We start from the raw sequence: 57,671 nt of genomic DNA on the forward strand, positions 1-57,671 counted from the left end.
TTGATAATCCAGTGTTTGGAGTAGAGCCGATAGCTACAACAATGGCTCCGATAGCCGTCAGCCAGGCTCCAACTATTTCTTTCAATTGATTTGACACCCTATCACATCCATTTATGGATAATCGTTATAGTATATTCCAGGGGTTTAGTGATGGATTTTAGAGAAAATTAAAAGCCTCCGAGGAATAATCGGAGGCTACAGGCTGGACATTATTTGTTTTTGAAATATACATTTAAGCCATTTAAAATACCTTGTGCAGCTTTTTTGTGATAGCTGGTTTGGGAAATGGTTTTTTCTTCAGCTGCATTTGTAAGAAATCCAAGTTCCAGCAAGGTGGCTGGTTGTTTATTACTCTTGATGACTTGGAAATTACCTTGTTTAACTTTCCGATTTTTCAAACCTGTAGCTTTAAACAATTCACCGTGTATAGCACTTGCCAAACTGCTATTTTGATAGTAATAAGTCTCTATTCCAGACGCTGATGGAGAATCTGGAGCTGCGTTGTAATGAATGCTCACAAACGCATCCGCTTTTTTGGAGTTACTGAGTGCTGCTCTGTTGGCTAATGAAATAAAGGTATCATTGCTGCGAGTCATGATGACGGTGGCACCGGCATTCTTCAGTAGGGCTGCCAATTGATTGGCTGTACTTAGATTAATATTCTTTTCCTTAGTTTTTAACTTTACTCCAATAGCTCCTGTATCTGACCCGCCATGACCAGGGTCGATGACAATAACTTTTCCTCGCACACTTTTGGAGATGATCAGTGTTTTACTTGTAATCCACCCAATCTTACCGGATGCCAGTTTAACCTGTGTAAAGCTACCATTTGTATTCAGTTTCATCACACTAGAGCTTTTAGGAACAGAAGCTAATACGGTAGATTTTGAGTCAGCATTCTTATACAGAGAAGTGTTGGCGTTGGTAACCAGGTACTCCGTTTTATTTGATACCGGCTGTGGTGTTTTCGTATTAACCGGTTTTTTAGTTGAAATATGTTTCAGAGCAATCCAGCCGATTTTGCCGCTAGAGGTTTTCACTTTTCCCCAAGTACCGCTTTTTTGCTGAAGGGTAAGGGCAGTATTTTTCTTCACAGTCGTGATAACTTTGGAAGACGTATCCGCCTTCTGACGTACATTTAAACTGCTAGCCGTAACATAATAGGTTCCAAGATTGACAGCAGGATTTTTAGTAGAAAGATAAGAGAGACTTACCCAGCCGACTTTACCGTTTGAAGTCTTCACTTTCCCCCAGGTACCACTTTTCTGCTGAAGAGTAACCGCGGCGTTTTTCTTTACTGTAGTGATGACCTTAGCTTTAGTGTTGGCTTTCTCACGAACATTCAAGCTAGTAGCTGTCACATAGTAGGTACCAAGATTCGCAACTGGTTTTTTAGTAGAAATATAAGTGAGGGATACCCAACCGACTTTACCGTTAGAGGTTTTTACTTTCCCCCAAGATCCATTCTTCTGTTGAAGAGTAACCGTATCGTTTTTCTTCACAGTTGTGATGACCTTAGCTTTTGTGCTCGCTGTTGCACGTACATTCAGGCTGGTAGCTGTGACATAGTATGTTCCAAGATTAGCATTAACTCTCGCGGGCTTTGATTTGGTTAGGCTAGAAGTAGGTACCCAACCAGTCACCTTTTTACTGGAATAATAGACTTTAACCCAGCTTCCAGTTTGGCCTTTTACTGAAACGGCGGTCCCTTTCTTGATAGTCGCAAGAGATATAGAAGAGGAAGAGGCCGTTTTCTTAATGGACAGGTTATTTGCGCTTGCATATCCCATCCAATTGACATATGTAAGATATTTGCTCATTACCCAGCCAGTTTTCTTATCGTATGTAATCTTGTTCCAGTTATTTTGTTCAGATTGAACCGTGACCACTTTGCCTTTCTTAACTTTTCCGATGACAGAGGATTTGGTAGATGCCTTAGAGCGGACATTTAGGACATCAGCATTGACTTTAGATGAAAAGCTGGCGGCATCTACTTTCTCTGGTAACAGAGTAATGATAAATGATAGCAAAATCAGCAAACTGGCAGCTTTAATAAAATATTTTCCCAAAAGTTCTTTCACCTCTTTTTTATTTATTCTTTTCTTTTCATCGGATGAAAGAAATAAATTTAAAGAGGTTTGTTAAAGAATGTAAAAAAACTAGGATGAAAATAGTGTTTTTTATCTTTTAAACGTGCAGTATCTCCTAAATTGTGAGGAGAAAGGATGAATGAACTGTAGATTTTGTTGATAACATAATCGGTTAGACTCAAAACAAAAAACACCCAAAAATGGGTGCTTAGGAGAATTTCGTCATAGATTACTGGTAACTTTATAAGCTTAATTAACACAAAATGTTAATTTATTCCTCAGAACTTCTAATTATATCCCAAATAACTTCAAGACCTCTTTACTCCAAACCTCTATCCCTTTTTCATTCGGAGCGCTCTTATCCTTTTTTAGGTAATCCATTAATTCAGCTTCATCTGGCCAAGCCTGCCAATGGTCAATATATGTATAGTCCTCCTCCGCTGCAAATTCCTTTAGGGCGTCTACTTGTGTTGAATAGATGGGACCATTTGGGATAGGATGAGTAGGCATAAGAATCACGTAAAGATCCTCATTGATCGATTGTAACTCTTCAATGATAGTAGAAATATTATCGTGGTTATCATCCACTTCAACATTGCCATTATCAGCTAGAGTCAGAGCTTCTAGAATAAGAACATCAGGCTTGGCATCCTGATAATTACTGATTAAGCCTTTTTCTATTAATTGAGTTGATGTGCCGTTGAAATCTATGAATGATACAGTAACATCCGACTCAAATGACCTTTGCAACTCTTGACTGATTGTTAACCCTAACCCGCTTTTTTGATCTCCCAATGCTTTCGATCCGGCTATCAAAATATTAGCTTTTTCATGCTTGCTGATCGCTTTTTCGAGAGCGCTCTTCAGGTCATCCTCTTTAACATTCTCAAAAGGTGAAGAGGTCTTCTCCTCTTTTTTTGGTACAGCTTGTTCTTTTTCGTTTTCCATGGCAACTGTTTTTGCGATTTGGCTGCTCCAGTAGTTTTGACCGAAACCTAGAACAAGGACGGTGAATATTGTAAGTAAAAGCATGGTAATAGATTTCATTTTTCTCCCCCCCCCCCCCCGAGTCGACAAATAATTTCACTTTATATGTATATATTACATTTTATTAGAAAGAATTAAATAAAATTTCCAAAAAACAGATGAAATTTTCCGAATTTGTTGTATAATACTTAATATTATGTTAAACGGAGGATGAAATGGAAGAAACTATTAGCCTGAAAGATTTGTTTGAAACCTTAAAAAAACGTGCATGGTTCATTATCATGATCACCGTTTTGGCAGTTTTAATAAGCGGAGTAACAAGCTTTTTTATTTTGACTCCAATCTATCAATCTTCTACACAGCTGCTTGTTAATCAGGCAAAAAGTGAAGAAGCAATATATAACAGCAACCAAGTTCAAACAAATCTGCAACTCATCGAAACGTACAATGTCATTATGAAGAGCCCGGCCATATTGGATAAGGTGATTGAAGAATTGGATTTGAAACTATCACTAAGCCAGCTCACCAATAAAATAACGGTAGCAAGTGAACAGGAATCACAGGTAGTGAATGTATCTGTTACAGACGAGGATCCGCATATGGCTGCAAAAATAGCCAACACAACAGCAGAGATTTTTAAAGAAGAAATCGTGGAAATTATGAAGGTCGATAATGTCAGCATCCTTGCAAAAGCAACGGTTTCAGAGAATGCTTCACCGATTAAACCGCAGCCACTTCTCAATATCGCGATTGCCATGGTTGTCGGATTAATGATTGGTGTGGGAATTTCCTTCTTAATGGAGTATTTAGATAACACGATTAAAACAGAACAGGATATCGAACGAATTCTGGATTTACCGGTGATTGGTGTCATTGGTGTAATTGAAGAAAGCAATGTGCAAATGGAAGGAAATGCAAGAACGAAACGAGCAGGAAGAGGTGAGCAACATGGCGCGTAAGAAGGGCAGACAGTTTGGAAACAGCAATCAGCGAAAGCTCGTTACCTATTTGGAACCAAAATCACCGATTTCGGAGCAGTTCCGTACATTAAGGACTAATATCCAATATTCCTTTATAGATGAAGAGATGCAAACGATTATGATTACATCTTCTGGCCCCACTGAAGGAAAATCAACAACAGCTGCTAATATCGCCGTAGTGTTTGCCCAACAGGGGAAAAGGACATTATTCATAGATGCCGACCTGCGTAAACCTTCTTCGCATTATACGTTCTCGTTTACGAACAACGTGGGATTAACAAGTGTATTGACGAGACAAATAGAGTTAGGTAAAGCAATCCAGATTGTAGAGCCTTTGGGTCTACATGTGTTAACAAGCGGACCGCTTCCACCAAATCCTGCTGAGTTATTATCATCAAAATCGATGAATGAATTGATTAATCAGGCGAAGGAAGACTTTGACATCATCATCGTTGATACCCCGCCGATCACAGCCGTTACAGATGCACAAATAATTGCAAATATTTGCCAGGGGGTCGTACTCGTAGTGAGCAGCGGACGGACGCAGGTGGAAGATGCTGTCAAGACGAAAGAACTTTTATTAAATACCGGTACTAAAATCCTGGGTGCTGTTCTTAATAACAGAAAAATGAAGGATAATACGTACTATTATTATGGTAAAAAATAGATAAGTTGCTAGACTTTTACAATAAATATTAGTAAGATAGATTCATTGATTATAAATAAACAAGAAGGGGTTGCTTTATAATGATTGACATACATAGTCATATCTTGCCAAGTGTAGATGACGGTGCACAGAGTTTAAAAGATTCAATGGACATGGCAAAGCTTGCTATCAGCGAGGGAATCAACACAATCATCGCAACCCCACATCATAAAAATGGTGCATACGAGAATACAAGAACAAACTTATTACCCGAGATTGATCAATTAAATGAACATTTGGAGAAAAGCCAGATTCCATTAAAGGTTCTACCCGGCCAGGAGGTCAGGGTGTACGGCGAATTGCTCGAGGATCTGGAGCAGGGCTTCATCCAAACAGTAAACAATTCCTCTTATCTCTTGATTGAATTTCCTTCAAATCATATACCAAGGTACGCAAATACATTATTTTTTGAACTGCAGAAAAAAGGGATCAATCCAATATTAGTCCATCCGGAACGGAATATGGCTATTGTTGAAAATCCAAATCTCCTCTATGAATTTGTCCAAAAAGGTGTCAGTACACAGCTTACATCCGGCAGTATCGCCGGTAAGTTTGGCAAGAAAATCAAGAAAGTATCGATGGATTTACTTTCCTCAAACCTGATTCATTTCGTTGCATCAGATGCACATAATGTCTCAACCAGACAGTTCTGGATGAATGAAGCATTGGATGAAATAGAAAAACAGTTCGGATTAGATCAAATCTATTATTTTGAAGAAAATGCAGAGTTACTCATTAGCGGGCAGATAATAATGAGAGAAATGCCACAGCCAGTCAGACAGCGTAAGTTTTTAGGGCTATTTTAATGATGAACCCAATTAGGTGATGCCTCCTAACCTTTATCAAGGGAGACACTCGGCCATGCTGTGGGAGGTTTAATAAGCTTCCTTAGATGCAAGTCATCAGTAGGATGGTGTGAGGGTGGGTTAGATGCCCATGTTTTTTAAAATTCATGTGAATTGATTATAAGTGTGTATAAAAAATTAAAAATAGCTATAAAAAACGTGCGATTAATTACCCCTAATATTGATTATGAAACATAGTAATTGTAATTGTCTAATAATTTTTAATTGTTTTTTGATAATTGAGAATTTATACCTAATTATTTTCCCTGAAAATGTAAAATTTATGATTCGTTATATATGGTAGTTGTGAAAAGGAGGCTATACCTTGCAAAAAGTTAGAAAAGCAATTATTCCCGCTGCTGGACTCGGAACGCGATTCCTGCCGGCTACAAAAGCAATGCCGAAGGAAATGCTACCAATTTTAGATAAGCCGACGATTCAATATATCGTTGAAGAAGCAATCGAGTCTGGGATAGAAGATATCATTATCGTAACCGGTAAAGGGAAGAGATCCATCGAGGACCATTTCGATCATGCGTATGATTTAGAGAATAACTTGATGGAAAAGGGCAAGTTTGATCTTCTCGAAAAAGTACAGGCTCCTTCCAAGGTTGATATTCATTATATCCGTCAAAAAGAACCCAAAGGACTGGGCCATGCAATCTGGTGTGCTCGTAATTTTATTGGAGATGAACCATTTGCAGTTTTACTTGGTGATGATATTGTCCAGGCAGACAAACCATGTCTACGTCAATTGATGGATGAATATGAAAAAACATTTTCTTCTATTATAGGTGTTCAGCATGTACCAATGGAAGAAACCCATCGGTATGGAATCATTGATCCGATTGAACAAAACGGACGGCGCTATCAGGTGAAGAGCTTTGTGGAAAAGCCTGAAAAAGGAACAGCGCCATCTGATTTAGCCATCATGGGAAGATATATAATGCGTCCGGAAATCTTTACATTCCTTGGTGAGCAAAACATAGGGGCAGGCGGAGAGATTCAGCTGACAGATGCGATTCAAAAGCTGAATGAAATCCAACGAGTATTTGCCTATGATTTTGAAGGGAAACGATATGATGTGGGGGAAAGATTAGGCTTCATTGAAACCTCAATTGAATTTGCACTTCAGGATGAATCCTTGCGTAAAGATTTATTACGCTTTATGGAAGAAAAATTAAAAGTGATAAAAAAATAAACTAATTGGAGATAGACCGGACACTTACCGGTCTTTTTTAGAGGAGAGGTTTGAACGTGACATACCGTAAAAGGTTGACCACATTGATACTAGTAGACTCCATTATCGTGTTAACGGCTATTTATTGCAGTTACCTTGTCCTCCACCCGTATTTGGATATCTTCAAAATGGAAACCTTATTAATAACCTCTTTAGCATTGTTAATCAGTCATCATGTGTATGCATTTATTTATAAACTTTATAACAAGGCATGGGAATATGCGAGTATTCGAGAATTAATGGCGATTGCAAAAGCTGTAACATTAACGATTTTAACAACAGCTATCATTCAAATGATTATTTTCCAGGATATTTACATACGGGCATTAGGGATAACCTGGATGCTCCATATCCTGTTGATTGGCGGTTCACGTTTTTCTTGGAGAGTATTCAGGGGCCGTTATATAGGCACGAATGATCTTGCAAAGAAACATACGTTAATTATCGGAGCCGGTGCAGCAGGAACGATGGTAGCCAGACAGCTGCTTCAAAAGGTAGATACTGATTTAGTACCTGTAGCCTTCATCGACGACGATCCATATAAACAAAGACTTCAAATACATGGTTTACCGGTAGTAGGAGAGACATCTGATATCTCTATGGCTGTTGCCTTACATGAGGTTGAAGTCATCATAATTGCAATTCCTTCCCTATCAAAGGGTGAGATAAAGCGGATTTATGAAGAGTGCTCGAAAACAATGGCGAAGGTTCAAATTATGCCGATGATTGAAGAAATCATGTCTGGAAATGTTTCAGTTACACAGTTTAGAGATGTAGAGGTTGAGGATTTATTGGGGCGCGAACCTATTCAACTAGATATTGACAGCATTTCTGAATATGTGGAAGGAAAAACCATCCTAGTTACCGGAGCTGGAGGATCAATTGGCTCTGAAATCTGTCGTCAAATATGCAAGTTTACACCAGGTAAACTACTTTTACTAGGCCATGGTGAAAATAGCATTTATTTAATTGATATGGAATTAAGAAAACAATATGGTGAATCGATTGAGATCATTCCGATTATTGCTGATATACAAGACAGAAGTAGGATATTTGATGTGATGGAACAATATAAACCGGACGTCATCTATCATGCAGCAGCACATAAGCATGTGCCCATGATGGAATATAATCCGAGAGAAGCTGTTAAGAATAATATTCTTGGTACTCGAAATGTCGCAGAAGGTGCAGATACATTTGGCGTTGGTACGTTTGTAATGATTTCAACTGACAAGGCAGTAAATCCTCCTAATGTAATGGGGGCAACGAAGCGCTTTGCTGAAATGATTATTCAGAATTTGGCAAAGGAAAGTAAGACAAGGTTTGTAGCTGTACGGTTTGGAAATGTACTGGGGAGTCGGGGTAGTGTAATTCCATTATTTAAAAAACAGATTCAAGCTGGTGGACCTATAACGGTTACACATCCTGATATTACAAGATATTTCATGACAATTCCTGAAGCTTCACGTTTAGTAATACAGGCCGGATCATTAGCTCGTGGAGGAGAAATTTTTGTCCTGGATATGGGAGAACCGGTAAAAATCGTTGATCTAGCTAAAAATCTGATTACTCTTTCGGGTTATTCCGTAGATGAAATTGGAATACATTTCTCTGGTTTAAGACCTGGGGAAAAGATGTATGAAGAACTTCTTAATGAGAATGAGGTTCAGAAGGGGCAGGTGTTTCCGAAAATCTTTATTGGGAAGGCGAAGCCGATGGAAAAGCGAGAGCTTTATGAGGTGATTGAGACGCTTCTTGATAAGGACTCGGATGAGATGAAGGATACGCTTGTGGGGATTGCTAATACGAAGTTTAGTGATAAGAAGTCGTTGGTAATTGGTTGGAAATGAGGTGGCTGTAGAATTCCGATCAAACTTACTAAAGTACAACTTAATAATGAAAGGAAAAATTTAGATGAATTCAACAAAATTGAAAGAAAGAATATTTCTCTCTTCACCACATATGAGTGATGAAGGATATGAGATGCAATATGTAAAGGAAGCTTTTGATACGAATTGGATAGCTCCTCTTGGAGAAAATGTAAATGGATTTGAAAAAGAACTAGCTTTAAAAGTAGGTTCAAAAGCGGCTGCAGCTTTATCATCAGGTACTGCAGCTATTCATTTGGCTTTAAAATTAGCTGGCGTTGGGGAGGGAGATATTGTATTCTGTCCAACGTTTACATTTTCAGCAACTGCTAATCCAATAATTTATCAAAATGCTACTCCTGTATTTGTTGATAGTGATTATGAAACGTGGAATATGTGCTCTAAAGCATTAGAAGAAGCATTCGTAAAATACCCAAATGTTAAAGCGGTAATAGTTGTCCATTTATATGGTCTCTCAGCAGATATGGATAAAATTGTAGAATTATGCAAATCGCATAATGTTGCCTTAATAGAAGATGCTGCTGAGTCTTTAGGCACTTATTATAAAGGTAAACAAACTGGTACATTTGGAAATTATGGGATTTTCTCTTTCAATGGTAACAAGATTATTACTACATCGGGTGGTGGAATGTTGGTATCTGATGATAAAGAGAGAATTGCTAAAGCTAGATTTTGGGCTACTCAATCAAGAGACCAAGCAGTTCACTATCAACATAGTGAATTAGGTTTTAATTATCGTATGAGTAATGTGGTTGCAGGGATTGGGAGAGGTCAATTAAAGGTTTTAGATAAAAGAGTAGAAAAAAAGAAATATATATATGAGTATTACAAAAGGGAATTAGAGATTCTTGAAGGGATTGAATTTATGCCTTCAAATGATTGGAATCAACCTAATTATTGGCTGAGTTCAATTTTATTAACCGGGAAAGTAAGGCCTATAGATATCATTAAGTCACTTGAAAGGGAGAACATAGAATCACGTCCTGTTTGGAAGCCTATGCATATGCAACCTTACTTTGAAAAATACGATTTTATCGAAACTAAGGTATCTGAAAATTTATTTTTAAATGGAGTCTGTTTGCCATCAGATACCAAAATGACAGAAGGAGATTTAGAAAAAGTAATAAAGACTATAAAAAGATTGTGGTGTGACTAATGAATGCCTCTAATAGGTATTATGGTTTCTATAGAAGATTTATAAAAAGATTAATGGACTTTATTCTATCTTTTTTAGCAATAATTCTATTGAGCCCAGTAATTTTAATATTATGGATTATGGTTAAAACAAAACTTGGTAGTCCAGTTTTATTTAAGCAAGAACGTCCAGGTATGGATGAAAAGATTTTTACTATGTATAAATTTAGAACTATGACTGATGAGCAAGATGATAATGGAAATTTACTACCTGATCAAGAGAGGATTACAAAATTCGGAAAATTCTTAAGAGCGTCTTCACTGGATGAACTTCCTGAACTTTTAAATATTCTTAAAGGTGATATGTCTATTGTCGGACCTAGGCCACTGCTAATACAATATTTATTACTATATGATAATCAGCAAAAAAGGAGACATGAAGTTCGTCCAGGTCTTACAGGTTTAGCACAAGTAAATGGTAGAAATTCAATTAGTTGGGAAGAAAAATTTAATTACGATGTTCAATATGTAAAGCAAATAAGTTTATTAGGCGATTTAAAAATTATATTTTTGACTATTAAAAAGGTAGTTGTTAGAGAAGGGATCACATCACATACTTCAATAACAACGGAACCATTTAGGGGTAATAAGAAAAGTTATGAAAAATAAGCTACTTATAATTGGAGCAAGTGGACATGGTAAAGTAGTAGCGGATATAGCAATTAAAATGAATAAATGGGATAAAATTGAATTTTTAGATGATGATACAAGAATAAAGTCCTCTATAGGTATTGATGTCATTGGACGTGTATCTGATACCTTTAAATATATGGATACCCATGAAATTTTTGTGGGTATTGGCAATAATGTTTTAAGAGAAGAGATTATCAATAAATTAGAGATTAATGGCGTAAATATTCCGATCATAATACATCCTCATGCAGTTTTGGCAGAAGGTGTACGAATTAAATCAGGCACCGTAATAATGGCTGGGACAATTATTAATAGTGGGAGTATAGTGGGCAAAGGTTGCATAATAAATACTGGTGCAATAATAGATCATGATAACATTATTGAAGACTTTGTTCATTTATCTCCTGGTGTTAAATTAGCAGGCGCTGTTAAAGTAGGCAAAGGAACTTGGTTAGGGATAGGAAGTGTTGTCATTAATAATATTAATATTACTGGTCAATGTAAGATTGGAGCCGGTGCTGTTGTAGTTAAAGATATAAAAGAAAGCGGAACATATATCGGTTTACCGGCAAGGAGATCTATTAAATGAAGAAGATATTAATACTAGCTAATAATGATGTCGGTCTATATAAGTTCAGAAAAGAATTAATTGAAGACTTGATTACTAGTTATCAAGTCTATATTTCACTTCCAAATGGTGACTTTATAAAGGAATTAGAACAAATAGGATGTAAATTTATTGAAACACCAATTAGTAGAAGAGGTACTAATCCCGTAAAAGATATAAGGTTAATTTGGAAATACAGAAATATTATAAATAATGTAAAGCCAGATGTTGTTCTAACCTACACTATTAAGCCAAATGTATATGGTGGACTAATTTGTAGGTTGAAAAATACTCCTTATATATCTAATATTACAGGTTTAGGTACTGCAGTTGAAAATGGTGGCTTATTACAAAAAATCACAATGTTTTTATATAGAATTTCTTTAAAAAAATCACAATGTGTATTTTTTCAAAATAGGGAAAATCAAGTTTTTTTAAATAAGTATCTGAAAATTAACGAACAGAAGTTGCTACCTGGATCTGGTGTTAATCTAGAGTACTATAGTATTTTACCTTATCCAGAGACAAAAAAAATAAATTTTCTATTTATTGCACGTGTTATGAAAGAAAAAGGCATTGAACAATATTTAGAAGCCGCTCGGTATATTAAAGAAAGATATCCAGAAACAAATTTTCATATTTTGGGATTTTGTGAAGGTGAATATGAAGATAGATTGAGAATTATGCAAGAAGAAGGGGTCATTATATATCATGGAATGCAAAATGATGTAAGAAAATTCCATAACATTTCACATTGCACAATACATCCATCATATTATCCAGAAGGCATGTCTAATGTATTGCTTGAAAGTGCAGCCAGTGGTAGACCCATTATTACCACTAATCGAAGTGGATGTTATGAAATAGTGGAAGATAGAATAAATGGATTTATAATGGAGCAAAAAAATAGTGATGATTTGATAATGAAAATTGAGCAATTTTTAAATCTAGATAATGATGAGAAAAGGCTTATGGGCCTATTGGGTAGAAAAAAAGTTGAGAAAGAATTTGACAGAAAGATTGTTGTTAGTTCCTATAAAAAAGAGATTGAGAAAGTCTTGAGGTGAAATGACATGGATTATAGGAAGGTTATAAAGAATAAAGAATTGCGATTTAAGATATTACATTTTTTAAGGTTTGTCCCAGATCCGTTGATTCTCAAACTACAATATAGAATAAAGATGGGGAGAAGTCTGGATTTAAAAAATCCTAAGCGCTGGACTGAAAAATTACAATGGTACAAAATCAATTATAGAACACATTTAATGACACAATGTGCCGATAAATATGAAGTGCGTGAATATATTAAATCTAAAGGATTATCTAGTATATTAAATAAGTTATATGCAATTTATGATGCTTCAGATGATATCAATTTAGATTTATTACCAAAAAAGTTTGTCATTAAGACTACAAATGGCAGTGGTACAAATGTTTTGTGTAAAGATAAATCACTAGTGGAATTATCAAATGTTAAAAAAACTTTAAATGAATGGATGAAAAGAGATAATTATTCGGTTGGTAGAGAATGGTCATATAAAAATCTAAGACCTAGAATAATTATTGAGGAATATTTAGAGGATAATAACAATCATTTTGAAGGTATAAATGATTATAAATTCATCTGTTTTAATGGCAAGGCACAATATATTGTCCTTGACGTCGACAGGCATTCTGATCATAAACGGAATATTTATGATACTAAATGGAACTATATAGACGTAAATACGGATTACCCTAACTTTGGAGATATTATGCCAAGGCCAGAGGGATTGGAAGAAATGTTAAGAATTACGAATATCCTTGCCGAAGACTTTCCGTTTGTTCGAGTAGATTTATATTGGGTTAATGGAAGAGTGTATTTTGGGGAATTGACATTTTACCCTTGGACTGGTTACGTCAAGTTTAGTCCTGATTCTTTTGATTTTGAACTAGGTAATAGGTTTATATTACCTGAACCAAGAAAGTGAAATGAGGATTATATAATATGGATGTACTATTTTGTCATGATGGTCCATTAAGAAGAGATGAATACAATGATTACTATGGAACCGCTCATAATGATGAAACTTTTAAACGCTATTATGGTATAGCTGATAAACTCTCTGTGGTAATTAGAGTGGAAAAAACTACTAAAGTCGAAGCAGAGGTAAATTTATCTAAAATAACTGTTTCTCCTTTTGAGGTTATAGAGTGTCCCAATATATCTAATTTAAAGGGGATTATATTTAGAAAAAAAGCAAAGAATGTAATAGAAGAAGCCGTAATAAAGTCTGATTACATAGTTGCGAGGTTACCTAGTTTTATAGGATTTGTAGCAATAGATTATGCTGAAAAATACAATAAACCTTATTTGGTGGAATTAGTTGCATGTCCATGGGATGCATTTTGGAATCACAGTTTACAGGGAAAACTTATAGCTCCTTCTATGTTTTATGCCACAAAAAAACGTGTTAGAGATGCTCCTTATGTAGTTTATGTGACAAACGAATTCTTACAAAATAGGTACCCCACGGAAGGTTACAATGTAAACTGTTCTAATGTAGCATTAAAAGAATTTGATAATTTAATTCTTGCAAAAAGATTAGATAAGATAAAAAAGAAACATAATGAATCTAAAATAATTCTTGGCACCACTGCAGCAGTAAATGTTAGATATAAGGGTCAACAGTATGTTATAGAAGCAATCGGTAGGTTGAAGAAAGAAGGTATCACTAATATTGAATATCAACTTGTTGGCGGTGGGGACCCAAATTATCTATTAACAATTGCAAAAAAACATGATGTAGTTAGCCAAGTAAAGTTATTAGGCTCTATGCCACACGATAGTGTTTTTAATTGGTTGCAAACCATAGATATTTATATTCAACCGAGTAGACAGGAAGGTTTGCCAAGAGCATTAATTGAGGCAATGAGTAGAGGTCTACCAGCAATAGGAGCGAGAACAGCAGGTATACCAGAATTATTAGATAGTCAATTCATATTTAGTAATACTAAAAATAATATTAATGAGATATGTAAGATATTAAAAAAGCTCAATAAAGATACATTATTAACACAATCAAAACGTAATTATAATGAATCTAAAAAGTACGATAAAGAGATAATTGAAAAAAGAAGAAAACAGTTTTTTGTCGATTTTAAGGAACAAAGATAGGAGGAAGTTGATTTTTGACATATATTAAATCATTCTTAAGGAGATTATTTGCATTCCTGTATTTATGTATTATGAAAATTTTTTATTTAAAGAGATTTAGATTCCATCCACTTCAGATTATCTCGCTCTCAACAAAATTTGTTATTAACGGAAAGGGGAATATATCCTTCGGAAGAAAGGTTGGAACACGAAGAAATGTAGAATTTAGAGTATCTGATGGAGGTCAAATAATTGTAGGTGATAATTCATTTTTTAATAATGGATGCTTGATTAATAGTATGGAGCAGATCATTATTGGTTCAAATACTCAATTAGGTCCCAATGTTTTAGTTTATGATCATGATCATGATTTTAGGGTAAGAGGTGGTATACCAATTGGAAAGTTTAAAAAATCACCTATAACTATAGGGAATAATGTTTGGATTGGTTCTGGTTGTGTCATATTAAAAGGTACTACTATTGGAGATAATTGTGTTGTTGCAGCGGGTTCTATTTTAAAAGGATCATATTCTTCTGACAAAATAATTATGCAAAAGCGAGAGACTACAATCTATGAGATAAAAGAAAATTCAGAATGATAAATAGCGATAATCCTCATTAGTGATTAATCTTAAGTAATTAATATAATCAAAGCGAGTAAAATAAATGAGAATAATAAAAAATGTATCTTGGAGTTTTGGTTCAAATTTGTTGGTTTCTTTTACAAAATGGCTAATATTAATTGTTATAGCAAGGATATTAACACCAGAGGATGTAGGAGCATACTCATTAGCATTTGCTATTAGTTCTCCCATAGTCCTGTTTTCAAATATGAAATTACGATCATTATTTATAACGTTGGATAACAACCGTTTTAGTGATTATATTTTTTCTAGAAATTTGTTAAATATATTTGTTTTGATCATATTGATTTTAATTGCCACTTTTATATATCCAAAATATTTTTATGTAATTATCCTAGTAGGATTATCTAAGATATTTGACTTACAATCCGATATGTATTATGCGATACCACATAAAAATGAAGATATAAATTATATAGGTAAAATAATGATCTTGAAACATATAATTACCTTTTTTGCTTTTTTTATTATTTTATTATTAACAGAAAATCTTTTGATTTCTTTGCTTGTACAACTTATTGTACAAATATTATTTTTGGTATTTGTAGAAATAAAAAAGATTAGTTTAAGATATAATCTAAAAAAGAGTATATTCACATTTAGTAATATAAGAAAAATAATTATAATTGGATTGCCGTTAGGTTTTGTACAAATGATTTTTTCTTTTAATTCATTTTATCCAAGGTATCTTTTAGAGTTTTTAGTTTCAACGGAAGTACTAGGATATTTTTCTGCGTTGTCATATATTCTAGTCATAGGAAATACTATGATGACAGCTGTTTCTCAAAACTTCTTACCGATATTATCCAGAAAAATCAAGTTAAAACAATATAAAGCTGTAAAAAGAGATATATTTATAAAATTAAATGTTTTCTCTTTAACTTTGGGTGTTTTATTAGTTGGATTTTCTTATTATTTTGGTGATGTATTTTTAAATATAGTATATGGTTCTGGCTATTCTGATTACAGCAATGTGTTATTACTTTTAAGTATTGGCTTGGCTATTAACTTTTTTAGCTGGAATTTTGATACAGCGTTACTAGCTTTGAATTATATTAGCGTACAACCTAAGATATCAATAGTCGTATTAATTATAAATTTATTATCAGGATACTTATTAATTAAAGGATATGGGATGTTGGGTGCTTGTTATACAATTATTATAACAAATAGTATTCAACTAGTTTTAAGAGCTATTTTTGTGACAATAAAATTAAAGGCAATCAGTAATAATAAATTTGTCAAGAAAGTTATAGATACTAATGTTTAAATATTAAATTAAACAATATTTTTTACTCGTAAAGTATAGTTTTAATTGGGTGCAACAAATATACATTAGAAGATAGGGGATCTTTTGAATATTAAAATTAGTTATTTATTCAATTTCATTTTAATTGTATTTGTATTAATATCTTTCTTGTTTCTTCAATATACCGACGAATTATGGGGAGGAATAGTTGGCCTAGCTATTTTGGTAATGTTATCAATGTTTATTTCAAAGCTTGACTTACTTCATCCATTAACTTGGTTCCCTCCATTATTTTTCTTATACTCAGCTTCTGTACCTATTTTAGTGGGAACTGGAGATATTTTATATAGAAATGGTTTAAAAGAAACAATGTTGTTGGAATGGGTAGGCTTGGTATCTTTTATAATGGTCTTTGGAACCAAGAATTATAAGTATAACAAAATAAATAGGGCGGAAACATTAAAGAATTTAGAGATAATTTTATATCCAACACACTTTGTTTCATTATTATTGACAATAATTTATCTTGTCTATATATATTCGAATGGTTTAGACAGTAAATATTCTATAGCTTTAGATCAATCATCAATTAGTATTTTAAAACCATTTTTTTCTATATATATATTAACTTTTATTTTATTAATGGGTAATAGTTTGGTGATAAAAAAGAAGTACCCTAAGAACCTGATGATTTTTACTATTATTTATTCCTTTATTGCATTATTAATTATTGGTGAACGTGACCTAATACTAAAAGTTATTCTTAGCATTCTATTCCTTACTCATATGTTATATAAAAAGATACCAAGAAAAAAAATTATTGTTATGGGATTAATTATATTGTTGGTTATTCCTGTATTAGGGGATTTAAAAAGTGCAGCTTTTGATAAAGATACGATTAATGAGGGGGAAGAACAAAGTATACTTTATGAAATTTTAGGAAGTGAATTTATTGCTGCATCAAGAAACCTAAATGTATTAGTAAATGAAAAAGCTACTTGGTCCTATTTTAAAGGAGAAACTTTTTTGTGGGATATACAAGTAGCCTTTTTTAATGGTTCAGATTCCGCTCTAAAATGGTTTAATGAAACCTTTTATCCTAACTTGGTTGCAAGAGGAGGGGGTAATGGATTTACTCTAGTGGGAGAGGGATATATAAATTTTGGTATATTTGGTGTTGTAATGGTGTTCGTTGCCTTGGGGTTATTTGTTAAATTTTTATATATTAAAGCTATTAACAGTATAATGTGGTTAGCAATATATATATCATCTATCCCAATTATTGTTTATTTAAATCGGGCAGACCTGGCCACCTTATTAGCTCAAGTAACTAAGCATATAGTTCTACCTATTATCATTATATATATACTTAAATCTATAATAGAAAAAGCGGCTGGGGATTTAGGGGAATATCCAAATGTGAAACAAAAAAATACATTTCAGAATTATAAAAATTAACTTATTAATATATCTATAGATTTAAACAATAAATAAAAAAGGAAGCGAAATAATGTATAAAATAGCCGTAGCAGGTACAGGGTATGTCGGTCTAGTCGCAGGAGTATGCTTCGCAGAAGTGGGACAACAAGTTACATGTGTTGACATTGATCAAGAAAAAGTAAATAAAATGAAACAAGGCATCTCGCCCATTTATGAGGCAGATTTAGAACAGTTGATGCAGAAGAATTATACTGCAGGAAGATTGGAATATACAACTGATTATGAATCGGCTTATAAAGAGGCAGATGCCATTTTTATTGGAGTCGGAACTCCAGAGCAGCCGGATGGATCAGCAAATCTTTCCCATATAGCAACTGTTGCAAGGCAAATTGCTGAAAATGTGGAAAAGGATTGTTTGGTTGTTGTTAAATCTACTGTTCCGGTTGGGACAAATGATAAAGTTGAACAGTTTATTAATGATTTTTTAAAGAATGATGTAAAGATAGAGGTTGCCTCTAATCCCGAGTTCTTAGCGCAAGGATCAGCGGTACGTGATACTTTACATGCAGAACGAATCATTATTGGAACCGAAAGTAAATGGGCAGAAGAAATGCTTATGGAAATCTATAAGCCATTTCATCTGCCCATTGTTTCTGTTAACAGAAGATCAGCCGAAATGATTAAATATGCATCCAATGACTTCTTGGCTCTTAAAATATCCTATATGAATGATATTGCTAACTTGTGTGAATTAGTTGGGGCTGATATACAGGATGTTGCTAAAGGTATGAGCTATGATGAAAGAATCGGAAGTAAGTTTCTTAATGCGGGCATTGGCTATGGAGGTTCATGTTTCCCTAAAGATACAAAAGCCTTGGAGTATATTGCAAGGCAAAATGGTTATGAGTTGAAAACTATTAAGGCTGCCATTGATGTGAATAAAGAGCAAAAAACAATGTTATATAAAAAAGCGAGCAAGCGACTCATCACTTTTAATGGACTTAAGGTTGCTGTGCTGGGATTAACCTTTAAACCTGGAACTGATGATTTGCGAGAAGCCCCTGCTTTAGACAATATTCCTCTGTTGTTGGAAAATGGAGCTAACGTGTATGCTTATGATCCAGTAGGTGTCTATAATTTCTCTAAATCGTATCCTGAAGGAGCTAATGGTCAAGGTACGATGACATATGTAGGTAATCCAGAGGAGGCACTTGAGGATGCTAATGTTTGCTTTATCTTTACGGAGTGGGGAGAAGTTAAAGCTTTGGCGCCTCATAAATACAAAGAACTAATGAGAACCTCTTTAGTATTTGATGGACGAAATATATATGATGTCAATGATATGCATGAGGCTGGAGTTGAATATCATTCCATTGGAAGACAAGCAGTTGTTCGAGATGCGAAAAGAGAGTTGGGAAATCATGAGTTACAAAACACCAGATCTTAATAAGGTTTATCTTATAACCGGTGCTGCTGGTTTTGTAGGTTCTTATTTATCTAAGAAATTGTTGGAACAAGGATGTTGTGTGGTTGGTATTGATAATTTAAATGACTACTATGATATTAAATTGAAAAGGAATAGGCTAAGTTCATTACAGGATCATCCATCTTTTACATTCTTGAAAATTGACCTATCAGATAAAATTGCATTGGAAAATGTATTTAAGCAGCATCAGCCTAATATTGTGGTTAATCTGGCAGCACAGGCAGGAGTACGCTATAGTATTACAAATCCGGAGGCCTATATTAATTCGAATTTAATTGGCTTCTATAATATTCTAGAATGTTGCCGTCATTCCTATGATACTGGTAATACGCCTGTAGAGCATTTATTGTATGCATCCAGTAGTTCAGTTTATGGAGCAAATAAGAAGACACCATTTTCAGTGGAAGATAGAACTGATGACCCGGTTTCCTTATATGCTGCCACGAAGAAGAGTAATGAATTAATGGCTCGGGCTTATAGCAACTTATATAAGATCCCGGCGACAGGATTACGCTTTTTTACAGTTTACGGCCCATTGGGTAGACCGGATATGGCTTACTTCGGATTTGCTGACAAGATATTTGCAGGTGAACCTATTAAAGTCTTTAATCAGGGCGATATGATGAGGGACTTTACCTATATTGATGATATTATCGAATCAATGGAAAGAATGCTCAATCATCCACCGGTACAGGATGAAAATGGTGTACCTCATATGGTTTATAACATAGGTAACTCAAATCCTGAACAATTGATGTATTTCATTGAAACCTTGGAAAAATGCTTAAGCAAAGCAGCGGGCAGAGAAATTGTAGCTGAAAAAGAATATCTTCCGATGCAGCCTGGTGATGTATATGCGACTTATGCAGATACAACTCCACTTGCTAATGCATTTGATTTTAAACCAAGTACCTCTATTGGGGAAGGTTTGCAAAAGTTCGCGGATTGGTATGTGGATTATTATAAGGTCAAATAGTAGTATGATTTAACCCTCCATTTATTTTGGAGGGTTTATTTTTATGTGAATTAATATTAATGAGAAGAGTAAGTAGTGTACTCTTACCTCTAATATTATGTAAGTAAGAGTACAAAAAGTGTATTGAAGTGAAACTGATTTTGATACTCCATTTTACTCCCTGAATAAAATAATAGAAAGTAAACAAGCGGAGAAATTGAAAATATCCTTTTCTGCGTAATTACCTCAAAAATCTTCTATTCTGGAACTCCTAATATAGGTTTCTTTCCAACCCATCAATCACGTCATATTCCATAAATAAGTAGAACGGGAGTTAATTCCATCCCCCACTCAATTTTAAATTCCAAACAACTCAAAAACCTCTTCACTCCAAATCTGAATTCCTTGTTCATTCGGAGCGCTTTTATCCTCTTTCAAATACTCCATCAAATCGGCTTCATTATTATAATCAGGCCATTCTGTCCAGTGATCAATATACGTGATGTTATTATCTGCTGCATATTCCTTTAAGGCATCTACTTGTTGTGGGTAGATGATTGCGTTTGGAATAGGGTGAGGCGGCATCAGAATGACAAAAAGATCTTCGTTGATAGACTTCATCTCTTGGATAATTGTTGAAATATTTTTGTGATTTTCCTCCACTTCCACGACTCCGTTATCTGCCAATGTGAAACCTTCAAGAATCAGAACATCAGGGTTAGCATCCTGGTAATCGCTGATTAGACCTTCGTTTATTAATTCAGTGGATGTACCGTTAAATTCTATATAAGTTACCGCGATGCCCTCTTCAAATTCTTCTTGTAATTCCTGACTAATCGTTTTCCCTAGGCCGTTATCTTGATTCCCCAATGCTTTGGAACCTGCAATCAAAACGTTAGCTTTTTCATGCTTACTGATTCCTTTTTCAAGTGCGTTCTTTAACTCTTGGTTTTTAACATTCTTATATAAAGAGCCGATGCTCTTTTCTGTGTTCATTTCTTTTTTTTGTTCAGTTGGCTTTTTTTCACTCTCCATCGCTACAGTTTCTTCAATTTGATTGTTCCAGCTGGTTTGTCCGAAAACTAAAACAATGATAGTGAATAAGGTAAGTAAAAGCGTTGTTATATATTTCATTTTCATCATCCTCCACATTGACAAATTTATTATAATAATATAATTAATAATATATTATATATTTTTTGAATTAAAATAAAAATCCACTATTTTTACAAGTTTAATCAGTATTTTGTAAAATTACATAAAAAGTAAGGTGCTAAAAAAGATATTGTAGTATAATATATATTATTATTTTAATCGGAGGACGAAATGGAAGAAACTATTAGCTTGAAGGATTTGTTTGCAACCTTAAAAAAACGCGCATGGTTCATCGCTATGATTACTGTTTTGGCCATTTTGATAAGCGGAGTAACAAGCTTTTTTATTTTGACTCCAATCTATCAATCTTCTACACAGCTACTTGTTAATCAGGCTAAAACAGACCAAGCTGCGTATAACTACAATGAGGTTCAAACAAATCTGCAACTCATTGAAACATATAATGTCATTATGAAAAGTCCAGCTATATTGGATAAGGTAATTAAGGAACTTGGATTAGAGCTATCAGTAGACGAGCTCACTGAAAAAATTAAGGTAGCAAGTGAACAGAACTCTCAGGTAGTAAACGTATCAGTTACAGATGAGGATCCACACATAGCTGCCAAAATAGCCAATACCACAGCAGAAGTTTTTAAAGAAGAAATCGTTGAAATCATGAATGTAGATAATGTCAGCATCCTTGCGAAAGCAAAGGTTTCAGATAATGATTCACCGATTAAACCTCAGCCATTACTTAATATTGCGATTGCGATGGTAGTAGGATTGATGGTCGGTGTTGGGTTAGCATTTTTGATGGAACATTTGGACCATACAATTAAAACCGAGCAGGATATCGAGAGAATCCTTGATTTACCGGTTATTGGTGTGATTGGTGTTATTGAAGCGGATAATACGCAAATAGAAGCGAGAGCAAGAACGAAGCGATCAGGAAGAGGTGGGCAGCATGGCGCGTAATAAGGGAAAACAAACAGGAAATCGAAATCAACGAAAACTAATCACCATGTGGGATGCAAAATCGCCGATCTCAGAGCAGTATCGTACGCTTCGGACAAACATACAGTTTTCCTCGGTTGATGAAGAGATTCAAACGATGTTAGTAACGTCTGCTGGACCGGCAGAAGGAAAATCAACCACTGCAGCTAATATTGCGGTTGTCTTTGCCCAACAGGGAAAACGTACGCTATTTATTGATGCCGATTTACGTAAGCCTTCTTCACACTACACGTTTTCTTTTACAAATACTTTTGGATTAACAAGTGTTTTAACGAAACATTCGAGTTTAGAAGAAGCTGTTAATGTTATTGAACCGCTTGGTCTGCATGTGTTAACGAGTGGCCCAATACCTCCAAATCCAGCAGAGTTATTGTCATCTAAAGCAATGAAAGAGCTGATTAACGAGGCGAAGAATGACTATGATTTGATTATTATTGATACTCCGCCTGTAACAGCAGTAACGGATGCCCAGATTATTTCAAGTCTTTGCCAAGGTATTGTGTTGGTAGTCAGCAGTGGAAAAACTCTGATAGAGGATGCAATCAAAACAAAGGAACTATTGACTAAAACGGGTACTAAAATTCTTGGTGCGGTTCTTAATAACAAACAAATGAAAGATAATACCTATTATTACTATGGTAATCATTAAAGTATTTCTATAGATACTATCTTCGGGTGTGAGTGAAGCATATCCAGTATACGACAATATTACACTAACTAAGGGGTTGCGCAAGAATGATTGATATACACAGTCATATATTACCGAATCTTGATGATGGGGCTAAAAGTTTGGAAGACTCATTAAATATGGCTAGCCTAGCCGTTAGTAATGGCATAGAGACTATTGTTGCAACCCCTCATCATAAAAATGGAAAATACGAAAACGGAAAAGAAAATATTCTATCCTCAGTTAAACTACTAAACGAAGAGTTAGGAAAGAACCAAATACCTCTAACAGTCTTACCAGGCCAAGAGGTACGAGTTTATGGGGAACTGCTTGATGATATGGAGCAGGGATTCATACAAACTGTGAACGATTCTTCCTATCTATTAATAGAATTTCCCTCAAACTATGTTCCCAGGTATGCCAATACCTTATTTTTTGATTTACTCCAACGCGGAATAAATCCTATATTGGTTCATCCTGAACGGAATGCAGCCATTCTTGAAAATCCGAACTTACTATACGACTTTGTACAACAGGGTGTCAGTACGCAAATCACGAGTGGTAGTATTGTTGGTAAATTCGGTAAGAAGATCAAGAGGTTATCTATAGATTTCATTGAAGCAAATCTTATCCATTTTATAGCATCTGATGCGCACAATGTTTCGTCCAGACAGTTCTGGATGAACGAAGCGTTGGATGAACTGGAGAAACAGTTTGGATTGGATCAAATCTATTATTTTCAAGAAAATGCAGAGTTACTCATAAACGGGCAGACAATCATGAGAGAAATGCCGCAGCCAGTCAGAAAGCGTAAGTTTTTTGGACTGTTTTAATGATGAGTCATGAAGGTGATGCCTCCTAGCCTTTATCAAAGGAGGCACTCGGCCATGCTGTGGGGAGCCAAGAAGCTTCCTTAGATGCAAAGTCATCGATAGGATGGTGTGAGGGTGGGTTAGATGCCCTGTTTTTAATTTATATAAGGATAAGTATTTTAAAGTATTGATAACTTATACAATCAATAAAAATTATTAAACAAATTAAATAAAATGTCTAACTCTTTTGTATGTACTTTTCAAAAAAAAAAGAATTTACAGCTATAAGTATCTACTTAACCTTTGGAAGGAGAAACAATTTTGAAAAAAGTAAGAAAAGCAATTATACCTGCTGCCGGCCTTGGAACGCGTTTCCTACCAGCCACAAAAGCAATGCCAAAGGAAATGTTGCCGATTGTGGATAAGCCGACAATTCAATATATCGTTGAAGAAGCGATTGAATCTGGAATAGAGGATATTATTATCGTAACCGGTAAGGGAAAGAGATCCATCGAGGACCATTTCGATCATGCGTATGATTTAGAGAATAACTTGATGGAAAAGGGTAAGTTTGATCTTCTCGAAAAAGTACAGGCATCTTCCAAGGTCGATATCCATTATATTCGCCAGAAAGAACCAAAAGGATTGGGACACGCAATATGGTGTGCGCGTAAATTCATTGGAGATGAACCATTTGCTGTCTTACTTGGTGATGATATTGTCCAGGCAGACAAACCTTGCCTTCGTCAGTTAATGGATGAATTTGAAAAAACCCTTTCTTCTATTATCGGTGTGCAGCATGTACCAATGGAAGAAACGTATCGATACGGCATTATTGATCCGATTGAGCAAAATGGAAGCCGTTATCAGGTGAAGAGTTTTGTGGAAAAACCGGAAAAGGGAACGGCTCCATCTAATCTAGCTATCATGGGAAGATACATACTGCGACCGGAAATCTTTGCATTTCTGGGAGAGCAAAATATTGGTGCTGGAGGAGAGATTCAGCTGACAGATGCAATTCAAAAGTTAAATGGAATTCAACGGGTATTTGCGTTTGATTTCAACGGAAAACGATATGACGTAGGAGAAAAATTAGGTTTTATTGAAACATCAATTGAGTTTGCGCTACAGGATGAAACATTACGCGCTGATTTATTGCGTTTTATGGAAGAAAAATTAAATTTAATAAAAAAATAAACTATTTTGGAGATAGACCGGACTTTGTATCGGTCTTTTTTTGAGGAGAGAGGTTAGAAAGTGACATATCGAAAAAGGTTGACCACATTGGTCTTATTAGACTCCCTTATCGTGTTGACAGCTATATATTGTAGTTACCTTGTCCTTCATCCGTATTTAGAAATTTTCAGAATGGAAACCTTATTGACCACCTCTCTGGCATTATTGCTCAGCCATCATTTGTATGCATTTGTTTATAAACTTTATAACAAGGCATGGGAATATGCGAGTATACGTGAGTTAATTGCAATTGTAAAAGCTGTATCATTTACGATTTTAACGACTGCTATCATTCAATTAATTATTTTTCAAGATATTTATGTACGAGCATTGGGAATTACCTGGATGCTACATATTCTCCTGATTGGTGGGTCGCGTTTTTCGTGGAGAGTATTCAGAGATCGATATATCAACACATCAGATGAAACAAAAAAGCGTACATTGATTATCGGAGCTGGTACAGCTGGAACAATGATAGCGAGACATCTGCTTCATAAGATGGATGCTAATTTAGTACCCGTCGCCTTTATTGATGATGATCCGAATAAGCAAAAGCTTCAATTCCATGGATTACCGGTAGTGGGCGGGACTGCCGCTGTTCCAATGGCTGTTGATTTACATGATATTGAAGTTATCATTATAGCGATTCCATCTATGTCAAAGGGTGAAATAAAGAGGATTTATGAGGAATGCACGAAAACAACAGCGAAGATACAAATTATGCCGATGATTGAAGAGGTAATGTCGGGTAATGTTTCAGTCACGCATTTTAGAGATGTTGAGGTTGAAGATTTATTAGGGCGTGATCCAATAAATCTGGATATTGATAGCATTTCTGATTATGTAGAAGAAAAAACTGTTCTGGTTACCGGTGCTGGTGGATCGATTGGTTCAGAAATTTGTCGTCAAATATGCAAGTTTACTCCGGATAAACTCCTTTTGTTGGGACATGGAGAAAATAGCATTTATCTAATTGATATGGAATTACGTAAACAATACGGTGAATCGATAGAAATTATTCCTATTATTGCTGATATTCAGGATCGGAAGAGGATTTTTGAAATAATGGATCGGTACAAGCCGGATGTAGTTTATCATGCGGCAGCTCATAAGCATGTGCCGATGATGGAATTTAATCCGAAAGAAGCTGTGAAAAATAATATTATAGGTACGAGAAATGTCGCAGAAGCCGCAGATATTTTTGGTGTTAGTACGTTTGTAATGATTTCAACTGATAAGGCAGTAAACCCACCTAATGTCATGGGAGCTACGAAGCGTTTTGCGGAGATGATTATTCAAAATTTGGCGAAAGAAAGCAAGACGAAGTTTGTCGCGGTACGGTTTGGAAATGTATTGGGTAGCCGAGGCAGTGTTATTCCTTTGTTTAAGAAACAAATTCAAGCTGGTGGTCCTATAACAGTTACACATCCTGATATCACGAGATATTTTATGACGATTCCGGAGGCTTCGCGGCTTGTAATACAGGCAGGCGCTTTAGCTGGTGGAGGAGAAATATTTGTTTTGGATATGGGAGAACCAGTCAAAATCGTTGACTTGGCTAAAAATCTTATCACTCTTTCTGGCTATACGGTAGATGAGATTGGAATAAAATACTCTGGATTAAGGCCTGGTGAGAAAATGTTTGAAGAGCTTCTTAATGAGGATGAGGTTCAGAAGCGGCAAGTGTTTCCGAAGATTTTTATTGGTAAGGCAGAGCCTATGGACAAGCAAGAACTTTATGATGTAATTGAAACGCTTCTTGATAAGAATTCGGTTGAGATGAAGGATACACTTGTTAGAATTGCTAATACTAAATTTAATAAGAATTATTCATTAGTGGTTAGTTGAAAATTAGTTAAAAAGACGCAAAAGTATAGTCGATTTTTCAACGCAATTAGATAACTAAATAATATGGTTCTAAAGTTACGAAAAAATATCGATATTTCTTATAAATAAATTTCTTATGTTATTGATATTGTTGGATTCTAGATTATTGAAAGGAAAATAATTAAGTCATGTGACATTGATTGAACGGTGTACATGATAGAAAAAGGCTAGGATAGAATTCAACATAATTGTCTAAAAGTAAAAGTCTATTTCATCTTGTTCTAAGGAAAAAAAGAGAGGATTGTAAAATGATTGATATTGAATTAAGAAATATACCGTTTTCTCCACCAGATATAACTGACAGGGAAATTGAAGAGGTTATAAAAGCATTAAAATCTGGTTGGATTACAACTGGGCCAAAGACAAAAGAATTTGAAAAAGAGATAGCAAAATATATCGGGGTTAATAGAGCAGTTTGCTTAAATTCTGCAACAGCGGCTATGGAACTTACTCTCCGTATTTTAGGTATAGGCCCGGGAGATGAGGTAATAACTTCAGCCTATACTTATACTGCTACTGCTTCTGTTATAGAACATGTTGGGGCAAAGATTGTACTAGTTGATACTGCACCAAATTCCTATGAAATGGATTATTCAAAACTTGCAGAAGCAATTACGGAAAAGACAAAAGTAATCATACCAGTTGATATCGGTGGTAAGATGTGCGACTACGATACTATATATGAAATAATAGAGAGAAAAAAAGGGCTATTTAAGCCTAATAATGAACTTCAATATTTATTTAATAGAGTAATTGTGATGGCAGATGCAGCACATGCTTTTGGTGCTGAGAGAAAAGGAATGAAGTGCGGTCAAGTTGCTGATTTTACTTGTTTCTCTTTCCATGCTGTGAAAAATCTAACAACAGCTGAAGGAGGTGGCGTTGTATGGAGAAATGACCGCGGACTTAATGATGAGTGGCTTTATAGGCAATTCATGTTATACAGTCTTCATGGGCAATCAAAAGATGCGTTTTCTAAATCACAAAAGGGTGCATGGGAGTATGATATTGTTTATCCAGCTTATAAATGCAACATGACAGATATTGTAGCTGGTATTGGATTGAGTCAATTAGATAGATATGAAGGTCTCTTAAATAGACGTAGAGAGATTATTAAAAGATATGATAACGAATTATTGCCATTAGGTATAGATTGTTTAAAACATTTTTGCGATGAATTTACCTCATCGGGCCACCTTTATTTGATGAGAATCCCTGGAATAAGTGAGGAAGATAGAAATACAATTATAGATAGGATGGCTGAGGTAGGAGTTGCTTGTAATGTGCATTATAAGCCATTACCTATGTTTATGGCCTATAGGAATTTAGGGTTTGATATTAAAGATTATCCAAATGCTTATAATCAGTATATTAATGAGATTACACTTCCTCTCAATACTACCTTAAGTAATGAGGATGTAGTGTATATAATAGATAATTTAAAATTGATAATTAAAGAGGTATGTAAATAGACCTAATAATAAAAAAGGGGGATTAGAAGGAAGGAGTAATTAATATTGTTACTAGTAAAATGGGATGAATTACCTAATAACATGAAAAATGAAGAGGTTAAGAAGTACTATGATAAATTAGATAAAAAACGGATTGAGATATTTATCAAAAGAGTTTTCGATATAATATTTGCTAGCTTATTTCTAATTATTTTATTTCCTCTTTTCGTATTTATAGGCTTGGTTATAAAGGTGGATTCAAAGGGGCCAGTTATGTTCCGGCAGATAAGGGTAACGCAATACGGACGGCAATTTAGAATCTATAAATTCAGAACGATGGTAAATAATGCCGATAGGCTTGGAGAACAGGTAACTACTGAAAATGATAATAGGATTACAAAAGTGGGTAAGGTTTTAAGAAAACTTAGGCTTGATGAACTTCCACAATTGCTTAACATTATTTCTGGTGATATGAGCTTTGTAGGGACAAGACCAGAAGTTGTAAAATACGTAGAAAATTATACAAAGGAAATGATGGCTACATTATTATTGCCAGCAGGTGTTACTTCTGAAGCGAGTATTCGGTATAAGGATGAGGGTAGACTTTTAAGCAATACTGATGAAGTGGACGAAATTTATGTCAGTAAGATTTTACCAGAGAAAATGAGGTGCAACCTAAAAAATCTGGAAAACTTTAGTTTTATGGATGATCTTAAAACGATGATTAAAACAGTATTTGCGATTATAAAGATAAAGAAGTGAGAACGCTGTACTATTGCTAAAATAAGAACGAGGTTAGGATGTAATGAACGATACAGTATCAATAATAACACCTACTTATAATTGTGGTGAATATATCAGTGAAACGATAGAATCAGTAATCAAACAGACATATAAGAAATGGGAGATGATTATTGTAGATGATTGTTCAACTGATAATACAAAGGAAGTGGTAGAGAGATATAGTAAACAAGATAACCGTATAAAATATTATTTACTAAAACAAAACTCGGGAGCAGCAATTGCAAGAAACAAAGCAATGGGTTTGGCTCAGGGTAAGTATATGGCTTTTTTGGACAGTGATGATCTATGGAGTGAGGACAAATTAGAGCGACAAATCTCTTTTATGAAAAGGAATAATTATGCTTTTACATGTACTGCTTATGAACAGATTGATAAAAATAGTATTCCTTTAAAAACAGTAATAAAGACAAAAATTAAAACGAATTATAATGGTGTTCTATTAAGTTGCCCTATCGGAAATTCCACCGTTATCTACGATGTTCAAAAACTAGGCAAGTTCGTTGTTCCAAATATAAGAAAGCGAAATGATGATGCTTTATGGCTCCAAATACTTAAAAAGGAAAAGTATATATATGGAATGAATGATGTACTGATGAAATATAGAATTAGAAAGAATTCAATCTCTAGTAATAAAATTAATTTGATTAAATACCACTGGGTATTGTATAGGGAAATAGAAAATTTATCAATCATTCGCTCAATTTTTCATATTTTACTATGGATAATTATAAAAGTTTTTAAAATTAAATAACGGTTTTAAAAAGGAGAAAATTAATGAGTTTACAGGTATTGGTAGCCACTATGGGCCAAAAAGATCATAGTTTATTAGATAAAATAAATATTCAATCTGATGCTATTGTGGCTAATCAATGTGATAGGAATGAGATCGAGGAATTAGAATATAATGGGCATAATGTGAAATACTTATCCTTTTCAGAAAAAGGAGTGGGTTTAAACCGTAACAATGCATTAATGAGGGCAAAATCTGAAATATGTCTTATTGCAGATGATGATATAATTTTAGAAGATAATTATAGTAGGATAATTGAAGAGAGTTTCAGAGAAAATCCAAAAGCTGATGTTATAGTTTTTAATTTAAGGGAAAATTCACAATCTAGATTTCTCATTAAAAAAAAGTTTAAAGTGAGATTTTATAATTATATGAGATTTGGCGCAACTAGAATATGTTTTAGAACCAAAAGTATTACTAGGAACGGAATAACTTTTAATCTCCATTTTGGAGGGGGAGCAGAATTTAGTAACGGTGAAGATACTTTATTTTTAAATGATTGCTTAAAGAAAAAATTAAATATAATTGCAGTTCCCCACTACATTGCCAGTCTAACAGATTCAAGAGAATCAACATGGTTTGAAGGTTATACAGATAAGTATTTTATGGATCGAGGAGTTTTGTTTTACTATATTTCTAAAAAGTTTGGTTGGTTACTTTGCTTACAGTATTGCTTCCGTCACAGGAACTTATTTAAAGATTCTAAGACATTTTGGGAGGCATTTCAACTTATGATAGACGGTATAAGAAGTGTAAAAAGGTGATATGATGAATCCTATAATAACAATTGTAGTTCCAATTTATAATGTAGAACAATATATAGAAAAATGTGTAAATAGCTTAATTCAACAAACATACAAAGATATTGAAATTATTTTAGTGGATGATGGGAGCCCAGATAACTGCCCGGAAATCTGTGATTACTATGAGAGTATAGATTCTCGTATTAAAGTTATTCATAAAGAGAACGGTGGACTTTCCGATGCAAGGAATGTTGGTATAAGGAATGCGAGAGGCAAATATATTCTCTTTGTTGATGCTGATGATTTTATTGAGAAAAAGGCATGTGAACAGTTTGTTTCTGTGATTATTAATAAAAGCCCAGATATAGTTGTAGGAAATGGAATAAGAATTGAAAATAAGAAGCAAGTACAAATGAAGCATAAATATATAACGGGAGATATAGAAGTCACAGGAAAGCAATATTTGAAAAATGAATTGAAAACAAGAACTATGTATATGGCGGCATGGTTAAATTTGTATAAAAGGGAATTCTTAATAAAAAATAAATTGGAATTTGAAGTGGGCTTACTCCATGAAGATGAACAGTTTACACCAAGGGTATTTTTAAAAGCTACTAAAGTTATTGGAACTGATTTTTTGTTTTATAACTATTTAATAAGAGATGGTTCAATAACTACCTCTGATAATAAGATTAGGAATGCAAAACATATTATTAGGATATGTTCTGAGTTAGAGAAAATATATACATTAATAAAAGATGACGAATTAAGAAAGTTACTCATTGATAGCTTAGTTAGTAAATATTTGAATGCATTTCAAATTGCAGGTTTATACAAGGAAGAATACTCATGCCTATTAAATAAGTTCTCTGTGAAAGGTAAGGGTTATAGTAAAAAAAATAAATATAGAGTAGCTCTTTTTCATTTTAATAAGAAATTATATTATTATATATTCAAATTATTCTATTGGTGTAAAAATTAGAGAGGATTGAGCTATTTGACATCTTTTGGATGATTTAAGAGTTTTTCCATAAGAAATTAATATAATTATATTTATACAATTGCAATCTTACTTTGGTCAATAATTAATTTAGGGTGTGTAAATATGTTGAAAATTGTTTTTAAAAGTTTTCCGTTAGGATTTCGGATATATTGTAGAGAACATCTAGGATATAAATATCCTTGGAAACTACTAAAGTTTAAAAAAAAATTAAGGGTTATTTATAAGAAATATAAAGCCAATAATACAGACAAGGGTTTAGCGATAAAAGATGATGCGTACAGATGGTATAGATCTTTTGGGAAATTTTTAAATGCGCACCCTGATAAATATGAAGTTGCATTAGAATTCTTTAAAAATAACATTAAATTATTGAAATCAACAGAACAAACAAATTTGAAATCAAGAGTTATATTAATTTCTGTGGTTAAGAATGATTTATTAAAGATAAAAAAAATGGTAGAACATCATCGGAATTTAGGTATTAAACATTTCGCTATAATTGATAATTGTTCCACAGATGGAACCAAAGAATGGTTGGAAAAGCAAAAAGATGTAGACTTATTCTTAATCGAAGATAAATATACAACAAATAAAAGAGAAGCGTGGATAAATAGGATCATTGCATATTACGGTATAAATAGGTGGTATATAGTTGTAGATTCAGATGAATTATTTGCATTTCAAAATATGGAGAATAAGAGTATTGATACTCTTTTAGATTTTTGTGAAGAGAATTCTATACAACGACTACGGGCAATGATGATAGATATGTATGCAGAGGATTCATTTTATCTATTGGGGAATAAAGACGGTGAATATATTAAAGAGTGTAAATATTTCGATTTATATAGTTATAATCAGATAGAAAGAGATACGTTAGATTTGGTGACTGGAGGTCCTCGTGGTAGGATATTTAATCAGGAACCATGGTTAACAAAGTATCCTCTTTTTTATTTTGTAGAGGGTGATATACAAGGAAATTCCCATTTTTCATTTCCTTATAGACCGAATAAAAACACAAAATGTTATACTGCACTCTTACATTATAAATTCCTACCTAGTGATATGCCTAAATATAGGGAAATATCTAACAAAGGTAATTATTATAATGGGAGTGAACAGTATAAAGATTATATAAATGTAATAGATAGTTCGGGAATATCTTTTATAAATCAGGGATCTCAAGAGTATTTGAATTCTGAGTCATTGTATAAAATCCCTATTTTAGACAAAATAGATGATTGATAATTTATAAGGACAAGATACTATGAAGTTTAATCTTAATAAATTTAACATTTTATATCTGGGCATATTTATTATTCCATTCCAATTTTTAATGAATTCAAATTTATTTACTCTGATTTTAATGAGTATATCTGTATTAGGAATGCTTTTCTGTTTTAACATGGATAGTAAGATTCCCTTTACCATTTTTAATATAAGTTATTTTCTACTGATTATATATGGCTTGATTAGCAGCTATTTCACAAATGATACCACCTCTACTTATTCAATACTAATAGAAGTTACCCCATACTTTATTTATGCGGTATCATTGTCTTGGTTTTTAATAAATAATTCGAGATATTTATATGCAATAGAACAAATCTTTAAATTATTTTTAACAAGCACAACAGTTTTATCGATAGTAGTGGTTTTAAAAGATTTAGATGGATTTAATCAGTGGACCAGAATTGGTTACAATACTTTTGGTGGTCAATATACAGCCTACACCTATTATTTAATGATAAGTATTTGTATAGCATTTTGGTTATTAAATAAACAAGAGAAAGTGTATAAAAAAGTCTTTTTGAGTTTTCTAATTGCTTTCCTTTATACAATTTGTGTTTTTACTGCTGTTAGAAAGGCGATATTTATACCAATTGTATTCTGGATTGGTTATACAATTTTAAATTCTCGAAACAAAAGGAAATTAGTAATAGGAATATTAAAAATACTGATAGGCATTGTTTCTCTTATTATTTTATATTTTATACTTCTGCAAAATGAACATTTTGCCTCTACAGTAGGATTAAGAATGAATGGTTTTATAGCTGGCATAGTAGGAAGTGGACAAATAGATAATTCTTTTAATATTAGGCAGACACTAATAGAAAGTGCTATTGAGTGTTTTAAGGAATATCCTCTTTTTGGATATGGATTTGGAGCTTTTAGAGACTATGCTGATATAATGGTCGGAATTAGACTATATGCACATAATAATTATATAGAATTACTAGCATCAACAGGTATTTTTGGATTTAGTATTTACTACAGTTGTATTTTCTTGCTAACTAAGAAACTTTATAAATTATTTAAAGTATCTAGTGAATCAATTTATATATTTGGCATTGCATTTATCTTTTCATTATTAATTAATGACTTTGCAGTTGTTAGTTATCTTAGTCTACCTTATATTGTTTTACTCTCAGTTTTGTCTAGCTTATGTGCAAAAGGAAATATAAAAAATAATTACACTAATAAGGTAGAAGTATCATGAAAACCTATAAATCTTTTTTGATAAATAAATTAAGCAGTGCAGGTAAAATTTCATTAGGTACAATATTAAGTCAACTAATTTCATTTATGACACTACCAATATTTACGAGATTATATGGTCCATCGATAATTGGAGATTGGGCTTTAATCAATTCAATCTCTATTATTCTTATATCATTTTCAGATCTTGGATTAACCAATGCTATTATGATGAAGGAGAGTGAAGAAGATGCCGCGAGATTATATAGGATAATATCTAGAATAAGTCTTTTTGTATCTTCTATAGTAGGTATTGGCCTATATACTATAAATTTATCAACTAATAGTATAAGTAACAAGACCGTAACGTTTATTATAATCTTAATATTTTTCACTTTCATTTCTCAGCAGGTCCTTGTATGTCATACATGGTTAAACAGAAGAAAACAATATGATGTTTTAATGAAAAATCCGCTAGTGAATAATACTGTAATTACTATTTTTGGACTGTCTTTTGGTCTATTGGGATTTCAAGAGTATGGTTATTTTTTAAGTGTGATTCTAGGTCAATTGTTTTCGGTTCTTCATATGAAAAAACATTTACCGAAAGTTGCTATTCAATTATATTTTGATGATTACAAACAAATCTTAAAAAATAATAAACATTATGTTATGTTTCAAATGCCCTCAAATATTCTGATGCAGTTTAAAGGACAATTACCTACATTTTTAATAAGTGCAAATTTTGGCTCTGAAATGTTAGGATATTACTCTGTGGCGATACGAGTATTAAATATGCCTATTACATTTTTAGCTAGTTCATTAGGGAAAGTGTTTTTTCAGAAGGCTGCTGAAATCAAGAGAGAAAAAGGAAATTTGGGCTTATTCACACTAAACTATTTGGATAAAGCTATGAAAATTTCTTTTGTCCCCATTATTTTGATGTTATGTGTAGGGGATATAGGTGTTAAAATTTTATTCGGTGATGAATATTCAGTTTCCGCAAATATTTTACGAATAATGTCGCTCTATGCCTTTTTCCTATTTCTTTCAATGGCAGTTAACGGCATTGCTACTGTTATAGATAAGCAAAAGTATCTTTTATACTCAGGTGTATTTCAAATATTCGGTATTTTTATAGGGATTACTATAGGAGCGGTGGTTTTTAATAATATTTATATAAGTCTCTTGCTCTTAAGTATTACTTTTATTGTTATTCAAATAATTTATTTTTGTTATGTTTTTAGGGCAACTCAAGTTGAAATAAGCCAGTATTTGATACCCTTAATGAAGAAAGTGCTATTGATCATTGTCATATATTTGTCTTGTAGAAGTGTCCTTTTATATTTTGATTTTATAAGTACAATTTGAGAATAATCTTATTTGGTGAATTTTGTTAATTATTTTTTTTACACTTTAAATTAATTGAAGGAGATTTTTACATTGTATAATAGAATATTATTTAAAATTAAAATGATTTTTTATAAGAGGGTATTAAAAAAAGATACTATGGAATTATACGTGCAAAGATTTAGAAATAGCGGGGTGAAAATAGGAAATAATATGAGGGCGTTTTCGCCACCAAGTTCAGCAGAACCATACTTACTTGAGTTTGGGAATAATGTAACAATTAGTACAGGGGTAAAATTTATAACTCATGATAATTCTTCTATAAAAATTATACCTAATTCTACAGATATTTTTGGAAGGATAAAAATAGGTGATAATTGCTTTATAGGTCAAAATAGTTTGGTTTTACCAGGGGTGGAATTGGCAGATAATATTATCGTGGGTGCCGGAAGTGTAGTAACAAAGAGTTTTATAGAAAGAGGATCAATAATCGCAGGTAACCCAGCAAAAATTATAGGAAATATCAAAGATTTTAAAGGAAAATATAAAGATTTTGCTATGACTACTCAAGGATTAAGTTTTGAAGAAAAGAAAGAATACATACTTTCTAACGAAGATAGATTGATAAAGAAATAATAAGACTTATATATAAAGAAATCCATAAAGTAAATATTTCTTTATCTATCAGATAAGGTGAATTTGGACTACAAAAGTATCATTAACAATATTACTCTGATGACTGCAAGGATTTGATAACTTTGATCAGAAATGTAGATTTAACCTAGGTTCAATAAAAAAATAATTTAATCCTAATCTTAAAAAAGTGAGTTTAAAAAGGAAGAAATTTTGAAAGTGATAATGGCAGATCCTTATCATAATCTAAATATTCAATATAAATATGATGGAAGGAAGAGAGAGTATGTATAAAATAGCTGTAGCGGGTACAGGTTATGTAGGTTTAGTGGCAGGTGTATGTTTTGCAGAAAAAGGTCATCAGGTAACTTGTGTTGATGTAGATAAGAAGAAAGTAGAGATAATGAAATCTGGTATCTCACCAATCTATGAAGAAGGATTGGAAGAGCTAATGCAAAAGAACTACGCTGCTGGTAGACTTGATTATACAACAGATTATCACTCAGCATACAAAGATGCTGATGCTATTTTTATTGGCGTTGGAACGCCAGAACAACCAGATGGATCTGCTAATCTATCCTATATTGCAACTGTTGCTAGACAAATAGCTGAATCAGTAGAAAAAGACTGTCTGGTTGTTGTTAAATCAACTGTACCAGTTGGAACAAATGATAAAGTAGAGCAGTTTATCAATGATTTCCTAGTTAATGATGTAAGGGTGGAAGTTGCATCAAATCCAGAATTCTTGGCACAGGGTTCAGCTGTACATGATACTCTATATGCAGATAGAGTCATTATCGGTACGGAAAGCAAATGGGCTGAAGAAATGTTGAAGAACATGTATGAGCCATTCCACTTGCCAATCGTGTCAGTTAATAGAAGATCAGCTGAAATGATTAAATATGCTTCAAATGATTTCCTTGCTCTTAAAATATCCTATATGAATGATATAGCTAATTTATGCGAATTAGTTGGTGCAGATATTAAGGATGTCGCAAGAGGGATGAGCTATGACGAGCGAATTGGAAGTAAGTTTTTAAATGCAGGAATAGGTTTTGGTGGATCGTGCTTCCCTAAAGATACAAAAGCTCTTGAGTATATTTCTAAACAAAATGGCTATGAACTTAAAACTATTAAGGCAGCAATTGATGTGAACAAAGAGCAAAAGACTATGCTATATAAAAAAGCTACTAAAAGACTTATAACATTTAATGGTCTTAAGGTAGCAGCACTTGGATTAACCTTTAAGCCTGGTACAGATGATTTAAGAGAAGCTGCTTCTTTAGAAAATATTCCTTTGTTACTAGAACAAGGGGCAGATATATATGCTTTTGATCCAGTTGGAGCAGAGAACTTTGCTAAAGTATACCCAGAAGGTAAGACCGGAAAAGGGAGTATAACTTATGTATCCAGTCCTGAAGAAGCATTAAAAGATGCAAATGTATGCTTCATCTTTACGGAATGGGGGGAAGTAAAAGCAGTTACTCCTGAGGCTTATAAAAATCTGATGAGAACTTCCTTGGTATTTGACGGAAGGAATATCTATGGAGTAGACGAAATGAGTGAAGCAGGAGTTGAATATCATTCCATTGGTAGAAAAATAGGAATCCCTGCAGGTAACGAGGCAGTGAAGGAGTTGGCACATTGACACAAGCATACAACCAGTTGGACATAAATAAAACTTACTTTATTACTGGAGTAGCAGGTTTTATTGGATTCTATTTATCAAAGAAATTACTGGAACAAGGATGCAAGATAATCGGAATTGATAATTTAAATGATTACTATGATGTGAATCTTAAATACGCGCGCCTAGAACAATTGAAACCTTTTGACAACTTTACTTTTATTGAAGGGGATATTTCTGAAAAAGACACAGTCACAAAAGTATTTGAAGAGTACAAGCCGAATATTGTGGTAAATTTAGCTGCACAAGCGGGTGTGCGCTATTCGATTGAAAATCCAGATGTATATATTCAAAGCAATATTATTGGTTTCTATAATATTCTTGAAGCTTGCAGATACTATCCAGTGGATCACCTTGTTTATGCATCCTCCAGTTCTGTATATGGAGCAAATAAAAAGGTTCCATTCGAAGAAACGGACTTTGTAGATAACCCTGTTTCCCTTTATGCATCGACTAAGAAGTCAAATGAATTAATGGCTTATACTTATAGTCATCTGTATAAATTCCCTGCGACTGGACTTCGCTTCTTTACAGTCTATGGGCCAATGGGAAGACCAGATATGGCGTATTTCGGTTTTACAGATAAGTACTTTGCTGGGGAATCTATTAAGATTTTTAATAATGGCGATTTTGAGAATGACTTATACCGCGATTTTACTTATATAGATGATATTGTTGAGGGTATAGAACGCCTTCTAAATAACCCTCCAGATGGTTGCGAGACTGTTCCTCATAAGGTCTTCAATATTGGGAATAACAATCCTGAAAAATTGATGGTGTTTATTGGAACACTTGAGAAAGCTCTAAGTAAATCATTGGGAAGAGAAGTTACGTTTGATAAGATATTTGAACCAATTAAGCCAGGCGATGTACCTGCTACCTATGCTTCTACAGACCAGTTACAAAAAGCTGTTGGATTTAAGCCTACGACTTCCATTGAGGAAGGATTACAGAAGTTTACGGATTGGTATTGCGAGTATTATAAGGTTAAATAGGAAATTTTATCTTCCAAAAATAGTATAATATATTGGAGAGGGCATGTAGTCCTCTCTTTTTTCTGGAGAGAAAATATATTGAAACGATGAAAGAAGGACTTCTACCTATTTTGAATGGGTAGGGTTTTATCAAGAAGTCTTGCAAAGCATTTCCTTTGAAAAAAAGATGGTACAGAGCAGATTTTCAAGATTTGTAGGAATGAAACATTAGCTGAAATTGCTATTGTGGGAGTTATTATAGTGATTGAGGATTATTTACTTTTATTCGAGTTGTGGATGGACAAGGAAAAATTATTGAATTGCCTCGGTCGAACGTGTTGAAGAGGATTTAGATAATGTTGGGGAAAATAGAAAAGCTGAAGGTTGTTCAGAATAGCTTGATGAGCAAAGTGGAAGCTTTATGAAGGTAACATCAGTAAATAAGAAGAAGGTGTTAGGATGGCGATACTGATTACAGGGGGAGCTGGCTATATTGGCTCGCATGCAGTAAAGTACTTTTTAGACCAGAACGAAGAAGTGGTTGTTGTTGATAATTTACAAAGTGGGCATAGAGAGGCAGTAGAGGTTAATCATTTTTATGAAATTGATCTTAGAGATAAAAAAGCTTTAGAATATGTCTTTAAGACTCATAATATCGAGGCTGTTATTCATTTTGCTGCTAATTCATTAGTTGGAGAAAGTATGAGTAAGCCCTATGAATACTATCATAACAATGTATACGGCATGATGTGTTTATTGGATGTCATGAAGAACAATAATGTCAGTAAAGTAGTATTTTCCTCCACAGCGGCTACTTATGGTGAACCAAAGAATATTCCAATCCTTGAAGATAATGATACAAATCCTACCAACACCTATGGCGAAACTAAGCTTGCCATGGAAAAAATGATGAAATGGTTTGATCAGGGATACAATATTAAATATGTTTCTTTAAGATATTTTAATGCTGCTGGAGCTCATCGTAGTGGAAATATTGGAGAGATGCATGACCCGGAAACACATCTTATTCCATTGGTTTTGCAGGTTCCACTTGGTCAACGAGATAAGGTATATATGTTTGGTGATGATTATCCTACAGAGGATGGAACGTGCATCCGTGATTACATTCATGTAATGGATTTAGCATCAGCGCATTATCAAGCAGTAGAATACTTAAGAAAAGGAAATGCTAGTGATATCTTTAACCTTGGTAATGGAAATGGATACTCCGTCAAAGAGGTTATTGATGTAGCAAGACATATAACAAATCATCCTATCCCAGCAGAAGTTAAAGAAAGAAGAGCTGGAGATCCCGCTGTCTTAATTGCTTCGTCAAAGAAGGCAAAAGATATATTGGGGTGGAAACCGGAGTATGATTCTTTAGAAAAGATCATTACGGATGCTTGGAATTGGCATAAGAATAATCCTAAAGGTTATATGTCGAAATAATAGCTGGGTGTTGCACTAATTCAAAAGACTAGGATAGGAGTTAAACCCAGTATTCTCTAAATGTATCAAGATGTAAAATGGTTTACGGAGAATTATATAGAAGTAGATTATTTTATTTTCTTAATAAATAAGGAGTGTTTCAAATAGCGGATTAATCGTTACGATTTTTTCCGCTTTTTTACTATAAATAAGCCTCGAAAATATTCCTCCAACTCTAGTACTATTAAAAATAAATTCACAATATCCTCTAATAAGGGAAACTTGAATTTTAAACTGAGATAGCGAAGAAGATATAAAAAGTTTATAACCTTTATCTTTTATTCAAAATAATTTTGATATTCCGTTGTTTTTATGGAAAGCATTTTGGCTATTCATATTAAGGTATGTGTATGAAAAATTGCTACGTAGATAGAACCCTCTTTCTGCATCAAAAGATAAGAAGAATGAACATAAAAAAGAATGGAACCCATGTACTGCACCCCAAAAGTTAGAGTTAAAATCTAACTTTTTGGGGTGTTTATTTATGGTTAAATATAGTGAGAAATTTAAATTTATGATTGTGAATGAGTATCAAGATGGAAAACTAGGATATGACCTCCTGGCTGAGAAACATGGGATTAAGTCTAGTGCGCAGATTATAAGATGGGTGAAACTCTACAATAAATTCGGAAAGGAAGGATTAAGGAGGAAGAAGCGAAAGGGCGTTTATCCTGTTCAATTCAAGATGGATGTATTAAGCTTTATGAAAAGGACAGGTTCTTCAGAAACAGAAACAGCCCTACACTTCGGGATAACGAATCCTCCTATGATTGCTTCGTGGAAGAAGGCTTTTCTTGAGGGCGGAACCGAATCCCTGGATAAACCGAAAGGACGGCCACCCATGTCTGATAAAGCGAAGAATAAGAGAATAAATAAAAACACAGAACAAAATGAAATGACGTATGAACAAAAATTAGAAAGAGAAAATGAACTCCTTCGCTTGGAGAACGATTACTTAAAAAAGTTGAGAGCTTTTCGGATGGATCCGGAAGGCTATCTCGAAAAGCACAGGCAGCGTTATCATTCGAACTCAAAGAAAACTACCGATTAAAAGATGTGTTATGCACTGTCGGTCTGCCCGACTCTACCTATCATTATCATATAAAAGTAATGATGGAGAAAAAGAATCCGGACGAGGAACTTGAAGAGTATATTCAAGCCATTTTCGAGGACAATCATGGTAACTATGGATATCGTCGTATCCACCTGGAACTGAGGAACAGAGGAATTCAAGTGAATCATAAGAAGGTACAACGCCTTATGAAGAAACTTGGGCTCAAAGGAGATAAATTTAGAAGGAAAACACGCCGGTACAGTTCTTATAAAGGAAACGTTGGAACAGTTGCGAAAAACCGTATTCAACGGCGTTTTTATACAAGTATTTGTCATCAAAAGTTGGCCACCGATATCACGGAGTTTAAATGTAAAGATGGCGTAAAGCCTTACCTAAATCCCATCATGGATCTATTCAATGGCGAAGTACTTTCCTTTGGAATCAGCTTGCGCCCAACCTTGGAATTTGTCCTTCAACCTCTTGAAGAAGCGTTGGAATTTGTGAAAGACTCTCCCTTTAGGACAACCGTTCATTCAAATCAGGGATGGCACTATCAACATATAAAATGGGTGAAAACTCTAAAGAAAAACAAGATATTCCAAAGAATGTCCCGGAAAGGGAACTGTTTGGATAACTCACCTATGGAGAACTTTTTTGGTTTATTGAAACAAGAGATGTATTATGGAGAAGCATTATGTTCTTTTGAGGAACTTAAAAAGAAGATTGAAGAATATATCCATTATTATAATTACAAACGTATTAAAGCAAAATTAGCTGGTATGAGTCCGGTTGAATACCGTCTTCACACCAGCCAATTAACTGCGTAACAATAACCTAACTTTTGGGGGTCACTTCACCATAGTTCCATTCTTTTTTTACATATTGTATAGGAGCACTTGTAATCCTAAAATGATTCCGATAGCTACTACAATTAAGCCTGCATAGGTTGCAGTCTTTTTAAGTTTTCTTTTTCTGTACATTTCCTCAGGAGTTTGATAGTAATTCAATTTCGTGCCTCCTTGTTTTGGTAACTGGCTGACTTAGCTAGCATGAGACGAACCTTAGTCCCTTTAGTTTTGCGTCACTAGTTTTCGCTAGCTTTGCTTTTTCGACGTTTAATATAATGGTACAAAATGTATTAAATATAAAACAGGGACCAAAGTCACATTTTGTCAAAAGATAGAAGATAATTTTATGTATTATAACAATTTAAAAGATACCAGTATGATAAAGTAACTGTCAATACTGTTTTTTTTAATGGATAAATCTACCTAAACTCTGGATAATCCTCTTCTCCAATTACTTACAGTCATTGATTACTCTGTTCTGTCTTTATGACGTTTCCTCTCAATCTTCCAGAAAGCTCCCATAATAAATGGATGAATCAATTCGGCAACACTTCAGCATTCGCTGTCGCAGAACCTGCTAGAACATAAGTAAAGTAGCTTACATAGATAAGCATACTGCTCTCTCGGGAAAATTGGAGATGGTCCGGATATTTTTTTGTTATTTTAGAGGGATAGAATGGGATATGTAGTATTAGTTATATAAGTTGAAAAATAAAAACGGTGGGAAAGGATATATATATATAGAAGAATCGGGAATAGAGGCAATAAGCCTTAGAATAAAATATATAGAGGAACGTAAATTTGATTTATTAAAAGAGGCAAAAACCCCTTGAGCTTGAAATTATGCATTATATTTTCCCAGGAGACCAAGAGAGAAAACTTTACCTCTACCCGACGATAATAGACTGCTAAAAGTAATTCCAGCAGTCTGCAGAAGATTATATCATACTAATAATTATGATTTTTATATTCAACTTGAAGTTATCGTTTTAAATCATGAAATTCTATCTCTAGCTTGCAAGGTAGGGGTGACTGGTTGACCGTTAGAATTTTGTTTAGGTGCTGATTTTTTCAATTGTCCTATGATATAAGAGCCAAATGGCAAGAGTGAAATTAGTTTGATTAGACTCATACTGATTAGCAAGGAAACAAAAAATAAGGCTAATACTCTTGTTGATGTATGATCAAAGAAACCAGCAATATATGGTGCTACAAGCCGTTGAACCTGCCAATGAATTAAATAGATACCGAATGAATAATTACTAACTATATTGATAATACGATAATTAGGTAATTTTTGACCCCAAGCCAGGATCATTGCGCTTGTAATAATAACAAATAGTAGTAAATCGAATCTTTTGGATGATACGCTGGTATTTCCAGATTCATAGGAAATATACATTACGGCTAAAGAGATAACAAATAGAAGCACCGTCATCCATCTATACTTCATTAACATCTCTGAAACAATTTTATAATTTTTACCCACAGCATATGCAATAGTGAAGTAAGCAAACCAAGCAAGAAAAGGTATATGTATAGTCATTCCATATTGTGCTGAAAGCTCTGGATTTAGCCTTATCATATCTAAGTAAAATGACATTAGATATATACTTAATGGTATCATCCAGACCATAGAAAGCTTAAACTTCGTTACAATATAATGAAGAATATAAAATTGGAAAATAATCAGTATAAAGTATCCTTCATATCTGCCGAATACAGCATTATTAATAATCTTCTCTGAAAGGTCTGTATTTGGATTTAAATAAAACGTTACAAATGCATCAATTAAAGCGAAGGCTAAATAAGGAATAAAAATAAACTTTAATCTTTTCATCCAAAAGTTTTGAGGAAGTTTAGATGGATATCTATTAGCCAAAATAATCTCTGATAAAACGATAAATGTTGGAGTAGCATAACATAATAGCATCCTATAAAAATGATAGTTTGTTATCTCGGGATAGCCAATACTTCTGCCAATTTGAGTCGTACAATGTAATAAAACGATACTTAGACAAGCAATAACACGCAGTAAATTCCATTCTTTAATCACGATTCTACCACCTAATCATTAAATTCTGTCTTATTGTATCATTCATCGTTATCCTAATAAAGAAAAATGTGGAAAAATACAACTTGGGTCATATAGGTTAATAAAGTTAAAGAGATTATAAGGTATTTAAATAATGATGATAGTTAACTATTGATATTCAAATACTGAGATATTAAACAAGTTATACCGTTTTATCATATAGGTCTATTATTTAGTTGGGGTATTAGTTATAGAATGAATAATAATACTGAAAAGGGGATGCGTATGAAAAAAATTACGAAAGCCATCATACCGGCAGCAGGTCTAGGAACAAGATTTTTACCGGCAACAAAGGCCATGCCGAAGGAAATGCTGCCAATCGTCAATAAACCAACTATTCAATACATAGTGGAAGAAGCCGTTGCATCCGGGATTGAGGATATTATCATCGTAACAGGTAAGGGAAAGAGAGCGATTGAGGATCATTTTGATTATGCCTATGAATTGGAGCAAAATTTAAAGGAGAAGCGTAAATTCGATTTATTGAAGGAGGTACAAAAGCCTTCAGAGCTTGCGAATATCCACTATATCCGCCAAAAGGAACCGAAAGGTCTCGGCCATGCCATTTGGTGTGCTCGTAATTTTATCGGAGATGAGCCATTCGCTGTATTGCTCGGGGATGATATTGTCGTCCATGATAAGCCGTGCTTACAGCAATTGATTGAACAGTATGAGGTTCTTGATTCATCAGTTATTGGCATTAAAGCTATTCCTGAAAGTGAAACCGACCGGTATGGTATTATCGATCCTATTCAAATGGATGGGCGTTGCCATTTGGTAGGCAGTTTTGTGGAAAAGCCAGCGAGAGGAACTGCACCTTCGAACCTTGCTATTATTGGGCGATATATTTTTAAGCCAGAGATATTTGATTTTCTCGGTGAAATGGAAATAGGAGCGGGTGGTGAAATTCAGTTGACCGATGCTATTCAAAAGCTCAATCAGATTCAGCGTGTCTATGCCTATGAATTTGAAGGAGAACGATATGATGTAGGTGAGAAGCTAGGGTTTATCAAGACAACGATTGATTTTGCTTTGAAAAATGAAGAGCTAAGAGAGGATGTTCTAAAATATATTGCTCGGCTGATCGAAACGGAGAGAAGATGAGTTCGTTTTATGGATTAGAATGGTCAGAGCGTATTCCAATTCTACTCCATCTATATGAATGAATCATCCATTGGATTGTTCACCTGAAATATAAAATTTCTCTATTTCGTTAAGCTTTAAATGTAAGTCATAAATTTTATTGTTTAAATCCCTTTTCATATCGGGATTCGTACAGGAATCTGCTTTATTGATAAGGCGTTTTAGTCTATATTCATACCAAAGATGTTTTAGGAGTATCATTTTAGCACCTCCTTTTGTTCAGTATATAAAATATATATTCCCTTCTGATTCTAAAATAATCCTTTTGTCCTGAATATAGGCAAAAGGATGGATTCATTTTTACGGAAAAAAGACTGAACACTCTAAAGTCTAGTCAGTTCAGTCTCCTTTTTGTTCAATTAGAGGAGTAAGGTCCTGTAGTACCCCTTTTAATTCACTGCTTTGATGCTTCGAGTCATCATACACTTTTTTGATCACCTTTTGGGCTTCTTTTAGCTTTTTTTGCTGCTGGTCATTAATTGATTTTCGTTCATTCTCGAGTTGTGCTTTTTCTAGGCTCTGGTTTGCCTGATCCTCTGTGTATTGCTTGTACGCTTCTGCACGGGTCTCATCAATTCCCGCATAATAATGGTTATTCCCATAGACTAAAAATCCAATACACAGTAGAGCTGTTACACCTGTAATTCCTATTCGCTTCATAGATCACCTCTTATTCTTTTCCAAATATTAACACGTTAGTTTCCGTCTGAATAGGCTAATTCAGTAAGTTTTTTGGCGTCTGAAAAAGCCTGTTCGATATAGTTGATGAGATAGAGGTAGGATGTTTTTCAGGAATATTAACTGACCATTAATTTGTGTATGAATAAAATCAAAATTTGTAAATTATGACTATTAGTTCCTGGAATAATGTTTCTGATTCAGGGTAATAGAGAATAGCGAAAGATTATATAAATAATGGAGTTTATTATCTATAATATATATGTATATGGTAATATGAGGATGTTTTTTTATATTTCCTTTGTTCAAATGATACTTACTTGTTAGTATAGGATATATGAACTAACTTGGAGTTTTGAGTTCAACGTTTATTGATTGTCGAAAAAAGGAGAGTTCCGATGGCTCAAAAAATAAAGGTAATGACTGTTTTTGGTACAAGGCCGGAAGCGATTAAAATGGCTCCCTTGGTTAAAGAGTTAGAAAAGTATCCAGAGCAAATAGAAACGATTGTTACGGTAACAGCCCAGCATCGTCAAATGCTTGATCAGGTACTTGATATATTTGATATTAAACCGGATTATGACTTGAATATTATGAGGGATAAACAAACATTGGCAGGGATTACGACCCGCGCACTTGAAGGGCTCCACGAGGTAATGGGGGAGGTTAAACCGGATATTGTGCTTGTACATGGTGATACGACCACAACCTTCGTAGCAAGCCTTGCAGCATTTTATCATTCCATCCAGGTTGGGCATGTCGAAGCAGGTTTACGGACACATAATAAATATTCTCCATATCCTGAGGAAATGAATCGTCAGCTTACTGGAGTCTTAAGTGATTTACATTTTTCACCTACCTATCAATCCAAACTCAATTTATTAAACGAAAATAAACCGGAGGAATCAATCTTTATCACCGGAAATACAGCGATTGATGCATTGAAAACAACCGTAAAAGAATCCTATTCCCATCCTATTTTAGATGCTGTGGGCGAAGACCGTCTTGTTTTAATGACTGCTCATCGCCGGGAAAATCAAGGTCAGCCAATGCGTAATATGTTTAAGGCTATTAAGCATTTGACTGAAGTTCATCAGGATATTCAAGTAGTCTATCCTGTCCACTTAAACCCTGTCGTTCGAGAGTTGGCAGCTGAAATATTGGGTGAAAATCCGCGTATTCATTTAATCGAACCGTTGGATGTGATAGATTTTCATAACTTTGCATCCAGATCCTATTTAATCCTGACTGATTCAGGCGGTGTTCAGGAAGAAGCTCCATCTCTTGGGGTACCGGTTTTGGTTTTAAGAGACACGACAGAGCGGCCGGAAGGAATAGAAGCCGGTACATTGAAGCTCGCAGGTACAGATGAGGATGTTATATTCAATATGGCAAATGAGCTTTTATCAGATGAAGGGGCGCATGCCGAAATGGCGAAAGCATCCAATCCTTATGGAGATGGGGAAGCATCCAGGCGTATTGTCGAGGCCATTCTCTATTATAAAAGGGAAAGAAACAAAAGACCGGTAGATTTTTTGTCATCTAAGTAGATGATTGTTTCATCAGTATTATTTTTCTGTGTCAAAATCTTTCAGTTATTTACAACATATAGATTAATTTGTATAATTAGGTAATGGTTTTTGGAGGAGAAAAGTGAGATGACTAATGAACTAAAATACAGAGAGACTGAGGATACTCAGGTAAGAGCATTTATGGATCTAATTCGAAATGCCTACACTCGGGGAACAACAGATGAAACATTAACTGCACAGGAATTCATCGAAGAAATTAAATCAGAGATTAAGAACATCTATAAATGAGAAAACGGATTAAGCGAGCTGCTTAATCCGTTTCTTTTAATTACTTATTGATTTGTAAATGTTTTTTTAACGTATCCTGAAGGGTTGTCAGAGATTCATCAGAAGGAATATAATAATAAATTTTACTTATTTTTGTTCCTTGCCCCTCAAGCTGAAGCTGTTCTAATGATTTAGCTGCTTCCTTGTAGTTTTGCTGAATGCTGACCATTTGAGAGAAACTGATATCTGTTTTCACATTATCACCCAGTGCGTCAAAAATCCCATCAAAGCGGGTTAGAGAAGAAAGGCTTGCGCCTTCTTTAAGGACTGCCTGGATAACTTGCCTTTGCCTCATTTGGCGCCCGAAATCACCCCGTGGGTCTTCATATCTCATTCGTGAATATGCCAGGGCCTTCTCGCCATTCAAATTAAGGGTTCCTTCTGTGAAGTGATGACCATCAGCTGTAAAATCAAGATCATTTACCACAGTGACACCACCAACAGCATCGACGATATCTTTAAATCCTTCCATGTTAACTTGTGCATAATAATCAATCGGAATATCAAGGAAGTTCTCTACTGTATCCATAGACATTTCGACACCGCCAAAGGCATATGCATGGTTGATTTTATCTTCTATTCCTTTTCCGATAATTTCCGTCCTAGTATCACGAGGGATACTTACCATTTTGACTGATTCGAGGATTGGATTTACCGTCAGAACAATCATTGTATCAGAGCGGCCCTTATCGCCTTCTCTTTCATCTACACCTAATAAAAGTACAGAAAAAGGTGTCTTATCCTTCAAGCTGACCTTCTCTACCCTCTTTTTAGAACCATCCCGATCGATAGGATCATGCATTGCGTCTAACGCATTGTCGAAAGAACGATACACCGTAAAGGCGTATACGCCTCCAACTAAAATAAATAGTCCAATGATTCCTAAAACTATCTTTTTCCAGGTCTTCATCTTTTTCTTTTTTGTTCTATCTGTTCTCATATAACTCCCCGTTTTCTACAAAATATTACATTCTATTTATATTATATATTATATCTGTATGATTGAAACGAAGAAATTACATTTAGTACTTTTATTAATTTAAGAGTATCTACGATGTAATAAAAAAATCCAGCCTAACAAATAGGCTGAATCCTGAGTTTAATAGAACCTCTTAAAGCTGGAAAAGTGCTTCTTATAATATGAATTACTTAAGCTGACGATTCTGACGCCGCTATTATCTGCGTTAATGAACTGATTATTTCCTATATAAATACCTAAATGTGAAATGCCTTTTTTATAGGTATTTTCGAAGAATACTAAATCGCCCGGCTTCGGATTATCTACATAATAAGAACGGTCATAATAGCCTGCTGCTGAGTAGCGATTAATATCATATCCGGCCTTATTAAATACATAATAGATAAAACCACTGCAGTCAAAGCCTGATGTGCTAGTGCCACCAAAGACATATTTGGTTCCAATAACCTTTTTACTTTCATTGATCAGTCTAGAAGTGAAAGTGGAATTACCGATTTGGCTATCTGAATCATCTCGTACAATTTCATCTTGTTTAGGAGCTGGTTTGCTTGTAGAGTTACTTGATAACTTTAACTTTTGTCCTACGTAAATCATATCTGATTTAAGATTATTTAATGATTTTAACTGTGCCACTGTCATTCCATATTGCTGGCTGATTCTGCCCAACGTATCCCAGCTTTTGACAGAGTATGTTGTTTTCGTTGATGGAGCTGGAGATTTGGGTGCGACAGGTTGTTTGGAAGGATTGTTTGAAGTTACAACTGGGACCTTTAGTTTCTGCCCAACATAAATTAAATCGGACTTAAGATTGTTAAGGGATTTTAGCTTGGCGACTGTCAATCCGTACTTTTGTCCAATATAGCTTAGGCTATCTCCACTCTTCACGACATATACTGCAGTTTTTGAAGTGGAGGGGGACTTAGGGGCATCTGGTTGGTTAATAGTCCCTGTAGTTTTTGATAATTTAATCACCTGATTAGGATAAATGATGGTACTTTTGAGATTATTCCACTCTATTAGATTGTTAATGGAGACTTTATACTTGGCTGCAATCTTTGAGAGGCTGTCTCCTGCTACAACCTTATATGTTTTAGTAGAGCTTGTCTGGGAAGGACTTTTGGCTTGGGTGGTCTTTTTAGTTGTTACCGGTTTGGCAGCATTGGTAGATTTAATCTTTAATACTTGGTTGGGGTAAATCAAGTCGGATTTTAGTAGATTTACTTGTTTAAGAGCAGCTACAGTTGTTCCGCTTTTATTGGCAATAGCCGACAATGTATCCCCTTTTTTAATTGTATATGAAGTGGAATCGGCAGATGCAGATCCTGCATATGTTGCAGAAAGTAAGGCGACGGCGGCGAATGCGACAGCTTTTGATTTCATTTTGGACTCCCCTTTCGATGTATCTACTATAATATGGTAACACAAGAAAAAAATATTGGAAACTATTTCTATTTTTATGATACAAAAGAGCTATGCGAGTTTATAGGAAACGCTGGTAAAATTGGTCGAATTATACATTTATATAAGTGAGAAGAGGAGCAGTAGAATGAAAAGAATGATAGTGGCACTGAGCATTATCGCTTTGGTGTTGGCGCCGTTAACTCCTGTCGAAGCAGCTATACAAAACTCGAAAAATAGCAAGGAAACGACTGATAGGGTTATTGTGAAGGTCAGCCATTCGAAGCTTTTGAACCGATTTCTTCAATACGGAAGTTCGATACTAGAAAAGAAGACTACCCTCATGACGCTTCAAAAGCCAAATAGTAATCAATGGCTTCTCCGATTGTGGCCGGGGCGGCTGCATTGATTTTATAAGGAACCGAAATTAACGAATGAGCAAGTGGCTTATCGGTTGGTGTCTACAGCGGATGACCTTGGGGAAAAGGGGAAAGATACCAGCTATGGAACGGGCAGGATAAACGTAGCGAATGCCCTGAAATACCGATTGCTTGCAACCCCGGTGGTCAGCCAACTTACCGATAAAGATAAAGCTATTCGTATACAGTATAAAGAAGCATTTAAGGGTAAAGTTATCATTACAGGAAAAACGAAGGTTGAAATGAAGATAAGCTCAGACCGGGCATTTAATCAGTTGATTAATATCCCTCTCCAAAAGGGAGATACAATTGTTTCTATTAAGTTAGTCGATGAAAAAGGGAATGAAAGTTGGCCTGTCAAGCGAAAGGTGAAAGACACAACTCCGCCTGCTGGTCCCAAGATTAAAAGTATGGGAAATAACAGTAGAGTCGTTCAAGGAAAAGCAGAAGCGGGTTCTAAAATTACTGTTCGCAAGGGCAATGTTCAACTGGCATCAGGCAATGCGAACAGTGAGGGAAGTTTTAAAATAACTATGAAATCAGCCCAAAAGGCTGGAACGGCACGCTTCATTCAAGCAACTGATAAAACAGGAAATAAAAGTCCGGCCATCAAAACGATTGTAAAGGATAAAACGGCACCTGCATTAATTAATATTAATAAATTTACGCCCAAATCGACAAAGGTAAAAGGGACAACAGAACCGAATGCTACTGTCATAATTAAGGTCAACAGTAAGGTGGAAAAGGTAAAGCAAATAAATCAGGTGGCTTCTCCGTTTCTGTCAAGAAGCAAAAGTTAAAGACAACCATGAGAGTTTACCTGTCTGATGCTGCTGGAAACACAAGCTCCTACCGATTGACGGTAAGGAAGTAAGGAGAGTAGTTGTTTTGGGGGATTTTTAGGAATTGGCATGGTTGAAATTAGAAAAACACACAAAATTGTCTATAATTATTATAGGCAATTTTTTTATGATGAAATTCATTTATCGAGACATACAAAAGGAGTCGATTATGAATAATATAAAAGTAGCGGTTTTAGGTAGCTGTGCGACGAGAGATAATTTTAACTCAAAGTTCAATCCAAACTATAAGGAGTTTTATGAGTGTATTTTAACGCAAAATCAAACATCTCTAATTAGTTTGATGTCTTCTCCGTTGAATTATACCGAAAATGATATTGGTGATTTAACCGAATATGATCGATGGAATGTAGAGATGGACTTCTCGAAGAGTTTCCTTACAGATTTAATTAAGCTGGAACCATCCTATCTAATTATTGATTTTTTTGCTGATATTCACTTTGGGGTAATTTCTTTGGCGACTAATCAATGTATTACGGATAATCGCTGGAAGTTATGGAAAACTCCTTACTATAAAAGCCTAATTGAGAAGGGTGCCATCGAGAGGTTAGCGATAAAAGATCATACGGAAGAATATTTCCTGAAGTGGAAACAGAGTGTGGATAAGTTGTTCGCTTTTTTAAAGGAGAAATTGCCTAATTGTCATGTCATAATACATAAGGCTAGGAATGTTAATATTTTCAATGATGATGGTACATTAATCGATTTAGCAACGAGCGGACATGTCAAAAAAGAAAATGTACAGCTCTTAAACCGGTACTGGGATGAGCTTGATCAATATGTAATTGATCATTATCATGTATCAGTTATCGAAATAAATGATAAAGAATATCATACATATAAAGAACATCCATGGGGACCTTTTTATGTTCACTACACAGAGGATTATTATCATAACTTTTTATTGAAATTGCATCGGATTGTGTGCGTCAACCATATTAAAGATCAGGCTGTGAATAAAATATTGGTAGATATCTTTAAGCATTATGATAATTTGAAAAATGAACAGCTATCTCAAAATTTATTAAATGAAATGAAAATTTCAGGGGAATTACAGGAAATAATTAATATGACTAGGGAAGAAAACCAAAAAGAACTTGAAAAATATAAAAAAGAATCAATTATTACCTTTTTAAAAAGAAAATTGAGAGTAAAAGTGAAAAGTGGCATATAATTTCTTTTAAATGAACCCCCTCTGAAATAATGAGGGGGTTCAATTCGGTCATTAGTCAACAGAAAACTTCTTGGTTTTTTGCAGTGTTGTTTTGCGGTCATCTTGTACTATAAAATACACTTCTTTTGGATTACCTTTAACCTTAAAAGTAGAGCTACCCTCTTCTGATTTCTCCCAAGTAATATCTAGCATGTCGTCAGATTCATCAAATAGTTTGGCGTATTTAGGTATTCCTTCTGCATGAATCAGAATTTCCCCATTACTCTTAGTTATGTTAACTTTTGGATTTTCTGTCCATCCAACGATGTAGTCAGAGTCGGAAGAAAAATTTGTAGCTAAGGAGGTCTTGATGAAGTACCTTTTGCCGTGAAGCATATCGTACTGAAGCATTTGCAAATCCTTCATTTCACTTGTAAAGTCTCCCATTTCTTTTGTGAATTGCTTATATGGGAAATAGGAGTTTCCGTTTTCCGCGACCTGAGTCAACAAGTTTGTTACAGCATTACCTTCGATATTGGCCATTTCTGTAACAATTTGGCTGAACATATTTGGTGTAAGATTTCTTTCAAGCGGCTTGTTTTCTTGACTGTTCCAGATAAAGTAAGGGACTTTATGAAGTTTCATCCAGTCCTCGAAGCTGCCATTTAGGCTGGCAGTAAAATTTAATCCTTCTTTTCCGTACACAGTTTGAAAGGGTGTGAACCCAGGGAAATGGTCACCCCAAAAGACGACAATGGTAGGTCGTTCAAGTTTCTGTAGTTCCTGCAAAAATCTGCCCAAATCTTTGTCCACGCTGTTTAATTTATTTACATAGGTACCAAAGATTTCGTAAGTGTTCACGTCCATTTTAGTTTTATCAAGAAAAGGTGAGCCTTTTTTTGCTCTTGGATACGGCATGTGGCCTTCAAGTCCAACAGCATGAATAAAGGAAGGATTCTCATTTTCCTTCACAATTTTTAAAATAGAATCAGTCATATGTCGATCGGAGGGGTAGCCTTTCCCACTATTGAATGGATAATCAAGATTCATAAAATCACCAGGTATAAACCGGTTGAATCCCAAGTTTTTATATGCGGTGGCACGCTGATAATACCAATTCTTAAAAGCATGAATAGCTGTTGAGTGATATCCTGCTTCGTTAAATTCCCTTGCAACGGATGGAACTGGATGATTTAAATATTGATTATAGGCTACATCATCTCCGGGGAGGAATTGTCTGCTTAAACCAGTTACCGCCTCAAATTCGACATTTGCCGTTCCTCCGCCATACTCGGGTGAATACATAAACCCGTGCATTGATTCCTGGAAGGCTTTTCTGAAATTAGGCGTGGGATCCTCCTTGAAATATTTCTCACCCCAAAGATATGGATCAACAAAGGCTTCGCTCATGATGTAAATCACATTTGGTTGTTCGCTTTCTTCATTTGTTTGTTTCATCGTTTCGGGTTGATATTTTTCAGCGAGCGCTTTAATTTTAGCTTCAGAATACCCTGCGGGTGGCTGGATTTGTGCCTTCTTTGCAAAGAGAGTGAAATTGCCTATTAAGCCATTTTCGCTGATGCCCAGTTCCGGTCGCCAGCGTGTATACCAAAGATTAGCCTGGGCCATTGGAGATATCGGTTTCTCATTCCATAATATAAGGAGAAAAACGAATGAACCAGTAAACAGTAGAGTCTTGGGAATCCAAAACTCTTTCCCTTTTGGTAAGAAGTAGATGATCAGTATACCGACAATTAAAATTACAAGTCCCAATATAATAGGTTTCATTGGTAATTCTAGATTATCTAACCCCTGCAATTCCTTAATAAGACTTATATCGGATAACATAATGGGGCTATTTCGCAATTCAAGTTTCATTTGATTAGCAATCGTAAAGAGAATGAATAAACCGCTTATGACTAGAGAAGTAACATAATATAATTTACGTGGAAGTATACAGAATAGATTAATGACGGCAAAATAAATCAGATAATTTAATAGGAAGGCTTTCGTCTTTAAATCAAAAAATTGACCGAGTGTGTATAAATTCAGGTCATTCCTGACCATGGTTTCACAGATAATCATGACACCTAACGGTAAGAGAAAGATAAAACATATAGTCATAATGGAAAGCCAAATAGAGACTTTCATTTTTTTATTCACATAGACGGGCGAATGTAATTGCTTTCTTGTTTCCAGCAAAGCTAGCTTCCTCCTTACAAATTATACTATTACAAATACTGAAGCACACAAGGCTATTTTATCCTAATCAAACAGGTTAATATATACATTTTTGTATTTTTCGAAAAATATATGGAATTATTTTCTAATACAAACTATACTAAATTTGGAGCGTAATATTTTTGTAACATTACAATATAGGGGGAAGAAGATGAAACGTATAGCCATGTCTTTAGTTGCTTGTATGCTGTTATTCACGGTTATAAAGCCGGTGGTAGGTTTTGCTGCAATTAATGAAGGGGATTTTGACAAGTTTGCCGAAACAGAGGGGATTTCACCAGATCAATTAGAAGAACTCATACTTACATACTTCGGAAAAGAATATACAGAATATAACTCGATTAACGATTTAAAAGTAGCATTGGGTGAAAGAATAACTGAAGAAAATCTTCAAGAGTTGATTGAAACATACGGATTTACCGACAAAGATGAATTGATGGATGAATTGGAATACCAAGATGGCTACGATAAGTCTAAATCAATTGAGGACACTTACGTTTATTTAAATATTTTAGAGCATGCATTAAGCTGGGAAGAATTTGAGGGCACTGAAATAACAGATGAATCCTTGAAACAATGGCTTGTGGATTACGAAATGACTTTAGAGGAATTAAATGAATTGCTAACCAGCAATGGAGACAGCTTATCTAATTATCAATACCTTGAAGATCTTGAAGCAGCTGTTTTAGGTTATATGTTTATTGATGCATTATTAGAAGGGCTTGCTGAATTCGGAATTGATAGGCAAGAGTTAGAGAATTTAGAAAAACACATCTCTGCCATAGATTTTGACGATCCTGCGCTTGAGGAGAAACTCCTGGAATTAGAAAAACGAGCAGATAATTTACCGGAATTTGAGAGTTCTTCAGAGTTAACTGAGGCACAGATGAAAGAGATTGTAGCTTTGTTTAATGAAGTTTTGGACATCTACCAAATGAAAGCTAAATTTCATTTAACGAAAGATGGCAGCAAAAAGACGATTTCCATTGATGAACTTATGGTACTTGAATCAACTAATGGTGCAGATCTGCTAATCGAGCTTTATAATAAACAAGGTGAATTACTTGCAGACATGATTATTACAGCAGAAATGTTTGGTTCTGATTTAATTGATAAGGTTACTGAACCGGTTAAGACAGTTCCAAAGCCACTGGTGGAGAATAAGGCAGAGAAAATCGAGAATAAAGAAGGAAAAGCCATTAATAAAACAATTAGCGGCGGTAAATTGCCTAATACAGCCGGCAATTATGCTGAAGGTGTATTACTAGGAATAGGAGCCTTGGCAGCAGGAGCCGGACTATTATTCTTCCGTCGGAAAAATAAGGATGCTGCATGATTCCTAAAGCAAGAATAGTGGTGCTTTTGGCCGGCATTCTGATCTTCATAGGTGCTGGCATGATAGTGAAGTATGGTCTGCCTCTTATAACGGCAAAAGCGCCTGAGCCGGTAATAGTCGAAGAGACTCCCGAACCTGCATCTGTTTCCGAGTCGCAAGTTACGAATCAATCGGATGATTTATATAAAGTGTACCCAAAAAAGGGTGAAGAATTCGGTGAGTTAATTATCCCGAAGATATCAGCTTATCTCCCGATTATTGAAGGAACAGATGAAGATGAACTGGAAAAGGGTGTAGGACACTATTCAGACAGTGTACTGCCTGGAATGAAAGATAATTCAGTTCTATCTGGCCATCGTGATACAGTATTTCGTAAACTCGGGCAGCTTGGTAAAGGCGATGAATTGATTGTTCAAACAACGGCTGGGACTTTTACCTATAAAGTATTTGGCGTCCGAATTGTTGATGCTGATGACCGAACTGTTATTGTGTCTAAATCACGCCCTGTTCTGACGGTCACCACCTGTTATCCGTTTGATTATATAGGGGATGCGCCGCAGCGTTATATACTGTCAGCCAATTTAATAAAAATGGAAAGACACTAGAGTGGTTTATTCTAGTGTCTTTTTTTGAATAATATTGATGAGATTTAGAATAATACCCTTTTTTTGGGAGAAAAAATTAATTTACGCAATATAAGAAAAAGGGTACAATGATGTAAGACTGAAAATGACTTCTATGTTTTTTAATATATATAAAAGGAGAAAACCAATGCAAAATAGGCAAAATATGCGCAAGGTAAGGCGTAGACGGAAAAATAAGAAACGCATTGCAGCGGTCATCTTATTTCCTATTCTTATTGTTATTTTAGTTGCTGGTGGTTATGCAGGTTACTTATATGTGAAGGCCCAAAATGTACTCTCTGAATCATATGATGAAAATTTTGCAAACGATGGACGGGGAGTAAATCCTGCTAAAGATAATGTATCCGTATTATTTATGGGAGTAGATGATAGCAGTGTGCGCAATAATGAAAAAGGTTCCAGAACAGATGCGCTTATGCTTGCTACATTCAATGATAAAGAAAAAACAGTTAAATTGTTAAGTATACCGCGTGACTCATATGTATACATCCCTGGGAAAGATAACTATTCAAAAATTACTCATGCCCATGCATATGGCGGGGTAAAATATACAATCGATACAGTCGAAGAATTACTGGATGTTCCAGTTGACTACTATGTGAAAATGAACTTTAATGCCTTTGTTGATGTAGTTGATGCATTGGAAGGCATCGAAGTTAATGTGCCTTATACATTCTCAGAGCAGAACTCAAATGATGAGCAAGGTGCAATCACCCTTGAAGAAGGTTTGCAAACATTAAACGGTGAAGAAGCTTTGGCATTGGCCAGAAC

Annotated in this window: 54 protein-coding genes, 2 pseudogenes and 1 riboswitch (2 of these 57 only partly in view); of the genes and pseudogenes, 45 read left to right on the plus strand and 11 right to left on the minus strand. The window is 34.5% G+C overall.

Annotation, left to right across the window (positions count from 1 at the left end; genetic code table 11):
* From AC4G3N_RS10525 to AC4G3N_RS10535, 3 genes are all read right to left on the minus strand, one after another.
* Positions 1-97: the beginning of a DUF6944 family repetitive protein gene (locus AC4G3N_RS10525; protein ID WP_491090149.1), read on the minus strand. The gene continues 476 nt to the left of window position 1, outside the view; only the first 97 of its 573 coding nucleotides appear in the window; its start codon is at positions 95-97; its stop codon lies off the left edge, out of view.
* 112 nt (positions 98-209) lie between these two features.
* Entirely contained in the window at positions 210-2,069 is a 1,860-nt protein-coding gene (locus AC4G3N_RS10530) for an N-acetylmuramoyl-L-alanine amidase family protein (RefSeq protein WP_491090150.1), read from the minus strand.
* Positions 2,070-2,381: 312 nt separating this feature from the next.
* A complete protein-coding gene (locus AC4G3N_RS10535; protein WP_491090152.1) occupies positions 2,382-3,137 on the minus strand; it encodes an SGNH/GDSL hydrolase family protein in 756 nt (251 codons plus the stop codon).
* A 155-nt stretch (positions 3,138-3,292) separates the two neighbouring features.
* On the opposite strand from AC4G3N_RS10535, the gene AC4G3N_RS10540 reads away from it, so the two are divergent.
* The 16 genes from AC4G3N_RS10540 (at position 3,293) to AC4G3N_RS10615 (ending at position 20,102) form a co-directional block, all read left to right on the plus strand.
* Complete coding sequence (locus AC4G3N_RS10540; RefSeq protein ID WP_148630462.1) at positions 3,293-4,036, plus strand: YveK family protein; 744 nt, start codon at positions 3,293-3,295, stop codon at positions 4,034-4,036.
* Positions 4,026-4,724, plus strand: a complete 699-nt coding sequence (locus AC4G3N_RS10545) for a CpsD/CapB family tyrosine-protein kinase (RefSeq protein ID WP_490552762.1) — start codon at positions 4,026-4,028, stop codon at positions 4,722-4,724. The genes AC4G3N_RS10540 and AC4G3N_RS10545 overlap by 11 nt, the downstream gene beginning before the upstream one ends.
* A gap of 80 nt (positions 4,725-4,804) precedes the next feature.
* A complete protein-coding gene (locus AC4G3N_RS10550) occupies positions 4,805-5,569 on the plus strand; it encodes a tyrosine-protein phosphatase (RefSeq protein ID WP_491090153.1) in 765 nt (254 codons plus the stop codon).
* A 364-nt stretch (positions 5,570-5,933) separates the two neighbouring features.
* Positions 5,934-6,809, plus strand: coding sequence for a UTP--glucose-1-phosphate uridylyltransferase GalU (galU, locus tag AC4G3N_RS10555; protein ID WP_491090154.1), 876 nt, complete (start codon positions 5,934-5,936; stop codon positions 6,807-6,809).
* A 56-nt stretch (positions 6,810-6,865) separates the two neighbouring features.
* On the plus strand, positions 6,866-8,698 hold the full coding sequence (locus AC4G3N_RS10560) for a polysaccharide biosynthesis protein (RefSeq protein WP_491090155.1): 1,833 nt from the start codon (positions 6,866-6,868) through the stop codon (positions 8,696-8,698).
* A gap of 64 nt (positions 8,699-8,762) precedes the next feature.
* Positions 8,763-9,893 carry a DegT/DnrJ/EryC1/StrS family aminotransferase gene (locus AC4G3N_RS10565; protein ID WP_491090156.1) on the plus strand — a complete coding sequence of 377 codons (1,131 nt, stop codon included), beginning with the start codon at positions 8,763-8,765 and terminating at the stop codon, positions 9,891-9,893.
* The gene (locus AC4G3N_RS10570; RefSeq protein WP_491090157.1) at positions 9,893-10,540 is read left to right on the plus strand and encodes a sugar transferase; all 648 of its coding nucleotides are present in this window, start codon (positions 9,893-9,895) and stop codon (positions 10,538-10,540) included. Before AC4G3N_RS10565 ends, AC4G3N_RS10570 begins: the two co-directional genes overlap by 1 nt.
* The gene (locus AC4G3N_RS10575; protein WP_491090158.1) at positions 10,530-11,153 is read left to right on the plus strand and encodes an acetyltransferase; all 624 of its coding nucleotides are present in this window, start codon (positions 10,530-10,532) and stop codon (positions 11,151-11,153) included. Before AC4G3N_RS10570 ends, AC4G3N_RS10575 begins: the two co-directional genes overlap by 11 nt.
* Positions 11,150-12,238: a glycosyltransferase family 4 protein gene (locus AC4G3N_RS10580; RefSeq protein ID WP_491090159.1), complete on the plus strand. Its 1,089-nt coding sequence runs from the start codon at positions 11,150-11,152 to the stop codon at positions 12,236-12,238. The genes AC4G3N_RS10575 and AC4G3N_RS10580 overlap by 4 nt, the downstream gene beginning before the upstream one ends.
* Positions 12,239-12,244: 6 nt before the next feature.
* Positions 12,245-13,141, plus strand: a complete 897-nt coding sequence (locus tag AC4G3N_RS10585) for an ATP-grasp fold amidoligase family protein (RefSeq protein WP_491090160.1) — start codon at positions 12,245-12,247, stop codon at positions 13,139-13,141.
* 17 nt (positions 13,142-13,158) lie between these two features.
* Positions 13,159-14,328 carry a glycosyltransferase family 4 protein gene (locus tag AC4G3N_RS10590; RefSeq protein WP_491090161.1) on the plus strand — a complete coding sequence of 390 codons (1,170 nt, stop codon included), beginning with the start codon at positions 13,159-13,161 and terminating at the stop codon, positions 14,326-14,328.
* A 14-nt stretch (positions 14,329-14,342) separates the two neighbouring features.
* Complete coding sequence (locus AC4G3N_RS10595; protein ID WP_491090162.1) at positions 14,343-14,906, plus strand: acyltransferase; 564 nt, start codon at positions 14,343-14,345, stop codon at positions 14,904-14,906.
* Between the two features lie 67 nt (positions 14,907-14,973).
* Positions 14,974-16,221 (plus strand): lipopolysaccharide biosynthesis protein, encoded by a 1,248-nt coding sequence (locus tag AC4G3N_RS10600; protein WP_491090163.1) that lies wholly within the window; start codon positions 14,974-14,976, stop codon positions 16,219-16,221.
* Between the two features lie 84 nt (positions 16,222-16,305).
* The gene (locus AC4G3N_RS10605; RefSeq protein WP_491090164.1) at positions 16,306-17,658 is read left to right on the plus strand and encodes an O-antigen polymerase; all 1,353 of its coding nucleotides are present in this window, start codon (positions 16,306-16,308) and stop codon (positions 17,656-17,658) included.
* A 52-nt stretch (positions 17,659-17,710) separates the two neighbouring features.
* On the plus strand, positions 17,711-19,087 hold the full coding sequence (locus AC4G3N_RS10610) for a UDP-glucose dehydrogenase family protein (RefSeq protein ID WP_491090165.1): 1,377 nt from the start codon (positions 17,711-17,713) through the stop codon (positions 19,085-19,087).
* Complete coding sequence (locus tag AC4G3N_RS10615) at positions 19,062-20,102, plus strand: GDP-mannose 4,6-dehydratase (protein WP_491090166.1); 1,041 nt, start codon at positions 19,062-19,064, stop codon at positions 20,100-20,102. Before AC4G3N_RS10610 ends, AC4G3N_RS10615 begins: the two co-directional genes overlap by 26 nt.
* Positions 20,103-20,438: 336 nt before the next feature.
* Here the strand turns inward: AC4G3N_RS10615 and AC4G3N_RS10620 are convergent, their stop codons facing one another.
* On the minus strand, positions 20,439-21,215 hold the full coding sequence (locus tag AC4G3N_RS10620) for an SGNH/GDSL hydrolase family protein (RefSeq protein WP_491090167.1): 777 nt from the start codon (positions 21,213-21,215) through the stop codon (positions 20,439-20,441).
* A 192-nt stretch (positions 21,216-21,407) separates the two neighbouring features.
* Here AC4G3N_RS10620 and AC4G3N_RS10625 point away from each other — a divergent pair, with 192 nt between their 5' ends.
* The 19 genes and pseudogenes from AC4G3N_RS10625 to AC4G3N_RS10715 all read left to right on the plus strand — a co-directional run.
* A complete protein-coding gene (locus AC4G3N_RS10625; protein WP_491090168.1) occupies positions 21,408-22,151 on the plus strand; it encodes a YveK family protein in 744 nt (247 codons plus the stop codon).
* Positions 22,141-22,839, plus strand: coding sequence for a CpsD/CapB family tyrosine-protein kinase (locus tag AC4G3N_RS10630; protein WP_491090169.1), 699 nt, complete (start codon positions 22,141-22,143; stop codon positions 22,837-22,839). Before AC4G3N_RS10625 ends, AC4G3N_RS10630 begins: the two co-directional genes overlap by 11 nt.
* 86 nt (positions 22,840-22,925) lie before the next feature.
* Positions 22,926-23,690, plus strand: coding sequence for a tyrosine-protein phosphatase (locus AC4G3N_RS10635; RefSeq protein ID WP_491090170.1), 765 nt, complete (start codon positions 22,926-22,928; stop codon positions 23,688-23,690).
* A 300-nt stretch (positions 23,691-23,990) separates the two neighbouring features.
* Positions 23,991-24,866, plus strand: a complete 876-nt coding sequence (galU, locus tag AC4G3N_RS10640; protein WP_491090171.1) for a UTP--glucose-1-phosphate uridylyltransferase GalU — start codon at positions 23,991-23,993, stop codon at positions 24,864-24,866.
* A gap of 60 nt (positions 24,867-24,926) precedes the next feature.
* The gene (locus AC4G3N_RS10645; RefSeq protein WP_491090172.1) at positions 24,927-26,753 is read left to right on the plus strand and encodes a polysaccharide biosynthesis protein; all 1,827 of its coding nucleotides are present in this window, start codon (positions 24,927-24,929) and stop codon (positions 26,751-26,753) included.
* A 287-nt stretch (positions 26,754-27,040) separates the two neighbouring features.
* Positions 27,041-28,264 carry a DegT/DnrJ/EryC1/StrS family aminotransferase gene (locus AC4G3N_RS10650; protein ID WP_491090173.1) on the plus strand — a complete coding sequence of 408 codons (1,224 nt, stop codon included), beginning with the start codon at positions 27,041-27,043 and terminating at the stop codon, positions 28,262-28,264.
* An 81-nt stretch (positions 28,265-28,345) separates the two neighbouring features.
* Positions 28,346-29,005: a sugar transferase gene (locus tag AC4G3N_RS10655; RefSeq protein WP_491090294.1), complete on the plus strand. Its 660-nt coding sequence runs from the start codon at positions 28,346-28,348 to the stop codon at positions 29,003-29,005.
* Positions 29,006-29,048: 43 nt separating this feature from the next.
* The gene (locus AC4G3N_RS10660; RefSeq protein ID WP_491090174.1) at positions 29,049-29,798 is read left to right on the plus strand and encodes a glycosyltransferase family 2 protein; all 750 of its coding nucleotides are present in this window, start codon (positions 29,049-29,051) and stop codon (positions 29,796-29,798) included.
* A 23-nt stretch (positions 29,799-29,821) separates the two neighbouring features.
* Positions 29,822-30,601, plus strand: coding sequence for a glycosyltransferase family A protein (locus AC4G3N_RS10665; RefSeq protein ID WP_491090176.1), 780 nt, complete (start codon positions 29,822-29,824; stop codon positions 30,599-30,601).
* 1 nt (position 30,602) lies between these two features.
* On the plus strand, positions 30,603-31,562 hold the full coding sequence (locus AC4G3N_RS10670) for a glycosyltransferase (protein WP_491090177.1): 960 nt from the start codon (positions 30,603-30,605) through the stop codon (positions 31,560-31,562).
* Between the two features lie 123 nt (positions 31,563-31,685).
* Positions 31,686-32,828 carry a glycosyltransferase family 2 protein gene (locus AC4G3N_RS10675; protein WP_491090178.1) on the plus strand — a complete coding sequence of 381 codons (1,143 nt, stop codon included), beginning with the start codon at positions 31,686-31,688 and terminating at the stop codon, positions 32,826-32,828.
* Positions 32,829-32,850: 22 nt separating this feature from the next.
* Positions 32,851-34,083 (plus strand): O-antigen ligase family protein, encoded by a 1,233-nt coding sequence (locus AC4G3N_RS10680; RefSeq protein WP_491090179.1) that lies wholly within the window; start codon positions 32,851-32,853, stop codon positions 34,081-34,083.
* Positions 34,080-35,432: a lipopolysaccharide biosynthesis protein gene (locus AC4G3N_RS10685; RefSeq protein ID WP_491090180.1), complete on the plus strand. Its 1,353-nt coding sequence runs from the start codon at positions 34,080-34,082 to the stop codon at positions 35,430-35,432. Before AC4G3N_RS10680 ends, AC4G3N_RS10685 begins: the two co-directional genes overlap by 4 nt.
* Before the next feature lie 72 nt (positions 35,433-35,504).
* Complete coding sequence (locus AC4G3N_RS10690; RefSeq protein WP_491090181.1) at positions 35,505-36,047, plus strand: acyltransferase; 543 nt, start codon at positions 35,505-35,507, stop codon at positions 36,045-36,047.
* A 283-nt stretch (positions 36,048-36,330) separates the two neighbouring features.
* Positions 36,331-37,692, plus strand: a complete 1,362-nt coding sequence (locus AC4G3N_RS10695; protein ID WP_491090182.1) for a UDP-glucose dehydrogenase family protein — start codon at positions 36,331-36,333, stop codon at positions 37,690-37,692.
* Complete coding sequence (locus AC4G3N_RS10700) at positions 37,689-38,726, plus strand: GDP-mannose 4,6-dehydratase (protein WP_491090183.1); 1,038 nt, start codon at positions 37,689-37,691, stop codon at positions 38,724-38,726. The genes AC4G3N_RS10695 and AC4G3N_RS10700 overlap by 4 nt, the downstream gene beginning before the upstream one ends.
* Before the next feature lie 438 nt (positions 38,727-39,164).
* Positions 39,165-40,154 (plus strand): UDP-glucose 4-epimerase GalE, encoded by a 990-nt coding sequence (gene galE / locus AC4G3N_RS10705; RefSeq protein ID WP_491090184.1) that lies wholly within the window; start codon positions 39,165-39,167, stop codon positions 40,152-40,154.
* A 523-nt stretch (positions 40,155-40,677) separates the two neighbouring features.
* Entirely contained in the window at positions 40,678-41,244 is a 567-nt protein-coding gene (locus AC4G3N_RS10710) for a helix-turn-helix domain-containing protein (protein ID WP_491090185.1), read from the plus strand.
* Positions 41,202-42,074: pseudogene (locus tag AC4G3N_RS10715) on the plus strand (IS3 family transposase); the annotation flags it as partial. The gene AC4G3N_RS10710 and the pseudogene AC4G3N_RS10715, both read left to right, overlap by 43 nt.
* A 48-nt stretch (positions 42,075-42,122) precedes the next feature.
* Here the strand turns inward: AC4G3N_RS10715 and AC4G3N_RS10720 are convergent.
* Both AC4G3N_RS10720 and AC4G3N_RS10725 read right to left on the minus strand, forming a co-directional pair.
* Positions 42,123-42,254 (minus strand): hypothetical protein, encoded by a 132-nt coding sequence (locus tag AC4G3N_RS10720; protein ID WP_302621340.1) that lies wholly within the window; start codon positions 42,252-42,254, stop codon positions 42,123-42,125.
* A gap of 16 nt (positions 42,255-42,270) precedes the next feature.
* A riboswitch (cyclic di-GMP riboswitch) is annotated at positions 42,271-42,362 on the minus strand.
* 727 nt (positions 42,363-43,089) lie between these two features.
* Positions 43,090-44,151: an acyltransferase family protein gene (locus AC4G3N_RS10725; protein WP_491090186.1), complete on the minus strand. Its 1,062-nt coding sequence runs from the start codon at positions 44,149-44,151 to the stop codon at positions 43,090-43,092.
* Positions 44,152-44,415: 264 nt separating this feature from the next.
* Between AC4G3N_RS10725 and galU (AC4G3N_RS10730) the strand changes: the two genes are divergently transcribed.
* Positions 44,416-45,294, plus strand: a complete 879-nt coding sequence (gene galU, locus AC4G3N_RS10730; RefSeq protein ID WP_491090187.1) for a UTP--glucose-1-phosphate uridylyltransferase GalU — start codon at positions 44,416-44,418, stop codon at positions 45,292-45,294.
* A 63-nt stretch (positions 45,295-45,357) separates the two neighbouring features.
* Here galU (AC4G3N_RS10730) and AC4G3N_RS10735 read toward each other — a convergent pair whose 3' ends face one another.
* Both AC4G3N_RS10735 and AC4G3N_RS10740 read right to left on the minus strand, forming a co-directional pair.
* Positions 45,358-45,534, minus strand: a complete 177-nt coding sequence (locus tag AC4G3N_RS10735; RefSeq protein ID WP_491090188.1) for a hypothetical protein — start codon at positions 45,532-45,534, stop codon at positions 45,358-45,360.
* A 138-nt stretch (positions 45,535-45,672) separates the two neighbouring features.
* Entirely contained in the window at positions 45,673-45,993 is a 321-nt protein-coding gene (locus AC4G3N_RS10740; protein ID WP_491090189.1) for a hypothetical protein, read from the minus strand.
* A 416-nt stretch (positions 45,994-46,409) separates the two neighbouring features.
* Here AC4G3N_RS10740 and wecB point away from each other — a divergent pair, with 416 nt between their 5' ends.
* Both wecB and AC4G3N_RS10750 read left to right on the plus strand, forming a co-directional pair.
* Positions 46,410-47,561, plus strand: coding sequence for a non-hydrolyzing UDP-N-acetylglucosamine 2-epimerase (wecB, locus tag AC4G3N_RS10745; RefSeq protein WP_491090190.1), 1,152 nt, complete (start codon positions 46,410-46,412; stop codon positions 47,559-47,561).
* 108 nt (positions 47,562-47,669) lie between these two features.
* Positions 47,670-47,831: a YwzD family small protein gene (locus AC4G3N_RS10750; RefSeq protein ID WP_187393478.1), complete on the plus strand. Its 162-nt coding sequence runs from the start codon at positions 47,670-47,672 to the stop codon at positions 47,829-47,831.
* A 40-nt stretch (positions 47,832-47,871) separates the two neighbouring features.
* On the opposite strand, the gene tagU is transcribed toward AC4G3N_RS10750, so the two are convergent.
* Together tagU and AC4G3N_RS10760 are read right to left on the minus strand one after the other, a co-directional pair.
* Positions 47,872-48,810, minus strand: a complete 939-nt coding sequence (tagU, locus tag AC4G3N_RS10755; RefSeq protein WP_491090191.1) for a polyisoprenyl-teichoic acid--peptidoglycan teichoic acid transferase TagU — start codon at positions 48,808-48,810, stop codon at positions 47,872-47,874.
* 159 nt (positions 48,811-48,969) lie between these two features.
* Positions 48,970-50,229 carry a C40 family peptidase gene (locus tag AC4G3N_RS10760; RefSeq protein WP_491090192.1) on the minus strand — a complete coding sequence of 420 codons (1,260 nt, stop codon included), beginning with the start codon at positions 50,227-50,229 and terminating at the stop codon, positions 48,970-48,972.
* Between the two features lie 175 nt (positions 50,230-50,404).
* Here AC4G3N_RS10760 and AC4G3N_RS10765 point away from each other — a divergent pair, with 175 nt between their 5' ends.
* The 4 genes and pseudogenes from AC4G3N_RS10765 (at position 50,405) to AC4G3N_RS10780 (ending at position 52,700) form a co-directional block, all read left to right on the plus strand.
* Complete coding sequence (locus tag AC4G3N_RS10765) at positions 50,405-50,656, plus strand: hypothetical protein (RefSeq protein WP_491090193.1); 252 nt, start codon at positions 50,405-50,407, stop codon at positions 50,654-50,656.
* A 252-nt stretch (positions 50,657-50,908) separates the two neighbouring features.
* Positions 50,909-51,466, plus strand: a complete 558-nt coding sequence (locus tag AC4G3N_RS10770; protein ID WP_491090295.1) for an Ig-like domain-containing protein — start codon at positions 50,909-50,911, stop codon at positions 51,464-51,466.
* Positions 51,457-51,540 (plus strand): annotated as a pseudogene (locus AC4G3N_RS10775) (hypothetical protein); the annotation flags it as partial. The gene AC4G3N_RS10770 and the pseudogene AC4G3N_RS10775, both read left to right, overlap by 10 nt.
* A 137-nt stretch (positions 51,541-51,677) precedes the next feature.
* Entirely contained in the window at positions 51,678-52,700 is a 1,023-nt protein-coding gene (locus AC4G3N_RS10780; protein WP_491090194.1) for a DUF6270 domain-containing protein, read from the plus strand.
* Between the two features lie 51 nt (positions 52,701-52,751).
* Here AC4G3N_RS10780 and AC4G3N_RS10785 read toward each other — a convergent pair whose 3' ends face one another.
* Positions 52,752-54,881, minus strand: a complete 2,130-nt coding sequence (locus AC4G3N_RS10785) for an LTA synthase family protein (protein WP_491090195.1) — start codon at positions 54,879-54,881, stop codon at positions 52,752-52,754.
* Between the two features lie 190 nt (positions 54,882-55,071).
* Here AC4G3N_RS10785 and AC4G3N_RS10790 point away from each other — a divergent pair, with 190 nt between their 5' ends.
* The 3 genes from AC4G3N_RS10790 to AC4G3N_RS10800 form a co-directional block, all read left to right on the plus strand.
* A complete protein-coding gene (locus AC4G3N_RS10790) occupies positions 55,072-56,256 on the plus strand; it encodes a processed acidic surface protein (protein WP_491090196.1) in 1,185 nt (394 codons plus the stop codon).
* 59 nt (positions 56,257-56,315) lie between these two features.
* Entirely contained in the window at positions 56,316-56,861 is a 546-nt protein-coding gene (locus AC4G3N_RS10795) for a class D sortase (RefSeq protein WP_491090296.1), read from the plus strand.
* Positions 56,862-57,027: 166 nt separating this feature from the next.
* A protein-coding gene (locus tag AC4G3N_RS10800; protein ID WP_491090197.1) for an LCP family protein crosses the window boundary here: on the plus strand, positions 57,028-57,671 show its 5' portion. The gene runs 373 nt beyond the window's last position; only the first 644 of its 1,017 coding nucleotides appear in the window; it begins with the start codon at positions 57,028-57,030; its stop codon lies off the right edge, out of view.

It is taken from the genome of Bacillus sp. z50 (genome assembly GCF_058313585.1).

Excerpts from the sequence above, each read along its gene's own strand:
- AC4G3N_RS10535 (WP_491090152.1), bottom strand. The coding sequence starts at position 3,137 with ATGAAATCTATTACCATGCTTTTACTTACAATATTCACCGTCCTTGTT.
- AC4G3N_RS10540 (WP_148630462.1), top strand. The coding sequence starts at position 3,293 with ATGGAAGAAACTATTAGCCTGAAAGATTTGTTTGAAACCTTAAAAAAA.
- AC4G3N_RS10545 (WP_490552762.1), top strand. The coding sequence starts at position 4,026 with ATGGCGCGTAAGAAGGGCAGACAGTTTGGAAACAGCAATCAGCGAAAG.
- AC4G3N_RS10550 (WP_491090153.1), top strand. The coding sequence starts at position 4,805 with ATGATTGACATACATAGTCATATCTTGCCAAGTGTAGATGACGGTGCA.
- AC4G3N_RS10565 (WP_491090156.1), top strand. The coding sequence starts at position 8,763 with ATGAATTCAACAAAATTGAAAGAAAGAATATTTCTCTCTTCACCACAT.
- AC4G3N_RS10570 (WP_491090157.1), top strand. The coding sequence starts at position 9,893 with ATGAATGCCTCTAATAGGTATTATGGTTTCTATAGAAGATTTATAAAA.
- AC4G3N_RS10575 (WP_491090158.1), top strand. The coding sequence starts at position 10,530 with ATGAAAAATAAGCTACTTATAATTGGAGCAAGTGGACATGGTAAAGTA.
- AC4G3N_RS10580 (WP_491090159.1), top strand. The coding sequence starts at position 11,150 with ATGAAGAAGATATTAATACTAGCTAATAATGATGTCGGTCTATATAAG.
- AC4G3N_RS10585 (WP_491090160.1), top strand. The coding sequence starts at position 12,245 with ATGGATTATAGGAAGGTTATAAAGAATAAAGAATTGCGATTTAAGATA.
- AC4G3N_RS10590 (WP_491090161.1), top strand. The coding sequence starts at position 13,159 with ATGGATGTACTATTTTGTCATGATGGTCCATTAAGAAGAGATGAATAC.
- AC4G3N_RS10600 (WP_491090163.1), top strand. The coding sequence starts at position 14,974 with ATGAGAATAATAAAAAATGTATCTTGGAGTTTTGGTTCAAATTTGTTG.
- AC4G3N_RS10610 (WP_491090165.1), top strand. The coding sequence starts at position 17,711 with ATGTATAAAATAGCCGTAGCAGGTACAGGGTATGTCGGTCTAGTCGCA.
- AC4G3N_RS10615 (WP_491090166.1), top strand. The coding sequence starts at position 19,062 with ATGAGTTACAAAACACCAGATCTTAATAAGGTTTATCTTATAACCGGT.
- AC4G3N_RS10620 (WP_491090167.1), bottom strand. The coding sequence starts at position 21,215 with ATGAAATATATAACAACGCTTTTACTTACCTTATTCACTATCATTGTT.
- AC4G3N_RS10625 (WP_491090168.1), top strand. The coding sequence starts at position 21,408 with ATGGAAGAAACTATTAGCTTGAAGGATTTGTTTGCAACCTTAAAAAAA.
- AC4G3N_RS10630 (WP_491090169.1), top strand. The coding sequence starts at position 22,141 with ATGGCGCGTAATAAGGGAAAACAAACAGGAAATCGAAATCAACGAAAA.
- AC4G3N_RS10635 (WP_491090170.1), top strand. The coding sequence starts at position 22,926 with ATGATTGATATACACAGTCATATATTACCGAATCTTGATGATGGGGCT.
- AC4G3N_RS10650 (WP_491090173.1), top strand. The coding sequence starts at position 27,041 with ATGATTGATATTGAATTAAGAAATATACCGTTTTCTCCACCAGATATA.
- AC4G3N_RS10655 (WP_491090294.1), top strand. The coding sequence starts at position 28,346 with ATGAAAAATGAAGAGGTTAAGAAGTACTATGATAAATTAGATAAAAAA.
- AC4G3N_RS10660 (WP_491090174.1), top strand. The coding sequence starts at position 29,049 with ATGAACGATACAGTATCAATAATAACACCTACTTATAATTGTGGTGAA.
- AC4G3N_RS10665 (WP_491090176.1), top strand. The coding sequence starts at position 29,822 with ATGAGTTTACAGGTATTGGTAGCCACTATGGGCCAAAAAGATCATAGT.
- AC4G3N_RS10670 (WP_491090177.1), top strand. The coding sequence starts at position 30,603 with ATGATGAATCCTATAATAACAATTGTAGTTCCAATTTATAATGTAGAA.
- AC4G3N_RS10675 (WP_491090178.1), top strand. The coding sequence starts at position 31,686 with ATGTTGAAAATTGTTTTTAAAAGTTTTCCGTTAGGATTTCGGATATAT.
- AC4G3N_RS10680 (WP_491090179.1), top strand. The coding sequence starts at position 32,851 with ATGAAGTTTAATCTTAATAAATTTAACATTTTATATCTGGGCATATTT.
- AC4G3N_RS10685 (WP_491090180.1), top strand. The coding sequence starts at position 34,080 with ATGAAAACCTATAAATCTTTTTTGATAAATAAATTAAGCAGTGCAGGT.
- AC4G3N_RS10695 (WP_491090182.1), top strand. The coding sequence starts at position 36,331 with ATGTATAAAATAGCTGTAGCGGGTACAGGTTATGTAGGTTTAGTGGCA.
- galE (WP_491090184.1), top strand. The coding sequence starts at position 39,165 with ATGGCGATACTGATTACAGGGGGAGCTGGCTATATTGGCTCGCATGCA.
- AC4G3N_RS10710 (WP_491090185.1), top strand. The coding sequence starts at position 40,678 with ATGGTTAAATATAGTGAGAAATTTAAATTTATGATTGTGAATGAGTAT.
- galU (WP_491090187.1), top strand. The coding sequence starts at position 44,416 with ATGAAAAAAATTACGAAAGCCATCATACCGGCAGCAGGTCTAGGAACA.
- AC4G3N_RS10735 (WP_491090188.1), bottom strand. The coding sequence starts at position 45,534 with ATGATACTCCTAAAACATCTTTGGTATGAATATAGACTAAAACGCCTT.
- AC4G3N_RS10740 (WP_491090189.1), bottom strand. The coding sequence starts at position 45,993 with ATGAAGCGAATAGGAATTACAGGTGTAACAGCTCTACTGTGTATTGGA.
- wecB (WP_491090190.1), top strand. The coding sequence starts at position 46,410 with ATGGCTCAAAAAATAAAGGTAATGACTGTTTTTGGTACAAGGCCGGAA.
- AC4G3N_RS10750 (WP_187393478.1), top strand. The coding sequence starts at position 47,670 with ATGACTAATGAACTAAAATACAGAGAGACTGAGGATACTCAGGTAAGA.
- tagU (WP_491090191.1), bottom strand. The coding sequence starts at position 48,810 with ATGAGAACAGATAGAACAAAAAAGAAAAAGATGAAGACCTGGAAAAAG.
- AC4G3N_RS10760 (WP_491090192.1), bottom strand. The coding sequence starts at position 50,229 with ATGAAATCAAAAGCTGTCGCATTCGCCGCCGTCGCCTTACTTTCTGCA.
- AC4G3N_RS10765 (WP_491090193.1), top strand. The coding sequence starts at position 50,405 with ATGATAGTGGCACTGAGCATTATCGCTTTGGTGTTGGCGCCGTTAACT.
- AC4G3N_RS10770 (WP_491090295.1), top strand. The coding sequence starts at position 50,909 with ATGAAGATAAGCTCAGACCGGGCATTTAATCAGTTGATTAATATCCCT.
- AC4G3N_RS10780 (WP_491090194.1), top strand. The coding sequence starts at position 51,678 with ATGAATAATATAAAAGTAGCGGTTTTAGGTAGCTGTGCGACGAGAGAT.
- AC4G3N_RS10790 (WP_491090196.1), top strand. The coding sequence starts at position 55,072 with ATGAAACGTATAGCCATGTCTTTAGTTGCTTGTATGCTGTTATTCACG.
- AC4G3N_RS10795 (WP_491090296.1), top strand. The coding sequence starts at position 56,316 with ATGATAGTGAAGTATGGTCTGCCTCTTATAACGGCAAAAGCGCCTGAG.